Raw genomic sequence first — 56,770 nt, 5'->3', positions numbered from 1 at the left:
GTCAAGTTTGTATCTCACCGAACAGCGTCAGGAAATGAGTCTTGCGCAATTACTTGAAAAGCAGGGGCATAAACTTCCCGGCGACAGTACGCAAGCGCATGCGTTGGCTGATGCACTGTCCTTTGACCTTGTCCATCGGTCGCCTGGAACTGACGCCGGGGGAGTGAGGCATATTGTCGGGCAACTGAACAAAACCTTAGTACGCAAGATGAAGGCGGTGGTGGGTGATTGGAAGCTCAAGCATGCAAACCAAGCACTAGAACCTCAAGCAGGGGCCGGGGCAGGTAGTTTGTTGCATAGTCTGATCACCGGGCTGTCTCCGGCTGCAAAGAAGGATATTGCGCACAATCCATCATCGGCACTGGACCAGCTCATTCGGTCGCCCGAGGCGCAGGCATTGGGTAAAGCCATACAAGAGAAACTCAGATTAGCCGAATCGCCGACCGCTGCAATCGAGGCGTTAACTGCGGCGCTCGTGCAAGAGCTTGATCCTAATTCTGGAAGGTCCCGTTTCAACTTGGCAGGCTATAACCTCTATCAACTCGACAATGCAGGGGTTAGCGCTGCTGAAATCGTTAAACGTTTTACCGCTTACCTTGAAACCAAGGTGGGAGTTGCAGCAGCACCGCTTGCTGCGCGGCTATTACTCTCAGCCGTTGCTCCTGAATTTCTGGTGAAAGACATTCCTCCTGATCTTGCTAATAGCTCTCATACATGGACGACCTTCTCTACAGCGGTTGCATTGGTAGAGCAGGAAGCGCCTGGCGCATCGGCGAACATGACGTTCAGTCAGGTCATAAGGTACGCGGAGGCGCAGCTTGGAATTCTCGACGGTGACTTCGAGTTAGCAGCAGCATCAAAGGATGCAGTTACTGCGTGGGGCATTGTTAATCAGGTGATTAAAAGCAACCCCAACGGGCAGTACACGATCGAGGAGGTTGAAAAATCACAAGAGGTACTGGAAAAGCAGAAAAAGGAATTGAAGTGGGCAGGTGCTGAACTAATGAAGCCGGCTCCGACTCGACGGGATGTGGCGCTGGCGGAGTTCAAGCGGGTGTTCCCGGATGTCGATCCGACTAAGGCAAGCTTGCGCAGTATCAATGACAAGAACTATGTCGTCTCTCCCCTAGATGTCTACATGACGAAGTCCAGTCTTCCAGATTGGTTGGATTTCTGGGTGTCGAAAGATGAAAAGGAACTCCCTTGGAAATCAATAAAGTCGCGCTTTTCTGAGCTGGCAACCGATATTGATAAAAAGTTTTCTGACAGGTTTGGCGAGTACACAAAAAGTCAAACCGCAGCGAGGGCTGTTTTATTCAAATATCATCTTTCTTTGCTTCCTTTTGCTGTGCAAGAGCGTATAAAAAAATCAGATGTAACGTTCATGGGACTGTCTCGTCCATTCTTGGAGACAGAGTTAAAGAGTAATACTGGCCTGAGCCTGCACCCCGCTGAAGTGCTGCGAGAACCAACCCCGCGTGAACTCATGGCGTTAGAAGGGGGGCATGGTGTCCTTATGAAAGTTGAGGGGGCGGATGGCAAGGTCGAATATTACAGTTATTATCCCACTTCAGGAGAGTTCATTAAGGAACAGGGTGTACCGCAAGAACGAGTAGATTTTGATGATAGTAAATATTTTCCTTCGGGTACCAAGGCGCGTGTATCAGGCACGTATGACGTTTTCAAGAAATTTGGTGAGACCAATCATAAGCAGGATTTAACCGGTGTTAGCGAGGAAGAAAAAGTTCCTTATTTTTCTCGACGAAATGGCGCGCTGGCGTCAGTGGCGGGGAACTTTTTCACGAAAAATTTCGGTGAGTTAAAAGGGGCGGCTTACGGAGAAACAATAATTGAAAAAAATATTAAGGGTAACAAAGCTGTCAATGATTTTCTTCTTTCGCTTATTCCTTTTTATGACGGAATTGATGAGGCGATCAAAGGTCAGGTTGTAGGGGCGGTTACTAATATCGTTTTCGATATTTTAGGATTTCTTATTCCCGGGCTTGGCGCCGCGAAAAAAGCGGCGAAGGCCGGTAAGTCGTTAGGCAAGATACTCAAGCGTTCTATATTGGCTGGGGTTGGCGCTTCCGTAGGCGTTACCGATGCGATAGATCTCCCGAAAAACGTTTACCGAGGGCTTGGGGCACTTGGTAAGGATGCGAAGAAACTGTACAAGCATGCAGACGAGATACTGCCTCGATTAAAAGGGAATTATAGAACTTATGATGTGACAAGAGTTTATAAAGAAGGTGATGTCGTCAAGGGTTTCCATCAGGTGGAGTCTGATGGAGTGCGTATGCCGGTGATCGCTATATTTCGCAAGGGGGCGTGGTATGCATACAGTACCGTCAAGAATACACCGTTTGGTCCCCAGTTAGTGCAGTTTGGTGTTCTGAGCCAAACGATGCCTAGCCAGCAATGATTGCAATGGGATAAGTGGGGGAGGTTATCGGGTGAATATTAAATATTTCGGCTGGTGGGTGGCGGGATGGTTGTGTAGTTTTACTTGAAGTAGTGCGGAACTGTTTTAGCTCTTTGGGTTACTTAGTGATTGGGAGTAAGGGACGACTTCCTAATGTAAATCAATCATTAGGTAGAATATTATGATTTTTTTAAATTCGGTTGCGCGGCCTGTCGTTTTTGGAATTATTGGGGATATTGGTTCAATAATTCTCCCCCCCAAACCACCTAAACCACCTAAACCACCTAAACCACCTAAACCACCTAAAGTGGATGTGCCTGGGGGAGGGAAAGTGGATGGGCCTAAGCCAGGAGACGTTTCAACACCAAAGTCGGGAGACGGTGGCAAGACCGATTACGATCAAACTTACATTGATAAACAAGTGGGTAAATTTGAAGGGGAAGGACAGGTCCTTGGTCAGAAAGAACCTGGGTCTGCTCCCACTACAGAGACCACTCTTACTCCAGAACAGGTTGAATATAGAGACGCACAGCAGAAGAAGTGGCAAGCTGAACAAGACGCAAAAAAGCGGGATCAGTTATTTGCACAGCCGACCTCAGGTCACATAGACGGAAAGACGCCTGAACCATTTTCGCAGAGCGGCCTTGAAGAAAGCGTCGAGACGGTATTGAAGGCGGGGAAAGAAGGCCGAGCGCTACCACTTCAGATACGCAATATGGTCAAGACCGCATTGATTAATGCGCCGATCACCGCGCTCTTCGCGGCTCCCGCGACACTTGCCTCCAACGTCGCTTACGAGTATCTAAAACCCAAAATTAATCCACCGGCGACTCCGGCCACAGAGCAGCATGTTATGGAGTCGCAATTGGTCGAAAATGCTCAGAGGAACGTGTTTATGTTAATGAATACGTATGCTGCTCTTGGTTCACAAAAGGGCATTGAACCCAGTGTAGAGTGGTTGTCCAAGACAAATGATGAACGTATGGACTACCTTGATGAGATGCTTAATTTCCTTGAGGTGGAGTTTGCTAAATTAGCAGGAAAGGATGGCCCTGAATCTCAGCCTCCGAAACTAGGCGCACAAGCAGATGATATCAAGGGTCGGGCCATTGGTATGCAGACGAGAATCGCATACCTTAAAGGGCTGTTGGACGTTATAAAGTCCAAGCAACAGTGAATGCTGGCGATACGCATCGTGTAGTGGGCTGTTCCGAAGGAACTGTTCATAAGCAGTTGCTCGGTTAAACGGGGCAACTGCTTTCACTGTTGTTCAGCAATAGCACACCCTAAGTAGGGGCACTATAACTGTCCTCACCTAGGGTGTGTTTTTTCAGCAGTTACCTGTATTCGCCGAGGCGCACACGCTAGGTGCAGGCCCCCGCTACTGCGCTGGGCGTCTGCTGTATAAAAGGTGCGATTTCCCGCCCCCTGCGCTAACCTGCCTCGATGTTTTACGAGGTCAACTATGCACATTCATATTCTCGGTATTTGCGGCACGTTCATGGGCTCGATGGCGGTTCTGGCCAAAGAGCTGGGCCATCATGTCACCGGCTCCGATGCCAATGTTTACCCACCCATGAGCACGCAACTGGAAGCTCAGGGCATTGAGTTGACCCAAGGCTACGACCCGGCGCAATTCGATCCGGTCCCGGACCTGGTCGTGATCGGCAACGCCATGTCCCGTGGCAACCCGGCGGTCGAGTACGTGCTCAATAAAGGCTTACCTTATGTGTCCGGCCCGCAGTGGCTGGCGGATCATGTGTTGCAAGGTCGCTGGGTATTGGCTGTTGCGGGCACCCACGGCAAGACCACCACCAGCAGCATGCTGGCCTGGGTGTTGGAGCATGCGGGCATGAGCCCGGGCTTCCTGATCGGCGGCGTGCCGCAGAACTTCTCGGTATCGGCGCGTCTGGGCGAGACCCCGTTTTTCGTGATCGAGGCGGATGAATACGACAGCGCTTTCTTCGACAAGCGTTCCAAGTTCGTGCACTACCGCCCGCGCACAGCGATATTGAACAATTTGGAATTCGATCACGCGGATATCTTCCCTGATCTGGCGGCGATCGAACGGCAGTTCCACCATTTGGTGCGCACCATTCCGAGCGAGGGCCTGGTGATCCACCCGACCACCGAACCGGCCCTGCAGCGAGTGATCGACATGGGCTGCTGGACCCCGGTGCAAACCACCGGTGTTGGCGGCCAGTGGCAGGTCAAGTTGCTCAGTGACGACGGCTCGCGATTTGAGGTGCTGTTCGAAGGCGAGGCCCAAGGTGTTGTCGATTGGGACATGACCGGTCAGCACAACGTGGCCAACGCATTGGTGACCGTGGCGGCGGCGCGGCATGTGGGCGTGGTTCCGGCCATGGGCATTGTGGCGTTGAGCGCATTTAAAAGCGTGAAGCGCCGGATGGAAAAAGTCGCCGACGTGAATGGCATTACCATCTACGACGACTTTGCCCACCACCCGACGGCCATTGCCACCACCCTCGACGGCCTGCGCAAACAGGTCGGTGATGCGCCGATCATCGCGATTGTCGAACCGCGCTCCAATTCCATGAAGCTCGGCGCCCACCGCGACGGCTTGCCGGAAAGCGTCAATGATGCCGACCAGGCCGTGTGGTACGCCCCGGCCAACCTCGGCTGGGACCTGCCGGCCATTGCCGCGCAGTGCACAGTGCCTTCGCAAGTGTGCGACTCCATCGAAGGCATCATTGCGTTCGTCAAACAAAAAGCCACGCCGGGCACCCATGTAGTGGTCATGAGCAACGGTGGTTTCGGCGGCCTGCATGGCAAACTGGCCGAGGCCCTGAAATGAGCGGGCCGGAACGCGTCACCCTGGCGATGACCGGCGCATCCGGCGCCCCCTATGGCTTGCGCTTGCTCGATTGCCTGGTGCGCGAGGACCGGGAGGTGCACTTCTTGATTTCCAAAGCCGCGCAATTGGTGCTGGCCACCGAGACCGATGTGGCGCTGCCCGCCAAGGTGCAATCGATGCAAGCCTTTCTCACCGAGTACACCGGTGCGGCGGCGGGGCAGATCAAGGTCTACGGCAAGGAAGATTGGATGTCGCCGGTGGCCTCGGGCTCCGGAGCCCCGGCGGCGATGGTGGTGGTGCCGTGTTCTACCGGGACCTTGTCGGCGATTGCCACAGGCGCCTGCAACAATTTGATCGAGCGCGCGGCGGACGTGACCTTGAAGGAGCGGCGCCAACTGATCCTGGTGCCGCGCGAGGCGCCGTATTCGAGCATTCACCTGGAACACATGCTCAAGCTATCGAATATGGGCGTGACGATTTTGCCGGCGTCGCCAGGCTTCTATCACCAGCCGCAAACCATCGATGATCTGGTGGATTTTGTAGTGGCGCGCATTCTCAATCTGTTGAATATCCCCCAAGACATGCTGCCGCGGTGGGGCGAGCACCATTTGAGCAGCGATGAATAAGGCGCTGCTGGTGCTGCTGGCGTTGCACCTGACCGGCTGCGCCACGGCGCGCACGTTGGACGCAGCCAAGCCGAACGCGCCGGTGGTGTATGCCGGCACGCGTTTGGATTTATATGCGATGAATGGCGGCTGCTGCGCCAAGGACCGGTTTGGGGCCGAGGCGCCGAGCTATCCCGGCGTCGACCTGCCGGCCAGTGCGTTGCTCGACACCTTGCTGTTGCCACTGTCGGTGTTGACGGTGCTGGGGGTGGGGTTCAACGCCACGGGCGGGCTTTAACCTGGGTTTATAGCTCAGTTGTTCTTCCGCCATCGGGGGCAAGCCCCCTCCCACATTTGGGTTTATTTACCGAGCTTGCGCAGTTCGTCCGACTCCACCACCCGCACCCCGTCTTGCTCTTCCAGTGCCAAGCGCCACATGGCGCGGGCCAGTTCGCACACTTCGATGCCGTGGTATTTACCCGGAATCAGACGCGACAGCGGGCCGGCCAGTTGTTCTGCCAGGCGCGGTTTGAGGCGTTCGCCCAGCAGCAACGACGGGCGCACGATGGTCAGTTGTGGCCAGTCCTGAGCTTTGAGCGCTTCTTCCATTTCCCCTTTCACGCGGTTGTAGAAGATCGAAGACTTCGGATCGGCGCCAATCGCGCTGATCACGATCAGGTGCCGCGCGCCCATTTCCCGGGCTCGCTTGGCGAAAGTCACCACCATGTCCAGGTCCACCGCGCGGAACGCTTCTTCGGAGCCTGCTTGCTTGATGGTGGTGCCCAGGCAGCAGAAAGCAATGTCTACCTGGCCGCTGAGCCGGGGCAGGAACACCGCTGGGTCGCCCACCGGGTTTTCCAGGCGCGGATGTTCGGCTAGCGGTTTGCGGCTGGGCGCGAGTACACGGGTGACGGTGGGTTCGTTGAGCAGGCGGTCGAGCAGGTGTTCGCCCGTTAGGCCGGAGGCTCCGGCAAGCAAAATATGCTGAGGCGTCAGGTACATGGTGTTTCCCCCTTGTTACACGGTTCAGCTTAGTTGCCTTTGGCTTCCTTGCTATTCATTGAGACGCTTTCGAGCGCCTTTCGTGCCTGCTGTTTACGTAATAGTTGCCAATGGGTGATCACGCCTTTGGGGGCCCATATCTGTGGCTCGGACGCTTCGAAGTTGTCCGCCTGCTCACGTTCGCTCACATGCCCTTGGGCCAGCTTGAAGGCCTGTTGCAAATCGTCGGTCTGGTTGAGCGCCTGGGCGAAGAGGGCGTCGCCGAAGTAGGTAAAGTCGGCTTCTTCGGAACAACCGAAGGACACGCGGTCGGCGCGCGACGCCGTCATGATCAGGGTGCGGTCGTCTTTCAGCGCGGGGATGAACCCGCCGGAGTAACAGGCGGAAATCACAATAATTTTGTCGCGGTTTTTCAGCGGCGCCATTACGGCCGCCAGTTCGTCGGCGGGCAGGTCGGCCAGCTCCATGCGCGGTTGGTCCAGTACCAGTTCATGTTCATGGGTGCCGTGGCTGGTCAGGTAGATGAACACCAGGTCTTCCGGCCCAGTGCGATCAGCCAAGGTTTGCACGGAGCGGCGCAGGCTCTCGCGGGTGGCCAGCGGGCGGTCTGCGATGTGGTCGCGGTGATTGACCAGGCGAATCTGCCCGCGTGCGCCAAAGCGGACCGCCAGCAGATTGCTGACGTAATCGGCTTCGCGCAGGAACACGCTCTGTTTGCCGTCACCGGCCAACACCAGGGTGTACAGCTCGACGGCGGGGGTGGAGGCCGGTACGGCCGCGAGAGCGGCATCGAGCAGATGGCCTTGGGCCAGAACGCCGATTTCTAACGGGTCGGGTAATAACTTGCCCTCCGCGTCGCGTACGCGCATGCCATTGACCCAGGTGCCGGCCTGTACGGTGCCGTCGGTGAGTACGAGGGTGCCACGGCCCTGGTAGTTATCGCTGTCGAAGCCACCGATATAGAAACTGCCGTCGGTGAGGTTCAAGCGGCCTTGTCCACTAAAGCGCCAGTCGGCGAACTCGCCGACATAGTGGCTGCCATCCGCGCCGATCAACTCGCCCTTACCGGTCAGCGCGCCTTCCTTGAACTGGCCGATCCATACGTCACCATCGGCGTTTTCGTAACGGCCCTTGCCGTTGAGCTGGTTCTGTTTGAATTGGCCGATGTAGATGTCGCCATCGGCGCTGTTGAAGGTGCCGTTGCCTTCCAGTTGGCCATCGACGAAGTGGCCGCTGAACTGGTTGCCGCTGTCGTCGTTGCGCTGGCCTTCGCCATTGGGTTTACCGTGGGCGAACTGGCCTTGATACTGGCTGCCGTCGGCCAGTTCCAGGCGACCGAGGCCGGAATATTGGTCGTCCTTGAACTCGCCACGGTAGGTCATCTGCCCTTCTTTGAGGGTGCCTTCGCCATGGCGACGACCGTTCTTGAACCCGCCCACATACTGGCTGCCAGCGGTGGTCAGGCTGCCTTGGCCGTCGAACAGGCCCTGCTTGAACTGCCCTTTATAGACCTCGCCGTTACTACCATGCCATTCACCCTGACCGTGCCACTGGCCCTTGTCGAACGTGCCGGCGTACCAACTGCCGTTGGGGTAATCCACGCGGCCCTGGCCTTGCAGCAAACCATTGACCACATCGCCCCGGTAACGGCCGCCATCGGGCAGGCGCGCATCCGGCGGCAACAGCGATTCGCCATCTCCGCAAGCGGTGAGCAACAGGACAAGTGCAAGAGGGGCGAGTGGGCGCATAGCGGGATCCGGATAATTGAGCGCCGAGTATGCCGCAGCTGCGAGTTTCATACATAAATTTACATACCCTGTGGTGAGTGTGCGTGCCTCACCACAGGCAAACCCTTATACGAAGCAGAGCGATAGGGACTCGGCAATGTAAGCGGGTTTTTCCTGGCCTTCGATCTCCAGGGTGGCGGTGGCCTTGAACAGCCATTGGCCGGGCTTTTTCTCGGTGACGTCAGTGAGCGTGACGTTCAGGCGTACCTTGGAATTGACTTTCACCGGCTGGATGAAGCGCACGCTGTCGAGGCCATAATTGATCGCCATTTTCAGGCCCTCAGGCACGATCAGGATGTCTTCCATCAACTTCGGCATCAGTGACAGCGATAGAAACCCATGGGCGATGGTGCTGCCGAACGGCGTCTGCGCGGCCTTGATCGGGTCAACGTGGATGAACTGATGATCGCCGGTGGCCTCCGCGAACAGGTTGATACGGGCCTGGTCGATGGTGAGCCATTCGGAACGTCCCAGTTCCTTGCCGACATAATCGTTGAGCTGCGCTACGGGTACATAGGGCATTGCGTCTCTCCTTGGTTCATCGGTTTTATCCCGGCACAGCCATGTATTTATCCAGTGGCGGCGGGGCTTTTATGGGTGACAGAGATCCACTGTAGATCATCATGGCCCATCAGCTCGGTCAACCCACCATGCTTATGGCGAATGCCTGGGCATAGCGCCAGCGTGCTTATAATGCGGACGGTTTTTAAAGGGGAGAGGACGGATGCTGTTACGTGGCCTGACGTGGCTGGTGCTGTTTCAACTGATCGGCACGGCGCTCAATCATTTGCTGTTGCCGGTTCTGCCGGGGCCCATCATTGGCCTGCTGCTGATGCTTGGCTTTCTGGTGTGGCGCGGCGAGGTGGGTGAGCCCTTGAGCCTGGCCGCCAGCAGCCTGTTGCGCTACCTGCCGTTGCTGCTGGTGCCGCCGGCAGTCGGGGTGATGGTGTATGCCAAGGCTATTGCTGCGGATTTCTGGGCTATTGTCGGCGCCCTCGTGTTGTCGCTGGTAATTGCCATGGCCGTGATCGGCGTGATGATGGAGCGTTTGGCCAAGCGGCATGCCAGTGAGGAGGAGGGCCAATGATCTTCGACTGGCACGGAGCCTGGACGGCAGTGATTCATCATCCCTTGTTCGGGATCGGTATCACCCTGGGCGCCTATCAACTGGTGCTGGCGGGCTTCGAGAAAACCCGCTGGATCTTCCTGCAACCGGTGTTGGTGTCGATGCTGCTGGTGATCGGTGTGTTGCTCAGCTGTGGCCTGAGCTACGCCGAGTACCGCAAGAGCACCGAGATCATGGGCATCCTCTTGGGCCCGGCGACGGTGGCCCTGGCAGTGCCGCTGTACCTGAATTTGCGGCGGATTCGCCAATTGTTCTGGCCGATTTTTACTACGCTGGTGATAGGTGGGGTCTTCGCCACCGGTCTGTGCGTGCTGCTGGGATGGTGGTTTGGCGCCGAACACATGGTGCTGATGACCATGGCGCCCAAGTCGGTGACGTCGCCGATCGCCATGCTGGTGGCCGAGCAGATCGGCGGCGTGGCGGCGCTGGCGGCGGTATTTGTGTTGATCACCGGCGTGGTCGGCGCGATGGTCGGCCCGGCGTTGTTGTCGCGTCTGGGCGTTCAAAGCGCCGAGGCGCGTGGCATGGCCCTGGGCATGACCGCCCATGCCGTCGGTACTTCGGTGGCCTTGCAGGAAAGCGAAGAGTGTGGCGCCTTCGCGGCGCTTGCCATGAGTTTGATGGGCGTGGCTACGGCGGTGTTCCTGCCGCTGGCCGTGTCGGTCATTGTTTAAACCGGGTTTAAGGAACGCTTTATGAATCTGGCGCTGTTTCCACTCAATACCGTGCTGTTTCCTGGCTGCACGCTCGACCTGCAGATCTTCGAGGCGCGCTACCTCGATATGATCGGGCGCTGTATGAAGAAGGGCGAAGGTTTCGGGGTGGTGTGCATCCTTGGAGAAGCCAGGGCCGACGATATGACGGACGCTTACGCGGTGGTCGGTTGTGAAGCGCTGATCCGCGACTTCAAACAGCAGGACAACGGCCTGCTGGGCATTCGGGTTGAGGGCGGGCGACGTTTTCATGTGTCTGACGTCACGGTGCAGAAAGACCAGTTGCTGGTGGGCGAGGTGCGCTGGCTGGATGAGCAACCGGACAGCGCCCTTGAAGAAGAGGACGAAGACCTGCTGGCCTTGCTTCAGGTCCTGGCCGAACACCCGATGGTCGCCTCATTGGACATGGACACCAACGCTCAGGGCCAACAAGCGTTGGCCAACCAGCTGGCGTATTTGCTGCCGTTCACCGATGACGACAAGATCAAGCTGCTGGAAATGGACAGTCCGCAACAGCGCTTGGATATGATCCAAGTCCTGCTCGACGAACTTCAGGGCGAGCTGTTCACTTAATAGGCGTAGCGCAACAGGGCATGGGATGTGCCCGCCAGCGCGATAAAACTCAGCACCGCCACCAGCGCCGGTAGTAGCAGCCACCAAGTTTTCCGTGGCATGGCGGGCAAGGGGCTTCGATATTCGCTAAGCCCCAGGCTGAACGCGCACACCGTCATTGCCAGCAACGTGCCGGCGAGGATGTCCGTGGGCCAATGGGCGCCGAGGTAGACCCGCGACAGTGCGATGAATGCCGCCGGAATACAGCCCAGCAGCATCCAGGTCAGGCGCAGCCGCGTGGGCTGGCCGCGACCGGCCAGGACCGCCAGCGCCAGGAAAAACGCGAACGCGCCGGACGCATGGCCGCTGGGCATACTGAAACTGGTCAACGGCTCCGTGAGGATTTCCGGACGGCCGCGAGCGAAAAACAGTTTGGTCCCGGTATTGATAAGCGCAGACCCCGCCAGCGTGGCACCGACAAACAGCGCATGACGCCATTGCCGCGCCAATACCAGCAAGCCGGTGAACACCGCACTGGCGAAAAACATCTTTTTGAATTCGCCCAGTTGAGTGATCCGCACCATTACTTCATCCAGCCAAGGGCTGCGATGCTCCTGCACCAGCGCACTCAGGCCATGGTCAAAATTGTCCAGCGAGTGATAGCCGATAAACAGCGCGATCAATAACGTCAGGCTGGCGCCGCCTATCCATAACGTGGCGCGACGATGCCCCCGCAGGCTGCTATTCAGGCTTAGCCCGATCACGACCGCAAGGCACCCTGCGACCACAGCCGCTTCCGGCCAGAACCCTTCCGGCAACGGCAAGCGGAACGCGGCGCCGGTCGCCCAACCCGGCAGCAAATAGGCCACCGACCAACCCGCCGCCGCCAGAATGCTCACCCCGGCGAAACGCGGGAACGGCATGTCGCACATGCCGGCCACCATCGGCAGCATGGGGCGTAGCGGGCCGATAAAACGGCCGACCAGCAGGCTGGCGATCCCGTATTTGTGAAAGTAGGTCTCGGCGCCGTTCATCCATTCGGGGTGATGACGTAAGCCGGGCAAACGCCGTATGTTCTGATGGAAATGTCGTCCCAGAAAGTAGGAAACCCCATCGCCGAGCAAGCCGCCGAGGAACCCCAGCAGCAGCGTCTCGCTCAAGGACAGCGCGCCGCTACCGGCCAAGGCGGCGATAGCGAACAGCAGCACCGTACCCGGTACGATCAAGCCGGCAATCGCCAGGCACTCCACGCACGCGACGATGAACACCGCCACGGCCAGCCATTGAGGGTTGATGCTCAGCCAGCCGGTAATGCTATCGAGCCATTGGCCCATACAATCCACTCCATCGGTGTTCTTGGGAATTCACAGCAAAAAATAGTCGCGGCCTTCGACCTGGCCTCGGCGCAACGGGTTCCGCGTGCAATAAGGCGCGTAGCCAGCATCGACGAAGCGGTACATCAGGTGTTCGTCACGCCCGCTGGGGATGCCCAGGCGGGTGGTCTGGATGATCTGCGTCGGGGTCTGGCCGACGTCTTCGACGTAAAGCAGTTCTTGGTCAAACCGTTTGGCGTCCCACATCGGCACCTTCAGCCCCAGCGCCTTGCACAACAGCGTCTGGCCCGCGCACAGCTTGTGCGAAGGGCGGGGCAGACCTTTGGCGTCCGGGTTGTTCAGCAGCATCTGCGCCAGGCTGGCTGGGCCGGTGATTTCGTCGACCCATGGATAGGCGGATTTGATCAGCACCGCATTGCCTGGGCCATGGGCGCTGAAATTCAGAGAATCGCCGCCACGGGCGTAATACATGTAGATGTGCCCCCCATCCAGAAACAAAGCCTTACGCTTTTCTGTGTAACCGAGAGACGCGTGGCTGCCCTTTTCGGCCGCGTAATAAGCTTCGGTTTCGATAATTCGCGCCGAAAGCCAGGTTTCGCCGACTCGGTGGCGAATGACTTTTCCGAGCAATTCACGCGCGAGCACTTGCGCATCGCGGTCGAAGAAGCTGTCGGGCAGGGCGCTGGCGGGGGTTGGAAGAGCGGAACTGGGCATGGCGTCGGCAGTTATTACGGCTAAATGTGACCGGATGATAACAACTCCCACCTTAATTACGGCTGAAGCTCATGTTTTTACAGTTCATTTCGACCATCCGCCCCTCACCGCTGTCAGTCGGGCGGCGTCACGGCTATAATCTGCCGCTTTCCTCTTTGCCAAGACTCCCCGACCATGACTGAGTCCGTTCTTGACTACATGACCCGCCTGGGTCGCGCTGCCCGCCAGGCGTCGCGGTTGATCGCCCGTGCGAGCACTGCGCAGAAAAATCGCGCCCTGCTGGCGGCCGCCGACGCTCTGGATGCCTCGCGCTCCGAGCTGACCGCCGCCAACGAACAGGATCTGGCCAACGGCCGTGCCAATGGCCTGGAGCCGGCCCTGCTGGACCGCCTGGCACTGACCCCGGCGCGTATCGACGACATGATCGAAGGCCTGCGTCAGGTAGCCAAGCTGCCTGACCCCATCGGTGAAATCCGCGATATGCGTTACCTGCCGTCCGGCATCCAGGTGGGCAAGATGCGCGTGCCCCTGGGCGTGATCGGCATCATCTACGAGTCGCGTCCTAACGTGACCATCGACGCCGCAAGCCTGTGCCTCAAATCCGGCAACGCCTCCATCCTGCGCGGCGGCTCCGAGGCTATCCATTCCAACCGTGCCATCGCCGCGTGCATCCAGCAGGGCCTGGCCGTGGCCGAGTTGCCGGCCGAAGTGGTGCAAGTGGTGGAAACCACCGACCGCGCCGCCGTTGGTGCGTTGATCACCATGCCGGAATTCGTCGACGTCATCGTGCCGCGCGGCGGCAAGAGCCTGATCGAACGCGTGAGCCGCGATGCCAAGGTGCCAGTGATCAAGCACCTGGACGGCGTGTGCCATGTGTACATCGACATTGCGGCCGATATCGACAAGGCGATCCGCATCGCCGACAACGCCAAGACCCATCGCTATGCGCCGTGCAACACCATGGAAACCCTGTTGGTGCACGCCGGCATAGCCGAGCGCGTATTGCCGCCGTTGGCCGCGATCTACCGCGACAAGGGCGTGGAACTGCGCGGTTGCGAGCGTACCCGCGCGTTGCTGGGCGCCGACGTGATCGAAGCCACCGAGCAGGACTGGTACACCGAATACACGGCGCCGATCCTATCGATCCGCATCGTTGACGACCTGGATCAGGCCATCGAGCACATCAACACCTACGGTTCCAAGCACACCGATGCGATCGTGTCCGAGCATTTCAGCGATGCCCGGCGCTTCCTCACCGAAGTGGACTCCGCTTCGGTGATGGTCAATGCCTCGACGCGCTTTGCCGACGGTTTCGAGTACGGCTTGGGCGCGGAGATCGGGATTTCCACCGATAAGCTCCACGCACGTGGCCCGGTGGGCCTGGAAGGCCTGACCAGCGAGAAGTACGTGGTGTTCGGCGACGGACACGTGCGCACTTGATGGCTAAGCGCATTGGGCTGCTCGGCGGTACCTTCGATCCTGTGCACATCGGCCATCTGCGCAGCGCTCTGGAAGTGGCGGACGCACTGGCGCTGGATGAACTGCGCCTGATCCCCAATTTCCGGCCGCCCCATCGCGACACGCCGCAAGTGTCGCCCCAGCAGCGTCTGGAAATGGTGCGCCTGGCGGTGGAAGGCATTGCACCGTTGGTGGTGGACGACCGCGAGCTCAAGCGCGATAAACCGTCCTACACTGTCGACACCCTGGAACTGATGCGCGCCGAACTGGCCGCGGACGACCAGTTGTTTCTGCTTTTGGGCTGGGACGCATTTTGCGGCCTGCCCTCTTGGCATCGCTGGGAGGATCTCCTCCAGCATTGCCACATCCTGGTTTTGCAACGCCCGGATGCCGACAGCGAACCGCCGGATGCCTTGCGCAACCTGCTGGCCGCGCGGTCGGTAAGTGACCCCTTGGCCCTGACCGGGCCGAACGGGAATATTGCATTCGTCTGGCAGACCCCGCTTGCGGTGTCCGCCACCCAGATCCGTCAACTGCTGGCCAGCGGTAAGTCGGTACGGTTCCTGGTGCCTGACGCGGTCCTGGCCTACATCGATGCGCACGGGCTTTACCGTGCGTCGAACTGAAAAGGCGTGCTTGAAGGTACGAACAGTCGTACAGCGAGCGCCCGAACATACGAGCAAAACGAGTTTTATATGACCAACAAAGACGTAAGCAAAGTTAAGCGCAAAGGCACGTTCAAAAGCGCCCCTCTGCCGGTAGAAGCCCACACCGGTCCGGAACTGGTCGGCGAAGAGCTGGTGAAAGTCGCCGTGGCGGCCCTGGAAGACGTGAAGGCCCAGGACATCCAGGTGCTGGACGTGCGCGACAAGCAGAGCATCACCGACTACATGATCATCGCCACCGGTACCTCCAACCGCCAGATCGGCGCGATGCTGGACAAAGTGCGCGAAGCCGTCAAAGCCCAGGGCGTCAAGCCGTTGGGTGAAGAAGGCAAGGGCGACAGTGATTGGGTGCTGCTGGACATGGACGACGTAATCGTCCACATGATGACTTCCAACGCTCGCCAGTTCTACGACCTGGAGCGTCTGTGGAAAGGCGCCGAGCAGAGCCGTGCCGCCGATGGCAAGCACCACAGCCCGGAAGTGGGCCACGCTCACTTCGACAAGCTCAACAAAGACCAGGAATAAGGAACGGCTGTGCGCCTGCGTCTGATTGCTGTCGGTTCACGCATGCCCAAGTGGGTGGAAGAAGGCTGGCACGAGTATGCCAAGCGTCTGCCCGCCGAGTTGTCGCTGGAACTGGTGGAAATACCGCTCAACACCCGGGGCAAGAATGCCGACGTGGCGCGCTTTATCCGTCAGGAAGGCGAAGCCATGCTGGCCAAGGTCGGCCCCAATGAGCGTATCGTCACCCTCGAAGTGCACGGCAAGCCCTGGAGCACCGAGCAGTTGGCGGTGGAGCTGGATCGCTGGCGCCTGGACTCGCGCACGGTCAACTTCATGGTCGGTGGCCCCGAAGGGCTGGCGCCGGAAGTCTGCGCGCGGGCGGACCAGCGCTGGTCGCTGTCGGCACTGACGTTGCCGCACCCGTTGGTAAGGATTCTGATCGGTGAACAGCTGTATCGCGCCTGGACAGTTCTGTCCGGGCACCCTTACCACAAATAGTCTGCGCCCCTCCCGATGACTCAGCCGATCCGCATCAAGGACCATGAGAAAGACGCACGTCTGGTACGTGCGCGCGTGGTGTTTGGCGCGATCATGGTGGTGGCGCTGATCGGGGTGTTGATTGCGCGCCTGTATTTCCTGCAGGTGATCCAGTACGACTATCACTCCACGCTGTCGGAAAACAACCGGGTGCATGTGCAGCCGATTCCGCCGACCCGTGGGCTGATTTTCGACCGCAATGGCGTTGTCGTGGCGGATAACCGGCCCAGCTTCAGCCTGAGCATGACCCGCGAACGTTCCGGCGATTGGCAGCAAGTGCTCGACGTGATCGTCGAAGTCCTGCAGCTGACGCCGGAAGACCGGGTGGTCTTCGAAAAACGCATGAGGCAGGGGCGCCGGCCATTCGAGCCGGTGCCGATTCTGTTCGAGCTGACCGAAGAGCAGATCGCGCGGATCGCGGTGAACCAGTTCCGTCTGCCGGGTGTGGAAGTGGTGGCGCAGTTGGTGCGGCACTACCCGCAAGGGCCGCACTTTGCTCACTCCGTCGGCTATATGGGGCGCATCAACGAGAAAGAACTGAAAACCCTCGATCCGGTGAATTACAGCGGCACCCATCATATCGGCAAGACCGGCATCGAGCGTTTCTACGAGCCCGAGCTGCATGGCCAGGTGGGTTACGAAGAAGTTGAAACCAACGCCCGCGGCCGTGTGCTGCGCGTGCTCAAGCGTACCGACCCGGTGCCGGGCAAGGACATCGTACTGAGCCTGGACATCAAGCTGCAGGAAGCGGCCGAGATGGCGTTGGGCGGCCGACGCGGCGCGGTGGTGGCGCTGGACCCGAAGACGGGCGAAGTGCTGGCCATGGTCAGTCAACCCAGCTTCGACCCGAACCTGTTCGTGACCGGTATCAGCTTCAAGGCGTACGCCGAGCTGCGTGATTCCATCGACCGGCCGTTGTTCAACCGTGTGCTGCGTGGCTTGTACCCACCGGGTTCGACCATCAAACCGGCGGTGGCGATTGCCGGCCTGGACGCTGGCGTGGTGACCGCTTCCAGCCGGGTGTACGACCCCGGTTACTACATGCTGCCCAATTACGATCACAAGTACCGTAACTGGAACCGTACCGGTGACGGTTATGTCGACCTGGACACCGCAATCATGCGCTCCAACGACACTTACTTTTATGACCTTGCCCACAAGCTGGGCATTGATCGTCTGTCTGCCTACATGGGCAAGTTCGGGCTCGGTCAGAAAGTTTCCCTGGACATGTTCGAAGAATCGCCAGGCTTGATGCCATCGCGGGAATGGAAGCGCGCGACCCGCCGCCAGGCGTGGTTCCCGGGGGAAACCCTGATCCTGGGGATCGGCCAGGGCTATATGCAGGCCACGCCGCTGCAACTGGCTCAGGCCACGGCGCTGGTGGCCAACAAGGGCGTGTGGAACCGTCCGCACCTGGCCAAGACCATCGAAGGCGAGAAGCCGGTGGATGACAACCCGATCCCGGACATTGTGCTGCGCGACCCGTCGGACTGGACCAAGGTCAACCACGGCATGCAGCAGGTGATGCACGGTGCGCGCGGCACAGCGCGCAAGGCGGCGATCGGTGCGCAATATCGCATCGCCGGCAAGAGTGGTACCGCCCAGGTGGTGGCGATCAAGCAAGGCGAGAAATACGACCGTTCCAAGGTTCAGGAACGTCACCGCGACCACGCCTTGTTTGTCGGTTTTGCGCCGGCGGACGACCCGAAAATCGTGGTGGCGGTGATGGTTGAGAACGGCGAGTCCGGCTCCGGCGTCGCCGCGCCCGTGGTGCGCCAGGTGATGGACGCCTGGCTTCTGGCCGAGGACGGCAGGCTCAAGCCTGAATATGGCGGCCCCCCTTCAAGCCCCGAGGTTACGGCCAGTGAAGAGTAATTTTGACCGCATCCTCTCCAGCGAGGATGTGATGCGTCGCCGTGCGACGTTGCTGCAACGCATGCACATCGACGGCCCGTTGCTGATCCTGTTGCTGACCCTCGCGGCCGGCAGTCTGTTTGTACTGTATTCGGCCAGTGGCAAGAACTGGGACCTGCTGATCAAGCAAGCGTCGTCGTTCGGCCTGGGCCTGTTGTCGATGGTGGTGATCGCTCAGCTGGAGCCGCGCTTCATGGCGCGCTGGGTGCCGCTGGGCTATGTGGCGGGGGTGTTGCTGTTGGTGGTGGTGGACGTGATGGGCCACAACGCCATGGGCGCGACGCGGTGGATCAACATCCCAGGGGTGATTCGCTTCCAGCCGTCGGAATTCATGAAGATCCTGATGCCGGCGACCATCGCCTGGTACCTGTCCAAGCGCACCCTGCCGCCGCAGCTCAAACACGTAGGCATCAGCCTGATCCTGATCGGCGTACCGTTTATCCTGATTGTGCGCCAGCCCGACCTCGGCACCTCGCTGCTGATCCTGGCCGGCGGCGCGTTCGTGCTGTTTATGGGCGGGTTGCGCTGGCGCTGGATCCTCAGCGTGCTGGCCGCTGCGGTGCCGGTGGCGGTGGCGATGTGGTTCTTCTTTATGCACGACTATCAAAAGCAACGGATCCTGACGTTCCTCGATCCGGAAAGCGATCCCTTGGGCACCGGCTGGAACATCATCCAGTCCAAGGCGGCAATCGGTTCGGGTGGGGTCTTCGGCAAAGGCTGGTTGCTGGGTACCCAGTCGCACTTGGACTTTCTGCCCGAGAGCCACACCGACTTCATCATCGCCGTATTGGGCGAAGAGTTCGGCCTGGTGGGGATCTGCGCGTTGCTGCTGATCTACCTGTTGTTGATCGGGCGTGGCCTGGTGATTACCGCGCAAGCGCAGACGCTGTTCGGCAAATTGCTTGCCGGCGCGCTGACCATGACGTTTTTTGTTTACGTTTTCGTCAACATCGGTATGGTCAGTGGCCTGTTACCGGTGGTTGGGGTGCCGTTGCCATTCATTAGCTACGGCGGAACTTCGCTGGTGACATTGCTGTCAGCGTTTGGGGTTTTGATGTCGATTCATACGCATCGCAAGTGGATCGCACAGGTTTGAATAAGGTGAAGATGTCAATGCAAGTAATGCGCGGCTGGGCGACTCGGCATGCGTCCTGGGTGGGCCTTATCGGGCTGCTGGGGGCAACGCAGGAGACCCTGGCCGGTGACTACGATGGTTCACCTCAGGTCGCCGAGTTTGTCGGTGAAATGACCCGCGACTACGGTTTCGCCGGTGAGCAGTTGATGGGCGTGTTCCGCGAGGCCCAGCGCAAGCAGGCGATCCTCGACGCCATTTCCCGCCCTGCTGAACGTGTGAAACAGTGGAAAGAATATCGCCCGATGTTCCTCACCGACGCCCGCGTGGCCCGCGGTGTGGACTTCTGGCGCGAGCACGAGGCCGCCCTGGCCCGCGCCGAACAGGAATACGGTGTGCCGGCCCAGGTGATTGTGTCGATCATCGGCATCGAAACCTTCTACGGGCGCAACACCGGCAGCTACCGGGTGATCGACGCGTTGTCGACCCTGGGCTTCGATTACCCGCCCCGTGCCGACTTCTTCCGCAAGGAACTGCGCGAATTCCTGCTGCTGGCCCGCGAAGAGCAGGTCGATCCACTGACCCTCAAGGGCTCCTACGCCGGAGCGATGGGCTTGCCGCAATTTATGCCGAGCAGCTTTCGCGCCTACGCGGTGGATTTCGACAATGACGGCCACATCAATATCTGGAGCAACCCCGACGATGCCATCGGCAGCGTGGCCAGCTACTTCAAGCGCCACGGCTGGGTTGCTGGCGAGCCGGTGGTGGTCCGCGCGGATGTCACCGGGGAGCGCGCCGACGAAGGCCTGACCCAGGGGATCGAGCCGGCCAAGACCGTCGGGGAGTTGCGGGCGCTGGGTTGGTCGAGTCAGAATGCGCCACACGACGACACGCCGGTAACGGCATTCCGCCTGGAAGGCGAAAATGGCCCTGAATACTGGATGGGCCTGAAGAATTTCTACGCAATCACGCGTTATAACCGCAGTGTGATGTACGCCATGGCCGTGCATCAGCTGTCAGACATGCTGGTCCAAGCACGGGGCAACAAGTAATGCGGGCATCGCCGTTCAATAAACCGCTCAAGCTGGTGGCGTTCACCGCGTTGTCCTTGCTGGTTGTCAGTTGTTCCACCAGCCGCGCGCCGACGCAGAAGTCCGGCGGCGCGGTGGTTCGGTCCCAACCGGGCCTGGACATCAACCGCGCACACAAAGACGGCGCGCCGTGGTGGGACGTGGATGTCTCGAAAATCCCGGACGCCACGCCGACCCTGCACACCGGCGCCTACAAGGCCAACCCGTACACCGTACTGGGCAAGACCTACTTTCCGCTGCAAGAGTCCAAGACCTACGTGCAGTCCGGCACAGCCTCCTGGTATGGCACCAAGTTCCATGGCCAGAACACCGCCAATGGCGAAGTGTATGACCTGTACGGCATGAGCGCGGCCCACAAGACCTTGCCGTTGCCCAGCTATGTACGCGTGACCAACCTGGACAACCACCGCACGGTGATCCTGCGGGTCAATGACCGTGGGCCGTTCTACTCGGACCGTATCATCGACTTGTCCTACGCCGCCGCCAAAAAGCTTGGCTACGCCGAAACCGGCACTGCGCGGGTCAAGGTCGAAGGCATCGATCCGGCGCAGTATTGGGCTCAGCGTGGCAAGCCGGCGCCGTTGATGCTCAACGAGCCGCAGACCCCGCAACCGCAGATCACCGCATCGGCCGGCAAGGTCGAACAGTGGACGCCGCCACCGCAACAGCACGCCCCAGACACCGTGGCCGTGCCCCAGGCCGCGCCGGGTGCTTCCGTGGCGGGCGGGCAGTACCTGCAGGTCGGCGCTTTCGCCAACCCGGATGCGGCGGAACTGTTAAGGTCCAAACTCAGCAGCATGGTCAATGCGCCGGTCTTCATCAGTTCCATCGTGCGCAACCAGCAAACCTTGCACCGCGTGCGGATGGGCCCGATTGGCTCGCCGAGCGAGGTGGCGCAAGTGCAGAACAGTGTGCGTCTGGCCAACCTGGGGCAACCCAGTGTGGTCACCGCCGAGTAAGCAGTAACGGATTGATAGTTCAGGCACGTACGCGGGCTTGAACTCTGGTTGTTGGCTCGTTTGAACAATAAAAACCCGGGAGCAAGGGGTGAGCGGGCAACCGAACACGCGACAGTCTGGTAGCGGGCTGTCTGAATAAGTTTTGCCCGCGAGGGCAAGTTTCCATAAGCAATTTCGAGAGACGGATGAACATCACCACCTTAGCCAAACGCACGTGCCTGCTTATCTCGCTGATCATCACCCCGGCCGCCTGGGCGGTTGAAATGGTGCCGGCTTCACCGCAACTGGCCGCCAAGGCCTGGGTGCTCATGGATGCCGCCAGCGGCAACGTGCTGGTCGAGAACAACGGTGACCAGCGCCTGCCGCCGGCCAGCCTGACCAAGCTGATGACCGCCTATATCGCGACCCTGGAAATCCGTCGCGGCCAGATCGGCGAAAACGACCCAGTGACCGTCAGCGAAAACGCCTGGCGTACCGGCGGTTCGCGGATGTTCATCAAGGTGGGCTCCCAAGTCACCGTCAGCGACCTGCTGCACGGCATCATCATCCAGTCCGGTAACGACGCCAGCGTCGCCCTGGCCGAGCACATCGCCGGCAGCGAAGACGCGTTCGCCGACATGATGAACAAAACCGTGGCCGATCTGGGCATGACCAACAGCCACTTCATGAACCCGACCGGTCTGCCGAACCCAGAGCACTACTCGTCGGCCCATGACATGGCGATCCTGGCGCGCGCGATCATCCGCGTCGACCCGGTGCACTACGCGATCTACTCCCAGAAGGAGTTCTTCTGGAACAACATCAAACAGCCTAACCGCAACCTGCTGCTGTGGCGCGACAAGACCGTCGACGGTCTGAAAACCGGCCACACCGAAGAGGCCGGCTACTGCATGGTGTCCTCGGCGGTACGTGACGGCCAACGCCTGATCGCCGTGGTGTTCGGTACCAACAGCGAGCAGGCCCGTGCGGCCGAGACGCAAAAGCTGTTGACCTACGGTTTCCGTTTCTTCGAAACCCAGACCTTCTACCAGAAGGGTGCTGAGCTTGCGACCGCCCCGGTGTGGAAAGGCGCGGCTTCCCAAGTCAAGGCCGGCCTGGCCGAAGACCTGACCCTGACCATGCCTAAAGGCCAGCTGAAAAAGCTCGCTGCCAGCATGACCATGAATCCGCAATTGGTCGCGCCAATCGCCAAGGGCGATGTGATCGGTAAAGTCGAAGTGAAACTGGACGACAAGGTGGTGCACAGCGCCGACCTGATCGCCCTGGACGCCGTCGACGAAGGTGGTATCTTCCGCCGCGTGTGGGATAGCATCCGTCTATTCTTCTACGGCTTGTTCAACTGATTGTGTGCACCTGCAAAGCCCCGCGTTGATCCGACGCGGGGCTTTGCCGTCGCCACGGCTTACCGCTTACGAGGCCGTTCTGCCATGACCGATAAAGAAGTGAAGGCGCCTAAGATCGAGTTCCCGGTGACGGATTATCCCGTCAAGGTGATCAGCGATACCGGTGTTGGCAACAAAGACAAGATCCTCGACATTGTGCGTAAACACGCCACGATCAACGACAACCGTGTGGACGAGCGCTCCAGTACCAACGGTAAATACACCACGATCCAGTTGCACATCGTGGCGACGGATCAGGACCAGCTCTACAACATCAACAGTGAATTGCGGGCCACCGGCTTCGTACACATGGTGTTGTGATGTCGCAGGTCCTGGGCTTTCGTGAACTTGGCCAGATGGCCTACGAGCCCGTCTGGCATGCGATGCAGCGCTTCACCAACGAGCGCGGCACCTCGGCGCCGGATGAGATCTGGCTGGTGGAACATCCACCGGTGTTCACCCAGGGCCAGGCCGGCAAGGCCGAACATCTGTTGCTGCCGGGGGAGATTCCGGTGGTGCAGGTCGACCGGGGTGGCCAAGTGACTTACCATGGCCCCGGTCAGCTTGTGGCTTACCTATTGTTGGATGTGCGCAAGCTGGGGTTTGGTGTGCGTGATCTGGTCAGCCGCATCGAGGCGTGCCTGATCGAGCTATTGGCCAGTTACGGCGTCACCGCCGCGGCCAAGCCCGATGCTCCGGGGGTGTATGTGGATGGCGCGAAAATCGCTTCCCTAGGGCTGCGGATTCGCCACGGTTGTTCCTTTCATGGCCTGGCCCTGAACGTGGACATGGACCTGGCGCCCTTCCGGCGCATCAACCCGTGCGGTTATGCCGGGTTAGCGATGACACAGCTGAGCGAGCATGTGACACCGATTAAATTTGCCGAGGTAAGTGCCCGGCTGCGCGCGCAGCTCGTCAAACACCTCGACTATGCTGAGCAGACGACCCTTACGGGCGGAATCGACTGACTATGACTACTGATGCAGTGCAAACCATGATCCCGACGCTGGACGTAACCGAGCGTCCGGCCCCGGCCCCGCGTGCCAAGGTGGAAGCCGGCGTCAAGCTGCGCGGCGCCGAGAAGGTTGCACGCATCCCGGTAAAGATCATTCCGACCACCGAACTGCCGAAAAAGCCTGACTGGATCCGCGTGCGCATCCCTGTCTCGCCGGAAGTCGACCGTATCAAAGCCCTGCTGCGCAAACACAAGCTGCACAGTGTGTGCGAAGAAGCCTCCTGCCCGAACCTGGGTGAGTGTTTCTCCGGCGGCACCGCCACGTTCATGATCATGGGTGACATCTGCACCCGCCGTTGCCCGTTCTGCGACGTCGGCCACGGCCGGCCGAAGCCACTGGACGTCAACGAGCCGGAAAGCCTGGCCATCGCCATCGCCGACCTCAAACTCAAGTACGTGGTGATCACTTCGGTGGACCGCGACGATTTGCGTGACGGCGGTGCCCAGCACTTTGCCGACTGCATTCGCGAAATTCGCAAACTGTCGCCGAACGTTGTGCTCGAAACCCTGGTGCCGGACTACCGTGGCCGTATGGACGTGGCGTTGGAAATCACCGCCGCCGAGCCGCCGGATGTGTTCAACCACAACCTGGAAACCGTGCCACGCCTGTACAAGGCCGCGCGTCCCGGTTCGGACTACCAGTGGTCGTTGACCCTGCTGCAGAAGTTCAAGCAGATGATGCCGCACATCCCGACCAAATCCGGCCTGATGCTGGGCCTGGGCGAGACCGATGAGGAAGTGATCGAAGTCATGAAGCGCATGCGCGAACACGACATCGACATGCTGACCTTGGGTCAGTACCTGCAACCGTCGCGTAACCACTTGCCGGTGCAGCGTTTCGTGCACCCGGACACCTTCGCCTGGTTCGCCGAGGAAGGCTACAAGATGGGCTTCAAAAACGTGGCATCGGGCCCGCTGGTGCGTTCTTCGTACCACGCCGACGAGCAGGCCAAGCTGGTCAAGGCAAGCCTGATCTCCTGATCGGAGTTTAAATCCGGAATGCGAGGGGCTTATGTGGGAGGGGGCTTGCCCCCGATAGCGAAAGGCCAGTCACTCATGTGCTGCCTGATCCACCGCTATCGGGCCAAGCCCCCTCCCACATTTCGTTGTGCGTTAACCAGGGAGAGTTGTGTATGACAACCGCCGTTCCAGCCCTTCGTTCTGAAGGCACCATCGCCCTGATCGCTCCCGCCGGTCCCGCCGCGCTGAATGTTGAAAAGGCCGGCCGATGGATGCGCACCCGCGGCTACGACCTGCGGATTTTCCCTGGGGTGTATGAGCGCGACGGCTACCTTGCCGGCAGCGATGAGGTGCGCTTGCGTGACCTGCACGCCGCCTTCGCCGACCCTGAAATCGATGCGATCTTCTGCCTGCGGGGCGGCTACGGCACGCCACGGCTGTTGGACTGTCTGGACTTCGACCTGCTGCGCGCCAACCCCAAACCCTTCGTCGGCTACAGCGACATCACCGCCTTGCACCTGGCCATCAACCGCTACGCGGGCTTCGTGACGTTTCATGGGCCAATGCTCAATGCCGACCTGTTGGGCGACAAGCAGCAACCCACCGAGTCCTCACTGTTCAGCCTGCTGCGTGGTCAACTGGGCGCGGGCAACCTCATCACGCACCCTGCGGCCTACCCGCTGACCACCATTGAGCCTGGCATCGCCTGTGGGCGCTTGCTGGGGGGCAACCTGTCGATGATTGCGGCGGTGATGGGCACGCCTTACGAAATCGACGCGCAGGGCATCATCCTGTTTATCGAAGACGTCAACGAGCCGATCTACCGCATCGATCGTCTGCTCACGCATTTGCGCCTGGCGGGTAAGTTGGCTCAGGTAGCTGGGGTGCTGGTCGGGGACGTGGCGGGTGTGGATAACGTCGCGCTGGAGCGCCTGCTCAAACAGACATTTGAACCGTTATGCATTCCGGTGCTGGCCGGCTGGCGCAGTGGACATTGCGATCCGAACCTGACCCTGCCGATGGGCGCGTTGGTGCGGCTGGATGCGGGGGAGCAGCGGGTGGTGTTGGAGCAGGATGTGGTCGTTACACTTTGAATCTGGGATCACTCGCTAAACCGCCATCGGGGGCAAGCCCCCTCCCACATTGATCAGTGATCGACATGACAGATCGGTCAACTGTGAGAGGGGGCAAGCCCCCTCTCAAATTGATCAGTGATCGACATGACAGCTCGGTCAACTGTGGGAGGGGGCAAGCCCCCTCTCACATTGATCAGTGCTCGACATGACAACTCGGTCAACTGTGGGAGGGGGCTTGCCCCCGATAGCATTAGCCGCCATCAGCCGATCTAGCGGTTTTGCAGCGACTCCAGCAACTTCACCGTCGGATACCCATCCGCCGGCCAGCCCAGTGCCTGTTGCGCCGCGCGAATGGCCTTGCGGGTATTGGCGCCGATGATGCCGTCCGGGTTGCCCGCGTCGTAGCCTTTAGCGCTGAGTACCGTTTGCAGCTCAATGCGCTGTGAACGGCTCAGGGGCAGTTCATCCTTGGGCCAATCGCCACGAATCACACCGCCACCGCCGAACCGTTCGGACAGCAGGCCAACCGCCAGTGCATAAGACGACGAGTTGTTGTACTTGAGGATGGCGCGGAAGTTGTCCAGCACCAGGAACGCCGGCCCACGGTAGCCCGCAGGTAGCAGCAGGGCGGCGGACAATTGATCGACGTTGGGCGGCATGCTGGCGCCCGGCGGCAACTGGAGGCCCAGTTTCAGCCATTCGCCAACGGTCTTGCGCGTGCCGCCATCGGCCAGGGCGTAATCGAAGTTGCTTGGCAGTTGTTTGACCTCAAAGCCCCACGGCTGGCCTTTCTGCCATCCGGAGCTTTGCAGGTAGTGCGCGGTGGAGGCGAGGGCGTCGGCCGGGCTGTTCCAGATATCCCGGCGACCGTCGCCGTCGAAGTCCACGGCGTGGGTGTTGTAGGTGGTGGGAATGAACTGGGTCTGGCCCATGGCCCCGGCCCAGGAGCCTTTCATCTGGTCGGCTGCGATATCGCCATGCTGGATGATCTGCAGGGCCGCCAGCAATTGTGCCTGGGCAAACGCCGGTCGGCGGCCTTCGTAGGCCAGGGTCGCCAGGGAGCGGATCACCGAGTTGTTACCCTGGAACTGGCCGAAGTTGCTCTCCATGCCCCACACCGAGACCAGTGCCTGACGGTCGACACCGTAGCGTTGCTCGATGCGTTGCAGAATATCGGCGTACTTGATCAGCAACGCCTGGCCATTGCGCACGCGCACCGGTGACAGGGCGCCGTCGAGGTATTCCCACACCGGGCGAGAAAATTCCGGCTGGCTGCGGTCGGCGCGAATCACCGCCATATCAGGCGTGACGTTGGCAAAGGCAGTATCGAAAACAGCGGGGGTGATACCGGCCTTTAGCGCCTCTGCACGGAAGCCAGCCTGCCATTCGGCGAAGGTCTGGGTCGGTTGGATATCCAGGTTGTCCACGGCCAGCGGAGCCACAACGGCGGGCGCTACCACAGGGGCGGGCTGAAGCGTCTGCAAGGGCTGGGCGTCGGCGGCGGTAGGTTTTTCCGCGCAGGCGACGAGCAGAATGAGGCTGGAGGCAGCGATCAATTGGCGCAGGTGCCAACGACGGGAAAGGCTAGAGGGCATGCACAGGTCCAGGGATTACAAATCAGGTGCAGACCTTATCATGCCAGAGGGGCGCTTGCCTTCAGGCAGCCAGAAAGTAAGAAGCCTCCCAGCTATTAGACTGGAAGGCTTCGCGGCGGTAGCTGCCTTTGCCCTTGCCGGCGCGTTCCTGACGGCTGCGGAACAGTGGCTGGGCGATGATGGATTTGGCCTTGTTGGGGCCATGCTTGGATGGCTTTTTGCTCATGGTCGGTACTCTCGGTAGGTGGTTACAACGGCGCAAATCATCTGCCGAAGTTTGGCCGCTGTAAAGCCCGACAAGGTTTTTGAAATGTTAACGCGGTCAACAGATGGGAGGGCTATTCGGCGGGGAGTGTCAGGCGTTGCCCGGACATCAGCAGCGCCAAGCGACTCAGGCTCATCCACGGCGAACCGGCCGCTTGTCCCTTGATTTGCGCATCGATGCGCTGTGCTTCGAGCAGAAGCTGCGCCCAGCGTTGCGCCGAATGCCGTTGCAGGGCTTTGCTCATCAGGGGTTTGCGTTTGTCCCATACCGGTGGTCGTGCCTGGCTGAAACATTTGTCCAGCGGCGTACCTTGGCTGTATTGCAGGGAAATATTGGCCAGTACCCGCAACTCACGGGCCAGGGCCCAGAGAATCACCGGCGGCTCCACCCCCTCGCCGCGCAGCCCTTCGAGCATGCGCAGGGCATGGGCAGGTTCGCCGTTGAGAATCGCATCCACCAGCCCGAACACATCAAAGCGCGCGCTATCGGCCACGGCGCCCTGGACGGTTTCGACGGTGATCTGCCCGTCTTCGGCCATCAGCTTGAGCTTCTCGATTTCCTGGGCGGCGGCAAGCAAGTTGCCTTCAACCCGGGCAGCGATCAGCTCGACCGCGTCTTGAGTCGCCGCCAGGCCCGATTGGGACAGGCGCTGACGAATCCACTGCGGCAATTGGTTACTGTCCACCGGCCAGATCTGGATGAACTGGGTCTGCGCGCCTTCCACCAGCGCCTTGCCCCATTTGGTTTTCTGCGCACTGCCGTCGAGTTTGGGCAGGCTGATCAGCAACACCGTATCCTCGGCGGGGCGTGCACAGTATTCCATCAGGGCCGCAGCGCCTTTGTCGCCGGGCTTGCCTGAAGGCAGACGCAGTTCCAGCAGGCGTTTTTCGGCGAACAGCGACATGCTCGCACCGGCTTGCAGCAAGGTGCCCCAGTCGAAGCTGGCATCCGCGCTGAAGACCTGGCGCTCATCGAAACCTTGCTGGCGGGCAGCCGTGCGAATGGCGTCGGCGGCTTCCTGGCACAGCAGCGGGTCGTCACCGCTGACAATGTAGACGGGCGCGAGGCCACCTTGCAGGTGTTTGGCGAGTTGGGCGGGAGCGAGTTTCATAGGCAGGGCGAACGGGGCGCCTGGGGCGCCCCATTTGGCTTACTCAACCGGTACCGGTACTTCGACAGGCGATTGTTTCGGCGTGTTGTCTTCGTACTCTTGTGCCGCTTTAAGCGCGTCGGCTTCTGCCTTGGCCTTGTCGTCAGCGGTGCGTTGCAGCACTTCCAGCTGCTCAGGTGTGAGCAGTTGCAGGCGCAACATCATGCGTTGAACCAGGTCGCGACGCATTTCCTTGCGCACTTGAATGACTTCCGAATCCGAACCCACCAGGTTGTTACCGTCGTGGCTCACTACCTTCTGGATCTGAATCTTGTCACCCATCAACGGCAGGTGATCACGGCCCTGCACCTCAAAGCTGAGCACGCTGCTCAGTTCGATGTCCGATGCACGGCCTGCGCTGGCGTAGCTCAGGTTACGTTGGGTTTCTTTCTCGTCCACCAGTACCAGCTTGTAGGGCGCGCCGGTGTAGACATGTACGCCGCTGTTTTCCAGGACCTGACGCAGTTGCGTCACGGTTTCGCCATAAGAGTTACGGGCGCTGACGTCCAATTCTTTGATGGACAGGTCATTGGTGCCCGTGCCGCGCAGCTGGAAGCCGCAAGCGCTCAGCAGCACGGCAAGGCCCATAACCAGCAAGTTGCGTTTGATCATTTTGTTGCTCCCCTTGAAACCAGGCGGGCCTTATCGCGGCCCTGAAGGTTTAGTTCGGCGCAGGGCTCAAGCCCTGCGCCCGATCCGATTAGCTGGCGACGATATTGACCAGTTTGCCTGGCACAACGATCACTTTGCGGATCGTCAGGCCTTCGGTAAAGCGCAGCACATTCTCGTTGCTGCGCGCGGCCGCTTCGACTTCTTCGCGGCTGGCGCTGGCTGGCATGTCGATCTGACCGCGCAGTTTGCCGTTGACTTGGATGACCAGTTGCAGCGTGTCCTGCACCAGGGCGCTGTCATCCTGTACCGGCCAGCGCGCATCGATGACCGCGTCGCTGTGGCCCAGGCGGTTCCACAGTTCGTGACTGATATGCGGCGTGATCGGCGCCAGCAGCAGGGTGACCGTTTCCAGGCCTTCCTGTACCAGCGCGCGATCCTGCTCGGTAGCCTGCGGGGCTTTTTCCAGCACGTTCATCAGCGTCATCACCTGGGCGATGGCGGTGTTGAACTTGTGGTTCTGGCCCACGTCCTGGCTGGCTTGCTTGATGGCCAGGTGGATGCTGCGGCGAATGGCTTTCTGCTCGTCGTTCAGCGCGGCCACGTCCAGCTTGGCCGGCAGACCCTGGCTGACATGGGCATGGGCCAGACGCCAGACGCGTTTGAGGAAGCGATGCGAACCTTCCACGCCGGAGTCGGACCACTCGGCGCTCATGTCGGGCGGCGAGGCGAACATCATGAACAGACGGCAGGTATCGGCGCCGAATTGGTCGATCATCGACTGCGGGTCGACGCCGTTGTTCTTCGATTTGGCCATCTTCTCGGTGCCGCCGATTTCCACCGGCAGGCCGTCGGCGATCAGTTTGGCGCTGATGACTTTGGCTTTGCTGTCGCGTTCCAGCTCTACATCCGCCGGGTTGAACCAGGTGTAAGCGCCATTGGCTTCGCGGCGATAGTAGGTCTCGGCGATTACCATGCCTTGTGTCAGCAGGTTCTTGAACGGCTCGTTGGAGGTGACCAGGCCTTCGTCGCGCATCAGCTTGTGGAAGAAGCGCGCGTACAGCAGGTGAAGAATGGCGTGTTCGATACCGCCGATGTACTGGTCGACCGGTAACCAATGGTCGGCTGCGGTTTTTTCTACCAGGCCGCCTTCGTAGTGAGGCGAGGCGTAGCGCGCGTAGTACCACGAGGACTCGACGAAGGTGTCCATGGTGTCGGTTTCACGCTTGGCCGGCTGGCCGCATTTCGGGCAGCTGCACTCGTAGAACTCGGGCATGCGCGCCAGGGGCGAACCGGCGCCGTCCGGCACCACGTCTTCCGGCAGCACCACAGGCAGTTGATCTTCGGGCACCGGCACGTCGCCGCAGCTGGCGCAGTGGATGATCGGGATCGGGCAGCCCCAGTAGCGCTGACGGCTGATGCCCCAGTCGCGCAGGCGGAACTGGGTGCGTGAGGCGCCGAGGTTTTTCTTGATCAGCGCCACTTCGATGGCGTCGAAGGCGCCGGCGAAGTCCAGGCCGTCGAATTCGCCGGAGTTGATCAGGGTGCCGTGCTCGCCATACGCGTCTTGCCATGGTGCCGGGTTGCTGTCGCCCGAGCTGGTGCGCACTACGGTTTTGATCGGCAGGTTGTACTGGGTCGCAAATTCGAAATCGCGCTCATCGTGCGCCGGCACGGCCATTACCGCGCCATCGCCGTAGTGCATCAGCACGTAATTGGCGACCCACACCGGCAACTTCTCGCCGGTCAGCGGGTGCTCGACGAACAATCCGGTCGGCAGACCTTTTTTCTCCTGGGTGGCGACGTCGGCTTCGGCCACGCTGCCGCCTTTGCATTCGGCGATGAATGCCTGCAACTCAGGGTTGTTCTGCGCGGCCTGGGTGGCCAGCGGGTGTTCGGCGGCCACGGCGACGTAGGTCGCGCCCATCAGGGTGTCGGGACGGGTGGTGAACACTTTGAGGGTGCCCGCTTCGCCGATGGAGTCGACGTTGTACGGGAACTGCACTTCCATGCCCTTGGATTTGCCGATCCAGTTGCGCTGCATGGTCTTGACCTGTTCCGGCCAGCCCGGCAGATCATCCAGGCTCGACAACAGCTCATCGGCGTAGGCGGTGATCTTGAAGTAGTACATCGGGATTTCGCGCTTTTCGATCAGCGCGCCGGAACGCCAGCCGCGACCGTCGATCACCTGCTCGTTGGCCAGTACGGTCTGGTCGACCGGGTCCCAGTTCACGGTGCCGCTTTTTTTGTAGATCACACCTTTTTCGAACAGGCGCGTGAACAGCCATTGTTCCCAGCGGTAGTAGTCCGGCTTGCAGGTGGTCACTTCACGGGACCAGTCCACGGCCAGGCCCAGGCTGCGCAGCTGGGTCTTCATATAGGCGATGTTTTCGTAGGTCCACTTGGCGGGCGCTACATTGTTTTTCATCGCGGCGTTTTCCGCCGGCATGCCAAAGGCGTCCCAACCCATGGGTTGCAGGACGTTTTTACCTTGCATGCGCTGGTAACGGGAAATCACGTCGCCGATGGTGTAGTTACGCACATGCCCCATGTGTAGCTTGCCGCTGGGGTAAGGGAACATCGACAGGCAGTAGAAGGTCTCCTTGCCTGGCTGTTCACTGACTTCAAAGGACTTCTGCTCGTCCCAGAAGGCTTGGGCGGCATTTTCTATTTCACGGGGCTGATATTGTTCGTGCATGGCTACTTTTTGAACTGAATAGGGGTGGCCTAATCCTCTTCGGTGCATTGTCCGGGTAGATCGACACCCAAAAGCGCCGCATCCGTGCCCAAACCCTGCGGGAAGTGGAGTTACAGGAAGCGCCGTAGCATACATGACCCCACTCTATCGAGGGAAACCCTGATTGCGCGGCCAAGGCCGTCTGTCGCGGCGCCGGGCAGGCGCAGCTACGGGGGCTACGCTGTTTATTGGGGAGCAAGTCTTTCTTCAATGAGGTGAGGGGATGGTTGAATCGCAGCGAATCGCAACGAAACCGGAAATCTACGAAGGACTTATCGACCGATTGGGTCGTGCATTGGATGCAGCGAGAACTGCGGGCCGATTGCGTGATGAGCGGCCTGTGGAGTTGGAGCTGCGCGGTTTGAGCCGCGCGGAATTGGAACTGATCAAGGCTTATCTGGAACGCAACAAGTGCAGTGCGCCTCCCATGGCGGCAACCCCGCCAGTCAAGGAGCCCACGCAGTCTGCCAAGGTGGTGTGGCTCAAGGATTTGCCGGCCGGTCGTGGCCCGGAGAGATTCCGGTCCGCCCGCTGCAAGTAGTTCGCTCCCCCCTGAACAGCACCATTTAAACGTGCAACTTTCTAGATTGTCGCTAGACCCCGTTACACCTTAGGCTTCGGGCATCTGTGGAGATGCCCGATGCCTATTCGTTATTTCATCAAACAACTGCTCCTGCCGCCCGGCATTCTCTTGCTGCTGCTGGCGCTTGCCTGGTGGTTTCGCCGTAGCCGCCCGAAGTTGGCCGGCTGCTGCTTTGCCCTGGGCCTGGGCGGTATGTGGTTGATCAGCCTGCCCGTGATGGTGGAGTGGGGCGCCCGTGCGCTTGAGACCGAGCCGCCATTGGCTCGTGAGGACTGGTCAACCCTGGCCCAACGCGCCGACGCCATCGTGGTGTTGGGTTCCGGGCGTGAGCGAGGCGACCCCGCCTGGGGCGCCGATCAGCCTACGGGCATTGGGCTGGAACGCCAGCGTTACGCCGCGCGCTTGGCCAAGGCGTCGGGGTTGCCGGTACTGACTACCGGTGGCCTGCATTACGGCACGCCCCCCAGCGAAGCGCAGTTGATGGCGGTGTCGATGCAGGATGACTTTGGCGTCACGGTGCGCTGGAAGGAAGAACGCAGCCGTACCACTTGGGAGAACGCGCAGATGAGCGCCGAGATTCTATTGCCCGAGGGTATCAAGCGCGTGGTCGTGGTCACCCAGGCCTGGCATATGCCGCGATCGGTCTGGAGTTTTGAAAAGGCCGGTTTCACCGTCGTACCGGCCCCGGTCGGTTTTTTGGGGGTGGACAATGCCCGTCCTCTGGGCGGTTGGATGCCGGAATTCAAATCGGTGTGGCAGAGCGGGCAGTTGATTAACGAAGCGGTCGGGCAGGTGGGGTATCGATTGTTTTATCGCTGAATTGCGTCATAAGAAATCAGCCGTTGGGCGGATTTAGAGAAGGTCAGTTTTCGGTATGAACGCAATGTTCTAACTGGCCTTATGGCGCAAGCGGTCAGGCGCATCTTTCTTGTAGGATATGTAGTACATCCTAGTGCGCGCAGTACCTAAGATGCTGAGTGATGAATATAAATGAATAACTTTTTGTTGTTGTGTTGATTGATTGTTTATGGAGGTTCGTAATTTTTTGGCTGCGTAAATTTTCAATTAATTCGCGGTCAATTAAAAGTTGTTGTGTGAATAAGTTATTTTTGCTTGTGCGGGTTCGCTGCGTGCCGTAATTTTTTGTGCGTTGATAAGGTGGAATTTTTAAGAAGTTGGCTGCCACTAGTCTGTGCGAACACTGACGCTGCGCAGTGCGACAAATTAAACTTGTGGGATAAATTAATCGCTCCCCTCGTGCGTTAAGTTGTCGCAAGTGTTTCCGTGGTGAACTATGTGCTAATTGACCTAGAGAGGCGCAGTTGTGTGAATATATTATCAACAGCAAATAATCACCGAGTAAGCCGGTTGGGTAATGCCTTTGCCGGTGAAGAGGCTCCTGCTACATCTGGAGCGGGAAACTTGTCAGCGAAACGAGGTGAGCATTTCACGGCTTACAGCCCTAACGTTCTTGGCCCTTTAAAACAGGACGACGCGCAATTAGGTCAAACGCTGACGACGTTGCTTTTGTTATTGAAAAACGTCACCGACAGCTTGAAACAGTTTTTGGATGCCGACGCGATATTGCCGGCGCCCGCGACCGACGTAGCGCCCAAGCCACCCTCGATTATCCCGCCCAAACCGCGTGAACTCGAAGCGCTGCCAGCAGTTGATATCAAGGTCAGGCACCTCGTAGACCGCTTGCCTGTGGCTGACGAGGAGCTTGATCCGTTTGATGCACTGGACTTCGCTGATGGCAAGCATGGCGGCGCAGGCGTTGCACTTGAGGATTATGAATGGCGGCGGATATGGAGCGAAGTGATCAATGAAGACGATTGGGCGGTGGAGTTGTCTGGAAAACCCAAGGGGCAAAAACCGGATGATCTGAAAGCGGGGGTGTCCTGGCAATACAAGCCGTACCCGTGGTTGGGCCATGACAGCCGTGTTCCTTATTTGGAAGTCATTAAGTTGGCCATGTCGAAGTATGGCCAGAGTGTGGACAGTGTCCTGGAAAAAGTAACGGCCGTGCCTGGCGGGTACGACATTATTATGAAAGATGGTGTCGCGTTAAATATCACTCATAAAGAGTTGCAATTGGCGTCCAAGGCCTGTGGGTTTGTGGGCTTCGATGAAGGCATGGTGAACGATGCTTCGTTTTTATTTGGGGTTCTGTGCAAGCGTATCTATTTGACTGAGCAAGCGAAGCACTTCGCGGACAATGAACCTTGGACGCGCTCATCTGCTGAAAAAATTCCGAAAATGCGCACCTATGCCGGTGTATTAGCGCTCACGCCATTTAATACGAACAAACATGAAATTCTGGCGGCGCTTGGATTGCGCGACGCGATCAGCACCACTGAATTGGCCAAAGGTCCTCGTGAAAGAAAGGTACGGCAACATAATTACTGAGCCTCTGATGGAAGATATTTCAAGGGTTATTAGGGCTATCTGTTGATGAGTGCCGGTTAGTCTTGGCTGGCCGTGGCTGTTAATGAAAACCAGGGAGAAAGAGGTATGAGTCATTCGGTTGCCAGCCCCGTAAATGGTTACTACGGGCGTTATCAGGCTGAGGTGCATAAAAGTTATGTGGGGGCTGCGCCTGAAAGGCCGCACGGGGCAGGGGCGTTCGACAGGGCTGCACGCCCCGATGGTGCAACAGCCAATAGTGCGGCCCCCCATGCCCAGGCTTCGTTCTCCGCGATCACTGACATGTTGCGCGAGTTAAATAACATGATCACTACGCTGTCCGCACGTATGGGTGGGCAGCAGCACAGGACATTACCCGCTACTAAGTTGACTCCTGATCAAACACGATCAGTGCTTCAGCCCCATAGCCCGCCATTGGAACGCTCGGCGCTCGGCGTAGATTCGGGTTCAGATGTTCCCGAGACGCCACATCGAAAATTTATCCGGGGCAACGCGGAGAATGCCGGCATAAAACCGACCCATATTTGGGGGGCGTTCTCTCAGGAAGGGGTGGGTAACTGCGTCACCGTCAGTGCAATCAAGGCCGCCATGGCTAAGTTCGGCCATAACCCTCATGGCATCTACAAGCAAATCACCGAAGTTAAGGACGGTTTTGAAGTCACCGTGCGGGACTCTTTCAAGTTGCATATTTCCTTTGAGGAATTGGACGAGGCTCAAGAAGGTGCCGGACTTAGGCCGGGTCACTCGGAGGATGTTCTTATCAATGCGCAGTTTCTATACGCCGTCAGTGCCAAACGAGCGCAGCTTGAAAACAATGACGGAAACGCCGAAGAGAGCTTCGAGGATGCCATGGTGACGCTCGCCGATGGAGAGCTTGCGGGCGAGGGGCTTATTCGCCTGGGATTGCGGGCGCATATGGCGCCTACCACCGTGAGGGAACTGGCCGAGGGTGCCATCGGAGTTCTCTGCAATGGGCCGCACCAAATGGCTGTAGTCGATGGCGCGCTTGATATGTGGGGCACCAAGACCAGCGTCTATAAGGACTTTCATTGGCGTTATGGCGCCAAACTGATCTAAACCAATCAAGTAAGTAAGGAATACTGCTGATGAGCGTGTCCAGAGTCGCTAACAGTTTTTACGAGGGGCGTTACGGTCAGCCTGTCACCGCCCAGCGCAACAGTAACGAAAACACCTATTCATCGTACCGGTCGCCTCTTAATAGACCGTCCGCAAACCAGGCGTATGCCAGTCTCGACAACGGAGCAGAGCCCGGCAATTCATTGATCAAGGGCGATGCGGATTCACCCAGCGTTATCCCGACGAATATTTTCCGCGATTTCTACCAGGGCGGCAGTGGAAATTCAGTGGCTATTTCGGCGATTAAACTGGCCATGATGAAGTTTGGCCACAACCCTCATCATATCTATAAAAAAATAGAGGCAACGGCTGATGGGTTCAATGTGAGGATGAGGGACGGCTATAAGCTCTTCATTACTCATGACGAAATTCGGCAGGCTGCCGCCGCTTCGGGATTTATAGGCGACGGTTCCAATGATGTGCTGGTTAACGCCCAGTTTTTATATGCGGTCAGCGCCAAACGCATGCAGCTCGACAAGTTTTACGAGCGCAGCAGTGAAACCTTTGCCTCGGCGCTGCAAATGCTCAGTTCAGGTGATTATCCAGGTGAGGCATTACGACGGTTGGGGCTGAAGCACCAGATGGTCGCCGCGTCGATGCGCGAGCTACGAAAGGGCGGAACGGGCTCGATGTATACCCCCGGCCATATGCTGGCCGTTGTCGACGGTCACATGGATTATTACGGGCGACGCGTGAAACTGGCTGGGTCGGGCATGGCAATCACTGGCAGAATCGCCATGACGCTAAGGTAGGTGCAAGGGCTTTCTCCTCGGAGAAAGCCCTGCCTGCGGGTGGGGCTCTTGTCAGCCGATTTTCGACAGGCGGCCCGCCAGCAGCGCCCAGCCAAACAGCCCCAGACACACGATGATCAACGGCCACGAACGCCATTGCAGGTACGGCGTCAGGTTATGCATGGGCACTACTTCGCCATACAGGATGCCGCGTTCGAACTGCGGGATCTGCACGGTGATCTGTCCGAACGGGTTGATCAGCCCGGTCACGCCGTTGTTGGTGGCGCGGATCATCCAGCGCCCCGCTTCCAGCGCACGCATCTGCGCCATTTGCAGGTGTTGCAGAGGGCCGATGGAGCGCCCGAACCAGGTGTCGTTGCTGATGGTCAGCAACAGGTCGCTCTGGGCTGAAAGGCCTGCGGCAAACTCGGGGTAAACCACTTCGTAGCAGATGAACGGGGCGATCTGATAACCCTTGGCTTGCAGCATGGCCTGGTCGGAGGGGCCACGGGCAAAGTCCGACATCGGCAGGTCGAAGAACGCAATCAGCCCGCGCAATATGTCCTGCAACGGTACGTACTCACCGAAAGGCACCAGTTTTTGCTTCAGGTAGGTGCCGTCGCCTTCGCCCACTACGGTGATGCCGTTGAAGTAACGCTTCTGGTGGTGCACTTCCTGACGAATCGGCACGCCAGTAATCAGCGCGGTATGCCGGTCGGCCGCGAACCGCCCCATCATCCCCAGGTAACCCTCCACCGACTCCTTGAGCACCGGCACCGCTGTTTCGGGCCAGACCAGCAGGTCCACAGGCTTGGAGCTGAAACTCATGTCGCGGTACAGCGCCAATTGCGCATTGAGCTGCTGCGGGTCCCACTTCATGCTCTGTTCGATGTTGCCCTGGATCGCGGCCACCTTCAACGGAGCGCCGGATGGCTCGGTCCAGGCATGATGTTTGAGCGCCAGCCCGATGCCCCATGGCGCGACCAGCAGCACCAGGCCCGCGGCGACAAAGCCATTGCGTTTGGCGGCCAGCAGGCGCGGCAGGTTGCACAGCACGGCAGCCGTGAGCGCCAGGGCAAAGGAAATCAGCCACATCCCGCCGAGCGGGGCCAGCCCTGCCAGTGGGCCATCGAGTTGACTGTAGCCGGAATAGAGCCACGGGAAACCGGTGAGGAACCAGCCGCGAAAGGCCTCTTGACCCACCCATAGCGCTGCGAATGTCAGGGCGTCCGCCAGCGGCGCTTCGTTGCGGCGTAGCCAGCGTGCCCACAGCCAGGCGGGCAGGGCGAAGAACCAGGCAATGGCGGCCGTGAACAATAGCATCAGGAACCCCGCCAGCAGCACCGAAGCGCCGCCGAAGTGGTGGATGCTGTAGTAGATCCAGCTGGTGCCGGCACCGAACAGGCCGAAACCGAAGCACCAGCCACGCCCCAAGGCCTGGCGCGGTGTCAGCTCTCGCAGGCCGATATAGAACAGCCCGACGGCCACCAGCGCAAATGGCCACAAATCGAACGGCGCCAGCGCCAGGGTAGTGATGGCGCCGGCCACCACGGCCAGCAGGTTACCGGGCCAGCCGGGTGCGATAAGACGGCGCATGTCAGTCCTTAGCGGGCGATAGGTGTCAGGCGAATCAAGTGGATACGACGGCTGTCGGCATTCAGGATGCGGAAGCGATAGGCGCCGATTTCGGTGGTTTCGTTGCGCTTGGGCAGGTGGCCAAACGCGCTCATCACCAAACCGCCCACTGTGTCGAACTCGTCGTCGGAGAATTCGCTGTCAAAGAACTCGTTGAAGTTCTCGATCGGCGTCAACGCCTTGATCAGGAAGTCGCCGCTGGGCAGGGGCTTGATGTAGCTGTCTTCTTCGACGTCGTGTTCGTCTTCGATGTCGCCGACGATCTGTTCCAGTACGTCTTCGATGGTCACCAGGCCCGCCACGCCGCCGTATTCGTCAATCACGATGGCCATGTGGTTGTGGTTGGCGCGGAATTCGCGCAGCAGCACGTTCAGGCGCTTGGACTCGGGCACGAAGGTGGCCGGGCGCAGCAGATCCTTGATGTTGAAGCTGTCGCCGTTCTCTTTGAGGATCAGCGGTAGCAGATCCTTGGCCAGCAGCACGCCCATGACGTCGTCATGGCTTTCGCCGATCACCGGGTAGCGCGAGTGCGCCGAGTCGATCACGGCCGGGAGGAACTCCCGTGGGGTCTGGGTCGCCTTGATGCTGATCATCTGCGAACGCGGGACCATGATGTCCCGGACCTGCAGGTCAGCCACCTGGATGGCGCCTTCGACGATGGCCAGCGCTTCGCTGTCCAGCAACTTGTTCTGATGGGCCTCGCGCAGCAGCTCCAGCAGCTCCTGGCGGTTTTTCGGCTCGTGGGCAAAAGCCTGGGTCAGTTTACCCAGCCATGACTTCTGCCCGTTGCTCGATCGGTCTTCGCTCATAGCGATTACTCTGAATCCTTCGTTGTTACAGTTGAGTGTTTTTTAAGCTTCGTCATCGGCATAAGGGTCGGGATGACCCAATTGCGCAAGCAACGTTCGTTCCAGCGCTTCCATTTCCTCGGCTTCGTCATCGTCTATATGGTCGTAACCCAAGAGATGCAAGCAGCCGTGGATGACTAGATGGGCCCAGTGCGCCTCAAGTTCCTTGCCTTGTTCCCTGGCTTCACGCTCGACGACTTCGACGCAGATCACCAGGTCGCCCAGCAATGGAATGTCCAGCAACTCGTCGGGAACATCGGCGGGGAAGGACAACACGTTGGTCGCGTAGTCCTTGTGGCGCCAGGTGTGGTTCAGCTCGCGGCCCTCGGCCTCGCCCACCAGACGGATGGTCAGCTCCGAGTCGGCGCTGCGCTGGCGCAGTGCCAGTGCACACCATTGGCGAAACTGCTCCTCGCTGGGGGCTGGCGCGTCGGTGGCCAGCTGTAGATCCAGTTCAAGCATCGCCGCGAACGTCCTTGGCCGGGGCACCATCGCGATGGTCGAAGCGCTCGTAGGCTTCGACAATGCGCTGCACCAGCGGGTGGCGCACCACGTCCTTGGGCATAAAGTGCGTGAAGCTGATACCCGGAACGTCCTTGAGTACCTCGATCACCTGGGCGAGGCCGGACTTGGTGCCCTTGGGCAGGTCGACCTGGGTGACGTCGCCGGTAATCACGGCCGTGGAGCCGAAACCGATACGGGTGAGGAACATCTTCATCTGCTCGACGGTGGTGTTCTGGCTTTCGTCGAGGATGATGAAACTGTTGTTCAAGGTACGGCCGCGCATGTAGGCCAGCGGAGCGATCTCGATCACCTGGCGCTCGATCAGCTTGGCCACATACTCGAAGCCGAGCATCTCATAGAGCGCGTCGTAGAGGGGGCGCAGGTACGGGTCGATCTTCTGGGCCAGGTCACCGGGCAGGAAACCGAGCTTTTCACCGGCCTCGACCGCTGGGCGTACCAGCAGAATGCGGCGTACTTGCTCGCGTTCCAGCGCATCGACCGCGCAGGCCACGGCCAGGTAGGTCTTGCCGGTACCGGCCGGGCCGATGCCGAAGTTGATGTCGTTGCCGAGGATTTCCTTGACGTAGCGCTGCTGATTCAAGCCGCGTGGGCGAATCATGCCTTTCTTGGTGCGCAGGGCCACGCTGGCTTCGGCTACAGGGTTGTTGGCCAGGTCTTCCACGGCCGATTCCTGCAGGTACAGGTGCACGGTTTCCGGTGACAACTCGCTGCCCTTCGTCTCGCGGTAGAGACGGCGCAACAGGTTTTCTGCGGACGTGGTGTGCTGGGGGTCGCCAATGAGTTCGAACTGATTGCCGCGGTTGCGGATCTCGATGCTCAGGCGTTGTTCGATCAGACGCAGGTGCTCGTCGAACTGTCCGCACAGATTGGCGAAACGGCGAGCCTCAAATGGCTCGAGGAGAAAACGATGGGGTTCTGCTATGGGTGCGTTCAAGGTTGCTTTTAGCCGCCCTTTGGCTGTTTAAGTGAAAGAGAGGATAACGCCAGTGACGCGGGTACGAAAGCACTTACGTCATTGGAATGTTGCACGGTTCCAATGTGGGTGGGGGGCTTGCCCCCGATAGCGGTGTGTCGCCAATAAATGAGTGGTCTGATTCGCCGCCATCGGGGGCAAGCCCCCTCCCACGTTTATTGCACCAGCGAGCCGCGCAACGAATGCGGCTGCGCCGCATCGATGTGCACATCGGCAAACTGACCGATCAATGTTGGATTATCACAACGGAAATTGACGATCCGGTTGTTCTCGGTGCGGCCTTGCAGTTCGCCGGGGTCTTTCTTGGAATAGTCGGTGACCAGGATGCGCTGGATCGAACCGACCATTTGTCGGCTGATCTCGAAGCCCTGCTGATTCAGGCGGTGTTGCAGGGCATTCAGGCGTTCTTTTTTCACGGTCTCCGGGGTTTCGTCCACCAGGTCCGCCGCCGGGGTGCCGGGGCGTTGGCTGTAGACGAACGAGTAGGAGAAGTCGAAGCCGACGTCTTCGATCAGTTTCATGGTTTGCTGGAAATCTTTCTCGTTTTCGCCGGGGAAACCGACGATAAAGTCCGAGCTTATGCAAATCCCCGGTACGGCTGCGCGCAATTTGCGCAGCTTGGATTTGTATTCCAGGGCCGTATGGTTGCGCTTCATGGCCGCCAAAATGCGGTCCGAGCCCGATTGCACCGGCAAATGCAGGTGTTTGACCAGTTCCGGCACTTCGGCGTGGGCCTGGATCAGGCTGTCGGAGAACTCCAACGGGTGCGAAGTGGTGTAGCGGATGCGCTCGATGCCGTCCACCGCCGCGACCACGCGGATCAGTTCGGCAAGGTCCGCCAGCCGCCCGTCGTGGGTCTGGCCGCGATAACCGTTGACGTTCTGACCCAGCAGGGTCACTTCGCGCACGCCGTTCTCGGCCAGATGGATGATTTCCGACAGCACATCGTCAAATGGACGGCTGACTTCTTCGCCACGGGTGTAGGGCACCACGCAGAACGTGCAGTACTTGCTGCAACCTTCCATCACCGACACGTAGGCGCTGGGCCCGTCGATGCGCGGCTCGGGCAAGTGGTCGAATTTTTCGATTTCAGGAAATGACACGTCAACCTGCGGCAGCTTGCTGGTGCGCGCAGCGTCGATCATCTCGGGTAGGCGATGCAGGGTCTGCGGGCCGAAAACCACGTCGACATAGGGCGCGCGATCGCGGATTGCAGCGCCTTCCTGACTGGCCACGCAACCGCCGACGGCGATCACCATGTCCGGGTTGGCCAGTTTCAATTCGCGCCAGCGACCCAGCTGCGAGTACACACGGTCCTGGGCCCGTTCGCGGATCGAGCAGGTATTGAGCAGGATCACGTCGGCATCTTCGGCGCGGGCGGTGACTTCCAGGGCCTGGTGTTCACCCAGCAGGTCTACCATGCGCGAGCTGTCGTACTCGTTCATCTGGCAACCGTGGGTTTCGATGTAAAGCTTCTTGGCCATGGGAATCGTCAACTGGTGGTAAAGAACCGCGCATTATAGGGGGCATGCCCATTGGTTCCTAGCGCTGTGCATCGGGTGCCATGCTATAGTTCGCGCCCTCTTTTATATCCCCGATGTGTTGTTCGCCCACCATGACCAAACGTGAAGCTCCAATCTACAAGGTGATTTTCCTCAACCAGGGCCAGGTGTTCGAGATGTACGCCAAGCAGATCTATCAAAGTGATCTGTGGGGCTTCCTGGAAGTGGAAGAGTTCGTCTTTGGCGAGCGCACCCAGTTGGTCGTCGATCCGGGCGAGGAAAAGCTCAAGGCGCAGTTCGAAGGTGTAGTGCGCAGCTTTGTGCCGATGCACTCGATCGTGCGCATCGATGAAGTCGAGCGCCTGGGTACACCGAAGATCAGCGAAGCACGGGGCATGAGCAATGTCATGCCGTTTCCGATGCCGATGCCTGAAAAGTAAGGCTCAACTATTTTGTAGGGCGTTTCTGATTTTGCCCTCTAGTACATAGACATTCTGTTTAAAAAATAGCAGATTTTGTTTGTGTCTGGAGGGCGATATAACGATGCCAATAACAAATCACCTCAAGTCTCGCCGTAATAATGGGCCTGGATCTTGATGTTCTTGTTATTGAGCTGTCACGTTGATTCGACTTTAACAGGGTGAGTGCCTGAGTAGGTTGTCACCTCATTTATAAAGCCGTTAGTTGTCGCCGAGTTTCTTATAGCAGTCTTCAAAGAACGTATCCGTTCGGGAGTATCCCTGTGCGCGATTCACGCTATGACATTCTGTTTGAACCGGTCCTCATCGGCCCCGTTCGCGCTCCAAACCGCTTTTATCAAGTGCCGCACTGCAATGGCATGGGGCATGTACATCCATCGGCCATGGCCCGCATGCGCGGTATAAAAGCTGAGGGCGGGTGGGGCGTGGTCTGTACCGAAGAGTGCGAAATCAGCCCGTTGAGCGAGTTTTCTCCCTGCATTGAGGCGCGTTTGTGGGATGAACGCGACATTCCTGCCCTGGCGCGCATGTGCGAAGAGGTACATCAATACGGCTCGCTGGCCGGTGTGGAGTTGGCCTTCAACGGCTATGCGGCGCCCAATCGCTATAGCCGGGAAATCCCCTGGGCTCCCTCGAATACACCTGTGCGCGGGTACGACCCGGTACAGGCGCGGGCCATGAGCCTCGCCGATATCCGTCAGCTGCGCGCCCTGCACAGGGCTGCCGCATTACGGGCGCAAGCGGCAGGGTTCGACATCATCTACGTCTACGCCGGACATGACCTGAGCGTGGCCTTTCATTTTCTGACCCAGCGTAACAACCGGCGCACCGATGAGTACGGTGGTGTGCTGGAGAATCGCGTGCGCCTGTTGCGAGAGCTGATTGAAGACACCCGCGATGCGGTGGGAGGGCGTTGCGCCGTGGCGGTGCGTCTGGCCGTGGATGAGCAGATGGCTGGCGGCCTATGTCGCGAGGGCGAGGGGGCGGAGATTTTTTCGAGGCTGGCCGACCTGCCGGACCTATGGGACGTAAATGTCGCCGACTGGGCAAACGACAGTATGACGGCACGTTTCGCCGCGGAAGGTTATCAGGAAGCCTTCCTGCTGGGGCTCAAGGCGCTTACGAGTAAGCCGGTGGTGGGCGTCGGGCGCTTTACCTCCCCGGACACCATGGTCTCTCTGGTACGCCGCGGGGTGCTCGACCTGATCGGCGCGGCTCGTCCGTCGATTGCCGATCCGTTTCTGCCGCGAAAGATCCAAGAGGGGCGTGCGGACGAGATCCGTGAGTGTATTGGCTGCAATATTTGCGTGAGTGGTGACCACACCAGTACGCCTGTGCGCTGTACGCAGAACCCCACCATGGGCGAGGAATGGCGGCGCGGCTGGCACCCGGAGAACCTCCATCAAGTCCGTCAGCCCGGCCTTGCCCTGGTGGTGGGCGCCGGCCCCGCGGGGCTGGAGTGCGCGCGGGTGCTTGGCGCGCGTGGGATGCAGGTGGCGCTGGTCGACAGCCGGCGTACCCTGGGTGGGCGTGTAGCGCTGGAATCCCGGCTCCCGGGCCTGGCGAGTTGGGCGCGGGTCGTTGACTATCGGCTGTATGCGTTGAGCCGCCTGCCATCGGTCGACATTTACCGTGAGAGCCCCCTGCAGGCCCAAGACGTACTCGATTTCGCGGCCGAGCATGTGGTTATCGCCACCGGCTCGCACTGGCGGCGGGACGGTCTGGGCCGTGCTCTGCGCGTTGCATTACCGGGCCTCGAATGCCTCCCGGTGCTGACCCCAGACGATCTGATGGCTGGCGCAGTGCCGCCTTCGCCGGTGCTGCTGTTTGACGACGATCATTACTACATGGGCAGCGTGCTGGCCGAATGGTTGGTGGCGCAGGGTGTAGAGGTGGTCTTCGTCACTCCGGCGGCGGATGTGGCGGCGTGGACGCACAACACCCTGGAGCAACACCGCATCCAGCGCCGTTTGCTGGAACTTAACATCACAATCGTCCCGTCCCATACGCTGGTCAATGCGGTACCGGAAGGTATGGAGGTTGCGTGTGTCTACACCGGGCGTACGCGCCGGCTGCCTGCCGCATCGGTGTTGTTGGTCACCTCGCGCGAGCCTGAGCAGTCGCTTTATCAGGCGTTGGTCAGCACCCCGGAACTTATGCACGAGCGTGGCATTGGCACGCTCACCTTGGTTGGCGACAGCCTGGCACCTGGCACCATCGCCGCGGCTGTTTATTCGGGGCATCGGCATGCGCGGGAGTTTGATGCGCCAGCCCATTCTTTAGTTGTTCGTAGAGAAATTCCTTTTATCGAGGTGTAGTCAATCCGTCGTTAATCAATCACGAGAGAAATACAACAATGAAAAAAATATGCCTGTTTCTTCTCATGCTTCTTTTTTTAAATACTTCGCTGTTTGCCAAGGAATACACCGTTATTCGTTTTGGTGTGGATCCTAACTATGCCCCGTTTGCTTATAAGAACAATGCGGGGAAGTTGACCGGCTTCGAAGTTGATATCGGCAATGCCCTTTGCAAACAGTTGAACGTTAGTTGCCGATGGGTTGAAAGCGATTTCGACGGGCTTATCCCCAGCCTGAACGCTGGCAAGATCGACGCGATTCTGGCGTCGATGACCGTGACCGATGCCCGGGAGCAGGTGATCGATTTCTCATCCGAAGTGTTTTCCAGCCCTACGGCCATGGTCTTACGCCCCGGCACCGAGCTGGGCAAGGGCATGGCCGTTGGCTATCTGCAAGGCAGTATCCAGGAAACCTACGCTCGCCAAGTGCTCGCCACCCAAGGCATGAGAGTCGTGGCGTATGCCGACCAGGAGCAGGTGTATGCCGACTTGGTCGCAGGGCGTTTGCACGCCTCCCTGCAAGATGCCCAGCAGGCGCAAAGTGGCTTCCTGCGGTTACCTCAGGGAGCCGGGTTCGTCATGGGACCGTTGATTGAAAGCGATTTAATGCCCTCCAAAAGCTCCATCGGCATCGCCAAGGGCAACCACGCCTTGAAAACCTTGCTGGATAAAGGGCTGGCCGCGCTGCACGCCGATGGCACCTACGCGCGCCTGCAAGACCAGTATTTTCCTGGTGTGAACATGTACAGCGGTCAATAACCGCCTTTCAATCGTCGACGAGGGCGCGAGCGATGCCAGTCACGTTCACTCATTTCATCTCGACGCTGGACGCGTATGCACCGCTTTTGCTGCTTGGCGTCTGCGTCACCCTGCAACTGGCACTGCTATCAGTGCTGTTGGGACTTCTGTTGGGCTTGCTCGGTGCGGCGGCCAAATTATCCGGCTTGCGTCTCTTGCGCCTATGGGCGCAGCTCTACACCACGCTGGTACGGGGTGTGCCAGACCTGCTGTTGATGTTGCTGATTTTTTATGGGGCACAAACCGGCTTGAGCCGCCTGACCCGCGCTTTGGGATGGGATTACATCGAAATCGACCCTTTGAGTGCTGGCGTGCTCACGTTGGGATTCATCTACGGCGCGTATTTCACCGAAACCTTTCGGGGGGCTTTGCTGGCTGTACCACGCGGCCAATTCCAGGCCGCCAAGGCGCTTGGTATGACGTTCACTCAGGGGTTTGTGCATGTGGTGTTCCCGCAAATGATGCGGCTCGCCCTGCCGGGGCTGGGCAATAACTGGATGGTATTACTCAAGGCCACGGCCCTGGTGTCGGTCATTGGTTTAGCGGATCTGATCAAAGTGGCTCAGATGGCAGGCAAGGGCAGCCAACTGTTGTTGCCTTTCCTGCTGTTGGCGGCGCTGATCTACCTGCTGCTCAGCAGCGTTTCCAACCTCGCCTTGCGTTGGCTGGAGCGTCGATACGGCGTGGGTGCGCAGGAGCCGTCACGATGATTGAGTTGATACAGACGTATTGGCGGCCGTTCATTTACTCCGACGGCCATCAACTCACCGGTTTGGCCATGACGTTATGGCTGACCAGCGCTTCGCTGTGTTTCGGGCTGATACTGGCGTTGCCATTGTCCATCGCCAGGGACTCTCCCCGGTGCTGGCTGCGTTGGCCGGTGCGTACCTTCACTTACCTGTTTCGCGGTACGCCGCTGTATATCCAATTGCTGATCTTCTACACCGGCATCTACAGCATCGCCGCCGTGCGAGAACAGCCGGTCCTGGATGCGTTCTTCCGCGAGGCGCTCAATTGCACGCTGCTCGCGTTCGCCCTGAATACAGGTGCTTACACGACAGAAATATTGGCCGGCGCCATTCGCGCGATGCCACGGGGTGAAATCGAGGCCGCGCGCTCCTTGGGGTTCGATGGGTGGAAGCTATACGTGCACTTGATTTTGCCCTCGGCACTGCGCCGATCATTGCCCTACTACAGCAATGAGGTGATCTTCATGCTGCATTCCACCACGTTGGCGTTCACGGCTACGGTACCGGACATCCTCAAAGTCGCGCGGGATGCCAATGCCGCGACCTTTCTGACCTTCCAATCCTTCGGCCTCGCTGCACTCCTTTACCTGTGTATTACTTTTGCGCTGGTCGGTTTGTTTCGTCTCGCTGAACGGCGTTGGCTGCGTTTTCTCGATGTGGGCCGATAGGAGGCTGTTATGCAAATTCAGACGCACGAATTGCTGGCGGCCGTGCCGGGTACGGTACGGCGGATCCATAGTTTTCATTACGGCCCGACCGCAGCGGCGGGCAAGGTTTACATCCAAGCCTCACTGCACGCCGATGAGTTGCCGGGAATGTTGGTGGTGTGGCATCTGAAGCAGCAACTTGCGCAGTTGGAGGCCGCCGGGTTGTTGCGCTGCGCTGTGGTGCTCGTGCCGGTGGCCAATCCGCTGGGGCTGGAGCAGGTGCTGATGGACGTGCCGCAGGGGCGTTTCGATAACGAGAGTCGGGAAAACTTCAATCGCTTGTTCTTGGATGTCAGCCAGCAGGTCGGCGACAGTGTGCAAGACATCTTGACCGAAGACCCTGTCAGCAACCTGCGCTTGATCCGTTCGACTCTGCTACGAACGCTTGCCAGCCAAGTGCCCGCCACACAACTGCATTCCATGCGCTTGATCCTGCAGACACTGGCCTGTGATGCCGACTTGGTGATGGACTTACATTGTGATTTTGAAGCAGTGCAGCACTTGTACCTGTCGCCGGATTTCTGGCCACAAGTGGAACCGTTGGCTCGTTACTTGGGCGCCGAAGCGTGTTTTTTGACCAAGCAGGCTGGCGGGCACTCTTTCGATGAGTGCTTTACGTTGTTTTGGGAGCAGATGCAGGAGAGGTTCAACGGGCGCTTTTGTGCGCCCGGTTTTGCAGTGACCGTGGAGTTGCGGGGTGTTGCCGATGTCGACCATCGGCTGGCACGCAGGGATTGCCAAGGGATGATCAACTTCTTGATGCAGCGCGGTGTCATTGAAGGCCAAGCGTTACCTATGCCGCCCTTGCTCAATCCACCAACACCCTTGGCGGGGGTGGAGCCCGTAAAGACTCCGGTGGGTGGGCTTATTGTGTTTTGCGCACAGGTCGGGGAGTACGTGGAGGCGGGGCAAATCCTGGCCGAAATCATTGATCCGATCACAGACCGTGTGACACACGTGGCGTGCACGTACGCCGGGCTCTTATACGTTCGGTCTATACGGCGAATGGCGACCGCGGGGATGACGATCGCGCATGTCGCCGGCGCACATGCCTATCGCCAGGGAGACCTCTTGTCGCCTTAGTTATCAAGGCAGGGGCGAGAAGGGCGAACGCCCGTCGGCGCTTTGCAATTCCAGCAGGTACTTGCGGAAGATCTGTCCCAGTACCTGGGTAGCCACCTCCAGTTCATCGCGCTGCATGTGTTCGGCGACTTCGTCGGCTGTGTCCAGCGCGTCTTCGGCGCCGTTGACCGCCGCCATTTTCAACACGATGTAAGCCTGGACGTTATTGGCCGGTACACCTTCACCGTGGAAGAACATGTTACCCAGCTCGAATTGCGCCTGCGCGTGGCCCTGTAACGATGCTTTTTCGAAATAGCTCAGGGCTTTGTTGAGGTCGCGAGCGGGGTTTTTGCTGTCATGGTAGTACTCGCCCAACTCGTATTGCGCCTGGGCATCCCCGTCGTCGGCCTGTTTCTGGCACGCGCTCAGCGCTTCGGCCTGGCTGTCTGGCTGGGTATTGAGGGTGCAACGACCCATCGCTGGGATTAACAACGAGTTGCCGCCTGCTTGTGCATGTGCCAGCAGCGGCTGAAGGAGCAACAGGCAGCCCAGAACCAGGGTGCGGCCGGTGCGTTTCATGGGAATCGACTTACCTCTGACGGGGCGCGCGGATCCTCGTGGGATCCAATAAGCGCGCATTATGAAATAAGCAGGCCCCTGCTTACAAAGTCTTTACTCGTTTTTCTGCTGGTTGGGCAAGTTATCTGCCGGATTTCAGGTTATTTCTCGAAAAAACTCGGAAATATCCGTAGGCAAAGTAGTCCATCAGGCGCCACTGGGGTGGCGCCTACCGGTTTCAAATGTTTATTTCAGAGCGGCGAAGGCGCGTTCAGCGGCATCGAGGGTCAGTTTCAACTCGGCGTCGCCATGGGCGATGGAGGTGAAACCGGCTTCGAACGCGCTTGGCGCCAGGTAAACGCCGCCCTCGAGCATCAGGTGGAAGAAGCGCTTGAACAGGTCCGCATCGCTGCCCATCACGTCGTCGAAGGTGACGATATCGTCGGCGCCGCTGAAATACAGGCCGAACATACCGCCGGCCTGGGTGGTGACGAATGGGATACCGGCCGCATCGGCGCGCTGTTGCAGGCCGTCGAGCAGGCGCGTGGTGTAGTCGGTCAGTTCGGCGTGGAAGCCCGGACGGCTGATCAACCGCAGGGTGGTCAGGCCGGCGGCCATGGCCAGCGGGTTACCCGACAGCGTGCCGGCCTGGTACACCGGGCCCAGCGGGGCGATGTGCTGCATGATTTCGCGCTTGCCGCCGAAGCAGCCCACCGGCATACCGCCGCCGATGATCTTGCCGAAGGTGCTCAGGTCCGGCGTGACGCCGTAGTACGCCTGCGCGCCGCCCAAGGCTACGCGGAAACCGGTCATCACTTCGTCGAAGATCAGCACCACGCCATGTTTGTCGCATTGCTCGCGCAGGCCTTCGAGGAAGCCCGGCGCCGGCGGTACGCAGTTCATGTTGCCCGCCACCGGCTCGACGATGATGCACGCCACCTCCTGGCCGACTTCACTGAGCATGTGCTCCACGGCGGCGATGTCGTTGAAGGGCAGGGTCAGGGTGTGTTTGGCGAACGCCGCCGGCACACCGGCCGAGCTCGGTACGCCTTGGGTCAGCGCGCCGGACCCGGCCTTGACCAGCAGGCTGTCGGAGTGGCCGTGGTAGCAGCCTTCGAACTTGATGATGCTGTCGCGCCCGGTAAAGCCGCGAGCCAGGCGGATCGCACTCATGGTGGCTTCGGTGCCGGAACTGACCATGCGCACCATCTCCATCGACGGCACGATGGAGCACACCAGGTCAGCCATCTCGGTTTCCATGGCGGTCGGCGCGCCATAGGACAGGCCGTGTTCCAACTGCTTGCGCACGGCGTCCAGCACGTCCGGATGGCTGTGGCCGAGGATCATCGGGCCCCACGAGCCCACGTAGTCCACGTAGCGCTTGTCGTCTTCGTCAGTGACGTAGGCGCCTTCGGCATGTTTGAAGAACAACGGCGTGCCGCCCACGCTTTTGAACGCACGCACGGGGGAGTTCACACCACCGGGGATGTGTTTCTGGGCATTGGCAAACAGGGTTTCGGAACGGGACATGAGCGGGCTCTCTAAACTGAAGATTTAAGAAGGTCGTTGAAGGCGCGGGCGCGGCGCGTCACTTCCTGGGTGCTGTCGGCACCGAACAGGCCGTGGACCACGGCGAGCAGGTCGGCGCCCTGGGCCACCAGCGGTTCGGCGTTCTCCAGAGTGATGCCGCCGATCACGCAGATGGGCACATGCAGGCGCTGATGCGCTTCGGCCAGCATCTCCAGCGTGGCGGCCGGGGCGCCGGGCTTGGTGTTGGAATTGAAGAAGCGGCCAAACGCCACGTAACTGGCGCCTTCCTTGGCGGCCTGTTCGGCCAGTTCGATCTGGCTGTGGCAGGTGGCGCCGATAATGGCTTTGGGGCCGAGCAGCGCACGGGCCGGGGTGAGCGGGCCGTCGGTCTGGCCCAGGTGCACGCCGACGCCCAGGCGCGCGGCCAGTTCGGCGTCGTCGTTGATGATCAGTTGGGTCTTGTAGCGCGAGCACAGTTCTCGCAGCTTTTCGGCTTCGCGCAGGCGGCGCGCGTCATCGCTGCTTTTGTCGCGGTACTGCAGCAGGGTCACGCCACCGTCCAACGCCGCTTCGACGTAGGCTAGGAATTTGCCGGCCAACAGTTGGCCGTCGGTTATGGCGTAAAGGCCACGTAATTTCATCGGGCATGTCCCTTGAAGTGGCGAGCAGGCGCCTACGAGCAGAAATCCAGCGGCAGCCGGCGCGGTACGAACTGGCCCTGGCCGAGTTGTTCGGCGTCACGCAACGTGCGCCAAGTGTAGTTGAGGGCCGATTGCACGGCGCTGACCAGGCCCTCGCCCTGGGCGAGACGCCCGGCCAAAGCACTGGCCAGCGTGCAGCCCGAACCGTGATAGCTGCCCGGCAGGCGCTGACAGGTGAAGGTCTGGCGCGTGCCGTCGCGGCTATATAGGCGGTTGTGCACTTCATGCTCGTCGCCATGACCACCGGTGATCAACAGGTGTTTGATAAACGGCAGCAGCTTGTCGGCGCACTCGTCCGCCGTGCCTTCGGGCAGCTCGGCGAGGATACGTGCCTCGGGCAGGTTCGGCGTGGCGATCAGCGACAGCGGCAACAACCGCTCACGCATCGCGTAGCCCACTTCGTCCTTGCCCAGGCTACCGCCACCACCGGCGCGCAGCACCGGGTCGCAGACTACCGGCAGGTGCGGGTGCGCCTGCAGCAGCTCGACTACGGTGTCGACCATCGCGGTGGAGCCGAGCATGCCCAGCTTGACCGCCGCCACCTCGGAGTCGCTGAGCACGGCGTTGGCCTGGGCCAGCACCCACTCGCGGTCGAGCACGCGGAAGTCGCTGACGTTCACCGTGTTCTGCACGGTCAGCGCGGTGACGGCCGGAGCCGCATGGCAACCCTGGGCGAGCAGGGCTTCGATATCTGCCTGCAAGCCGGCGCCACCACTGGGATCATGGCCGGAGAGACAGAGGACAACAGGGCGAGAGCTGTAGATATTCATGGTGGGCGAGCTTACCACCAAACGCTTTTTGCGTGGCCTTCGGGCGGTGGCTGAATGTTGTCGCACCCGGCGAGTTTCTTTTGCTGCCTGAAACCCTGAAAAACAGCGCTGAAAGCCTTGATCTAGAGCCTTTCAAAAAATTATTTCAATGGTGTCCAATGGCCTGCAACGGCTATGCTAGAGTGGATTCAAACAACTTATCTGTACCGCCGGTGTACGTCTTCTCAAAAGGAATGGGGGGCTTTTGATATAACCGGACAGGCCACGCTGGGGCTCTATGCGCTATTTGCTGATTCTATTGTTGTGCGGGCTGCCGATGCTCGCCAGCGCCATTGAGTTCAACCAGGACACCCGAAGCCTGCCCCTGGGCCGAGCCCTGCAAGTGCTCGAAGACCCGAGCGCCGCCCTCACCATTGCCGATGTCAGCGCGCCTTCCGCGCTCGCGCAATTCAAGCTCCACGATAAGGACACCCTCAACGCCGGCTATTCGCGTTCGGTGTTCTGGCTCAAGCTCAATCTGCACTATGTGCCCCACAACGCCGAGGCCCGACGCACCTGGCTGCTGGAGCTGGCGTACCCGCCGCTGGACCATCTGGACCTGTACCTGCCCGACAGCACGGGCACCTATCGTTTGGTCAGGCGCACTGGAGATGCGTTGCCGTTCGCCAGTCGCGAGATCCGTCAGAACAACTACCTGTTCAAGTTGGATTTCACCCCGGGCGAGGATAAAACCGTTTATCTGCGAGTGCAGAGCGAGGGCTCGATTCAGGCGCCGCTGACCCTCTGGTCGAGCACCGCGTATCTGGAACAGCAGCCGCTGCGCCTGTATGTGCTGGGTCTGATCTATGGCGTGTTGCTGGGGATGCTGGTTTATAACCTGTTCATCTACCTCAGCGTGCGCGACACCAGCTACTTGTATTACATCTTCTATATCGCCTCGTTCGGTCTGTACCAGTTGTCGGTAAACGGCGCGGCGGTGGAATATTTCTGGCCCAACAACCCTTGGTGGACGAACGCCGCGACACCGTTTCTGATCGGCGCGTCGGCGCTGTTCGGCAGTCTGTTCGCGCGCAGCTTTTTGCACACCGCTCAACACAGTCGCTGGATCAACCGTGTGTTGCTGGCGCTGGTGGCGTGCGGGGCAGTGGTCATGCTGCTGTCGTTGATGACCAGCTACGCGCTGGCGTTGCGTCTGGCCACGGGCCTGGCGCTGGTGTTCACCGTGACCATCTTCGTCGCCGCCATCAAGGCCTGGTACTGCGGGCAGAGGGTGGCGCGTTACTTCATCATCGCCTGGTCGGCGTTCCTGCTGGGCGGGGTGGTCAACACCCTGATGGTGCTGGGCTATCTGCCCAATATGTTCCTGACCATGTACGCCAGTCAGATCGGTTCGGCGATTGAAGTGGCACTGCTGTCCCTGGCCCTGGCCGACCGCATCAACGCCATGCGCGAGCAGCAGGCGCAGATTCTGTTCGATGCCAGCCAAAAGCTCGAAGTGCTTAACTCCCAATTGGCCCGCAGCAACCGGCTCAAGGATGAGTTTCTCGCCACCCTGACCCACGAACTACGCACGCCGATGAACGGCGTGATCGGTTCCCTGGAACTCATGCAGACGGTGCCCCTGAGTCACGATCTGGCCCAATACCATCAGACCGCCGCCGGCTCCGCGCGGGACATGATGCGCATGGTCAATGGCATCCTCACCCTCACCGAATTGCAGGCCGGTCGCCTGAGTGCGCAACACCGCGTGTTCAGCCTGCGTGGCGTGCTCAACAGCCTGCGCCAGCAATTTAATACCAGCGCCCAGGGCAAGGGCCTGGCGTTTTCCATCGACGTGGCGGATGAGCTGCCGGACCGTCTGGAGGGGGATGTCGACAAGCTTATTCAGTGCCTGGATTGCCTGCTGGACAATGCCTTCAAATTCACCCACGAAGGTTCGGTACGCCTGCGCGTGGTGGGAGTGCCTCACCGCGACGGCGGCGTGCACCTGAGTTTTATCGTGACTGACACCGGCATTGGTTTTGCCTCCCTGGATGAGGCCACGCTGTATCAGCGCTTCTTCCAACTGGATGGATCGACCACCCGCGAATACGGCGGGTTGGGCATCGGTCTGGCGATCTGCCGGCAATTGATCGAACTGATCGGCGGGCGCCTCACCCATCATTCCGAACCCCGCAAGGGCAGTCGCTTCCAGCTCGAAATGCAGGTGCGCTCGGTTCCGTCCGAAGCCAAGCCGGCGCCGGCCCGGCAACGAGCGCCGCAGGATTGCGCGGTGTTGTTGGTGGATGACAACAGCGTCGGTCAACTGGCCGTGCGCGGCATGCTGCTCAAGCTCGGCTATCGGGTCAAAACCGTCGACAGTGGCCCTGCGGCGTTGGAGGCGCTGCAAGCGCAGGCGTTTGACGCGGTTCTGTTGGACCTTCCCGAAGGAAGCTTCTCTGTGTGCTGTCAGATCCGCGCACTGCCTGGTGGGGGAGAATTGCCGGTGATCGCCCTGGGTACATCGTCGAATGTGCCTGAGCGAGAGCGGTGCCTGGGCGTAGGTGTCACTGAGCGTTTGACCAAACCGGTGCGTTTCGAGGCGCTGCAAGCGGTGATGGAGCGCTGCGTGCTAGGGGTTTTAGAGGGTGAAAGCGCCGCGCATTCGGCGCGTATGTCACTTTTTTAAGCGCGGTAGCGGTGCTTAACTGAAAAAACCGGCCTCAACTGAGCGTGGCCTTTTTTCCAGGACGCCCGTGATGAACCTGCATCAATTTGCCGAAACCCACGACGTGACCAACCAACCGCCCTCCCTGGACGGCGTCAACCTGTACCGCATCGACCTGCCCCTGCAAGAGTGGTCGCGACGTTTCGGCGCCGGTTGGGCGCACTCGCGCATCGATACCTATGGCGCATTGGCCGGCGGGCCGTTGATGGCGGCTGGGTTTCTGGCCAATCAACACAAACCGGTGTTCAACAGCCACGACCGTTACGGTCACCGCATTGATCTGGTTGAGTTTCACCCCGCCTATCACGAGCTGATGCGCACCGCCGTCGAACATGGCCTACCTTCGCTGCCCTGGGCTCATCCGCAGGCCGGCGCCCATGTGGCCCGCGCCGCCATGACCTACCTGCACAGCCAGGCCGAAGCCGGCAGCGGTTGCCCATTGACCATGACCTTTGCCTGCGTACCGGCGTTGCGGTTGCAGCCGGATTTGGCCAAGACCTGGCTGCCGAAAATCCTCAGCACCCAATACGACCCGCGCAACGTCGGCATCGCCCACAAGGCCGGTGCCACCCTCGGCATGGCCATGACCGAGAAGCAAGGCGGCACCGACGTGCGCGCCAACACCACCCGGGCTTATCCGGTGGGCGCTGGCGGCCCTGGGCAGGCGTATGAGCTGGTGGGCCACAAGTGGTTCTGTTCCGCGCCGATGTGCGATGGGTTCCTCACGCTGGCCCAGACTGACAAGGGCCTGAGCTGTTTCCTACTGCCAAGGCACCGCCCGGATGACACCCGCAACGAGTTCTACATCCAGCGCCTGAAAAACAAACTCGGCAATTGTTCTAACGCCTCCAGCGAAGTGGAGTTTCGCGGCGCCCTGGCCTGGATGGTCGGCGAAGAAGGCCGTGGTGTGCCGACCATCATCGAGATGGTGGCCATGACCCGCTTCGATTGCATGGTCGGCTCCAGCGCCCTGATGCGCCAGGCCCTGACCCAGGCCAGCCATCATTGCGCCCATCGCTCGGTGAGCGGCCGCGTGCTCAGCGAGCAACCGCTGATGCAAAACGTGCTGGCCGACCTGGCCCTGGAAAGTGAAGCATCCCTGGCCTTGAGCATGCGCATGGGGAGGGCGTTGGACCATTTGGATGACGAGCAGGAGAGTAAATTCGCACGGCTGGTGACGGCGGTGGGCAAGTATTGGATCTGCAAACGCGCGCCGGCCATGATCAACGAGGCCGCCGAGTGCATGGGCGGCGCCGGTTATGTGGAGGACAGCATCCTGCCGCGCCTGTACCGTGAGGCACCGGTGAATTCAACGTGGGAAGGCTCCGGCAACGTGCAATGCCTGGATGTGCTGCGTGCGCTGTCCAAGGAACCGGGCGTATTGGAGACGCTGTTTATCGAACTGGGCAATGGCCACGGCGACCGGCATTTGGCGCGGCATATCGAACAGCTAAAGTCAGCTTTTATGGATACCCAGGACATCCAATACCGCGCGCGGCAGTTAACCGAGGACATTGCCGTGGCCTTGCAGGCCAAGCTGTTGTTGGAGGCGGGGAATGCCGCGGTCAGCGACGGTTTTATTGCCAGCCGCTTGAGCGATTCCTCCGGCCGCGCTTATGGCGCCTTGCCGCGAGGTGTGGATGTGGCGGCGATTGTCGCCCGCTCAACGCCTTCTGTTTCTGAATAAGCCCGGTCCAAAGGGGGGAGGGGGCAAGCCTCTCCCACATTATTGAGTGCATTCCAACGCCACTGTTTCGGTGCGGCTGGGATGCAGGCAAGATACAGGCCTGCATGTCAGAACACAGGATGCTTACCGTGACCGAAGCTTTTGTTGTCGTTAAAACCGCCGAAGAAGCCGTGGACCGGCTGGCGGCTCTGCATGAGCGAGCTACCGGCGCGCTCAATCAGGCCCTCAAGCAATACCTCAAGGACC

Annotated in this window: 54 protein-coding genes (2 of these 54 running past the window's edge); 35 read left to right on the top strand and 19 right to left on the bottom strand. The window is 59.7% G+C overall.

Annotation, left to right across the window (positions count from 1 at the left end; genetic code table 11):
• From ACFZPT_RS18260 to ACFZPT_RS18240, 5 genes are all read left to right on the top strand, one after another.
• On the top strand, nt 1–2,422 hold the 3' portion of the coding sequence (locus ACFZPT_RS18260) for a hypothetical protein (protein ID WP_143506528.1). 803 nt of this gene lie to the left of the window's left edge; only the last 2,422 of its 3,225 coding nucleotides appear in the window; its start codon lies beyond the left edge, outside the window; it ends in the stop codon at nt 2,420–2,422.
• Between the two features lie 181 nt (nt 2,423–2,603).
• Nucleotides 2,604–3,599 carry a hypothetical protein gene (locus ACFZPT_RS18255; protein WP_379555490.1) on the top strand — a complete coding sequence of 332 codons (996 nt, stop codon included), beginning with the start codon at nt 2,604–2,606 and terminating at the stop codon, nt 3,597–3,599.
• A gap of 288 nt (nt 3,600–3,887) precedes the next feature.
• Nucleotides 3,888–5,237 carry a UDP-N-acetylmuramate:L-alanyl-gamma-D-glutamyl-meso-diaminopimelate ligase gene (gene mpl / locus ACFZPT_RS18250; protein ID WP_034115217.1) on the top strand — a complete coding sequence of 450 codons (1,350 nt, stop codon included), beginning with the start codon at nt 3,888–3,890 and terminating at the stop codon, nt 5,235–5,237.
• On the top strand, nt 5,234–5,863 hold the full coding sequence (gene ubiX, locus ACFZPT_RS18245; RefSeq protein ID WP_034100928.1) for a flavin prenyltransferase UbiX: 630 nt from the start codon (nt 5,234–5,236) through the stop codon (nt 5,861–5,863). The genes mpl and ubiX overlap by 4 nt, the downstream gene beginning before the upstream one ends.
• Nucleotides 5,856–6,140 carry a YceK/YidQ family lipoprotein gene (locus ACFZPT_RS18240; RefSeq protein WP_034100927.1) on the top strand — a complete coding sequence of 95 codons (285 nt, stop codon included), beginning with the start codon at nt 5,856–5,858 and terminating at the stop codon, nt 6,138–6,140. Before ubiX ends, ACFZPT_RS18240 begins: the two co-directional genes overlap by 8 nt.
• 62 nt (nt 6,141–6,202) lie before the next feature.
• Here the strand turns inward: ACFZPT_RS18240 and ACFZPT_RS18235 are convergent, their stop codons facing one another.
• The 3 genes from ACFZPT_RS18235 to ACFZPT_RS18225 all read right to left on the bottom strand — a co-directional run bounded on the left by ACFZPT_RS18235 (nt 6,203) and on the right by ACFZPT_RS18225 (nt 9,153).
• Nucleotides 6,203–6,844 (bottom strand): oxidoreductase, encoded by a 642-nt coding sequence (locus ACFZPT_RS18235; protein ID WP_034115216.1) that lies wholly within the window; start codon nt 6,842–6,844, stop codon nt 6,203–6,205.
• 29 nt (nt 6,845–6,873) lie between these two features.
• Nucleotides 6,874–8,592, bottom strand: a complete 1,719-nt coding sequence (locus tag ACFZPT_RS18230) for a C13 family peptidase (RefSeq protein WP_034115215.1) — start codon at nt 8,590–8,592, stop codon at nt 6,874–6,876.
• A gap of 105 nt (nt 8,593–8,697) precedes the next feature.
• Nucleotides 8,698–9,153 (bottom strand): MaoC family dehydratase, encoded by a 456-nt coding sequence (locus ACFZPT_RS18225; protein ID WP_099313206.1) that lies wholly within the window; start codon nt 9,151–9,153, stop codon nt 8,698–8,700.
• A gap of 202 nt (nt 9,154–9,355) precedes the next feature.
• Here ACFZPT_RS18225 and ACFZPT_RS18220 point away from each other — a divergent pair, with 202 nt between their 5' ends.
• The 3 genes from ACFZPT_RS18220 to ACFZPT_RS18210 are packed head-to-tail and all read left to right on the top strand — an operon-like array spanning nt 9,356 to nt 11,043.
• Nucleotides 9,356–9,718, top strand: coding sequence for a CidA/LrgA family protein (locus ACFZPT_RS18220; RefSeq protein WP_034100923.1), 363 nt, complete (start codon nt 9,356–9,358; stop codon nt 9,716–9,718).
• Entirely contained in the window at nt 9,715–10,431 is a 717-nt protein-coding gene (locus ACFZPT_RS18215; protein WP_034115213.1) for an LrgB family protein, read from the top strand. Before ACFZPT_RS18220 ends, ACFZPT_RS18215 begins: the two co-directional genes overlap by 4 nt.
• 21 nt (nt 10,432–10,452) lie before the next feature.
• Complete coding sequence (locus ACFZPT_RS18210) at nt 10,453–11,043, top strand: LON peptidase substrate-binding domain-containing protein (protein WP_034100921.1); 591 nt, start codon at nt 10,453–10,455, stop codon at nt 11,041–11,043.
• Here ACFZPT_RS18210 and ACFZPT_RS18205 read toward each other — a convergent pair.
• Both ACFZPT_RS18205 and ACFZPT_RS18200 read right to left on the bottom strand, forming a co-directional pair.
• Nucleotides 11,040–12,356, bottom strand: coding sequence for a bifunctional DedA family/phosphatase PAP2 family protein (locus tag ACFZPT_RS18205; RefSeq protein WP_034100920.1), 1,317 nt, complete (start codon nt 12,354–12,356; stop codon nt 11,040–11,042). The genes ACFZPT_RS18210 and ACFZPT_RS18205 overlap by 4 nt on opposite strands.
• 30 nt (nt 12,357–12,386) lie before the next feature.
• Nucleotides 12,387–13,070, bottom strand: coding sequence for a DNA-3-methyladenine glycosylase (locus ACFZPT_RS18200; RefSeq protein ID WP_034115212.1), 684 nt, complete (start codon nt 13,068–13,070; stop codon nt 12,387–12,389).
• A gap of 174 nt (nt 13,071–13,244) precedes the next feature.
• Here ACFZPT_RS18200 and ACFZPT_RS18195 point away from each other — a divergent pair, with 174 nt between their 5' ends.
• The 13 genes from ACFZPT_RS18195 to ACFZPT_RS18135 all read left to right on the top strand — a co-directional run bounded on the left by ACFZPT_RS18195 (nt 13,245) and on the right by ACFZPT_RS18135 (nt 25,721).
• A complete protein-coding gene (locus ACFZPT_RS18195; protein ID WP_034115211.1) occupies nt 13,245–14,510 on the top strand; it encodes a glutamate-5-semialdehyde dehydrogenase in 1,266 nt (421 codons plus the stop codon).
• The gene (nadD, locus tag ACFZPT_RS18190; RefSeq protein ID WP_034115210.1) at nt 14,510–15,154 is read left to right on the top strand and encodes a nicotinate-nucleotide adenylyltransferase; all 645 of its coding nucleotides are present in this window, start codon (nt 14,510–14,512) and stop codon (nt 15,152–15,154) included. The genes ACFZPT_RS18195 and nadD overlap by 1 nt, the downstream gene beginning before the upstream one ends.
• Nucleotides 15,155–15,223: 69 nt before the next feature.
• Nucleotides 15,224–15,718, top strand: coding sequence for a ribosome silencing factor (rsfS, locus tag ACFZPT_RS18185; RefSeq protein WP_034100916.1), 495 nt, complete (start codon nt 15,224–15,226; stop codon nt 15,716–15,718).
• 9 nt (nt 15,719–15,727) lie between these two features.
• Nucleotides 15,728–16,195: a 23S rRNA (pseudouridine(1915)-N(3))-methyltransferase RlmH gene (gene rlmH, locus ACFZPT_RS18180; protein ID WP_003176297.1), complete on the top strand. Its 468-nt coding sequence runs from the start codon at nt 15,728–15,730 to the stop codon at nt 16,193–16,195.
• A 15-nt stretch (nt 16,196–16,210) separates the two neighbouring features.
• Nucleotides 16,211–18,109, top strand: coding sequence for a penicillin-binding protein 2 (gene mrdA / locus ACFZPT_RS18175; protein ID WP_034115209.1), 1,899 nt, complete (start codon nt 16,211–16,213; stop codon nt 18,107–18,109).
• A 31-nt stretch (nt 18,110–18,140) separates the two neighbouring features.
• Nucleotides 18,141–19,244, top strand: a complete 1,104-nt coding sequence (rodA, locus tag ACFZPT_RS18170; RefSeq protein WP_015886065.1) for a rod shape-determining protein RodA — start codon at nt 18,141–18,143, stop codon at nt 19,242–19,244.
• Between the two features lie 17 nt (nt 19,245–19,261).
• Nucleotides 19,262–20,272 carry a lytic murein transglycosylase B gene (gene mltB, locus ACFZPT_RS18165; RefSeq protein ID WP_034100913.1) on the top strand — a complete coding sequence of 337 codons (1,011 nt, stop codon included), beginning with the start codon at nt 19,262–19,264 and terminating at the stop codon, nt 20,270–20,272.
• Nucleotides 20,272–21,270: a septal ring lytic transglycosylase RlpA family protein gene (locus ACFZPT_RS18160; RefSeq protein WP_034115208.1), complete on the top strand. Its 999-nt coding sequence runs from the start codon at nt 20,272–20,274 to the stop codon at nt 21,268–21,270. The genes mltB and ACFZPT_RS18160 overlap by 1 nt, the downstream gene beginning before the upstream one ends.
• Nucleotides 21,271–21,455: 185 nt before the next feature.
• Entirely contained in the window at nt 21,456–22,613 is a 1,158-nt protein-coding gene (locus ACFZPT_RS18155; protein WP_034100911.1) for a D-alanyl-D-alanine carboxypeptidase family protein, read from the top strand.
• 84 nt (nt 22,614–22,697) lie between these two features.
• Complete coding sequence (locus tag ACFZPT_RS18150; protein ID WP_034100910.1) at nt 22,698–22,973, top strand: DUF493 domain-containing protein; 276 nt, start codon at nt 22,698–22,700, stop codon at nt 22,971–22,973.
• Complete coding sequence (gene lipB, locus ACFZPT_RS18145; RefSeq protein WP_034115206.1) at nt 22,973–23,620, top strand: lipoyl(octanoyl) transferase LipB; 648 nt, start codon at nt 22,973–22,975, stop codon at nt 23,618–23,620. Before ACFZPT_RS18150 ends, lipB begins: the two co-directional genes overlap by 1 nt.
• Before the next feature lie 26 nt (nt 23,621–23,646).
• The gene (gene lipA, locus ACFZPT_RS18140; RefSeq protein WP_162276709.1) at nt 23,647–24,648 is read left to right on the top strand and encodes a lipoyl synthase; all 1,002 of its coding nucleotides are present in this window, start codon (nt 23,647–23,649) and stop codon (nt 24,646–24,648) included.
• Nucleotides 24,649–24,800: 152 nt separating this feature from the next.
• Nucleotides 24,801–25,721 (top strand): LD-carboxypeptidase, encoded by a 921-nt coding sequence (locus ACFZPT_RS18135; RefSeq protein WP_034115204.1) that lies wholly within the window; start codon nt 24,801–24,803, stop codon nt 25,719–25,721.
• A gap of 251 nt (nt 25,722–25,972) precedes the next feature.
• On the opposite strand, the gene ACFZPT_RS18130 is transcribed toward ACFZPT_RS18135, so the two are convergent.
• The 5 genes from ACFZPT_RS18130 to leuS form a co-directional block, all read right to left on the bottom strand.
• Complete coding sequence (locus ACFZPT_RS18130; RefSeq protein WP_034100906.1) at nt 25,973–27,298, bottom strand: lytic murein transglycosylase; 1,326 nt, start codon at nt 27,296–27,298, stop codon at nt 25,973–25,975.
• Between the two features lie 61 nt (nt 27,299–27,359).
• Nucleotides 27,360–27,524 (bottom strand): alternative ribosome rescue factor ArfA, encoded by a 165-nt coding sequence (gene arfA / locus ACFZPT_RS18125; protein WP_003176285.1) that lies wholly within the window; start codon nt 27,522–27,524, stop codon nt 27,360–27,362.
• Between the two features lie 112 nt (nt 27,525–27,636).
• On the bottom strand, nt 27,637–28,674 hold the full coding sequence (holA, locus tag ACFZPT_RS18120; protein WP_034100905.1) for a DNA polymerase III subunit delta: 1,038 nt from the start codon (nt 28,672–28,674) through the stop codon (nt 27,637–27,639).
• Between the two features lie 39 nt (nt 28,675–28,713).
• Nucleotides 28,714–29,325, bottom strand: a complete 612-nt coding sequence (gene lptE / locus ACFZPT_RS18115) for an LPS assembly lipoprotein LptE (protein WP_034115198.1) — start codon at nt 29,323–29,325, stop codon at nt 28,714–28,716.
• 88 nt (nt 29,326–29,413) lie between these two features.
• Nucleotides 29,414–32,020 (bottom strand): leucine--tRNA ligase, encoded by a 2,607-nt coding sequence (gene leuS, locus ACFZPT_RS18110; protein WP_034115197.1) that lies wholly within the window; start codon nt 32,018–32,020, stop codon nt 29,414–29,416.
• 262 nt (nt 32,021–32,282) lie between these two features.
• On the opposite strand from leuS, the gene ACFZPT_RS18105 reads away from it, so the two are divergent.
• From ACFZPT_RS18105 to ACFZPT_RS18085, 5 genes are all read left to right on the top strand, one after another.
• Entirely contained in the window at nt 32,283–32,600 is a 318-nt protein-coding gene (locus ACFZPT_RS18105; protein WP_034100902.1) for a hypothetical protein, read from the top strand.
• A 99-nt stretch (nt 32,601–32,699) separates the two neighbouring features.
• The gene (locus ACFZPT_RS18100; protein WP_034115196.1) at nt 32,700–33,461 is read left to right on the top strand and encodes a YdcF family protein; all 762 of its coding nucleotides are present in this window, start codon (nt 32,700–32,702) and stop codon (nt 33,459–33,461) included.
• 507 nt (nt 33,462–33,968) lie between these two features.
• On the top strand, nt 33,969–35,051 hold the full coding sequence (locus ACFZPT_RS18095) for a hypothetical protein (protein ID WP_143506533.1): 1,083 nt from the start codon (nt 33,969–33,971) through the stop codon (nt 35,049–35,051).
• 105 nt (nt 35,052–35,156) lie between these two features.
• A complete protein-coding gene (locus ACFZPT_RS18090; RefSeq protein WP_256593278.1) occupies nt 35,157–36,146 on the top strand; it encodes a hypothetical protein in 990 nt (329 codons plus the stop codon).
• Between the two features lie 29 nt (nt 36,147–36,175).
• On the top strand, nt 36,176–36,958 hold the full coding sequence (locus tag ACFZPT_RS18085; protein ID WP_379555493.1) for a hypothetical protein: 783 nt from the start codon (nt 36,176–36,178) through the stop codon (nt 36,956–36,958).
• A 51-nt stretch (nt 36,959–37,009) separates the two neighbouring features.
• On the opposite strand, the gene lnt is transcribed toward ACFZPT_RS18085, so the two are convergent.
• From lnt to miaB, 5 genes are all read right to left on the bottom strand, one after another.
• Entirely contained in the window at nt 37,010–38,533 is a 1,524-nt protein-coding gene (gene lnt, locus ACFZPT_RS18080; protein WP_034115195.1) for an apolipoprotein N-acyltransferase, read from the bottom strand.
• Between the two features lie 8 nt (nt 38,534–38,541).
• On the bottom strand, nt 38,542–39,381 hold the full coding sequence (locus tag ACFZPT_RS18075; RefSeq protein ID WP_010206772.1) for an HlyC/CorC family transporter: 840 nt from the start codon (nt 39,379–39,381) through the stop codon (nt 38,542–38,544).
• A 42-nt stretch (nt 39,382–39,423) separates the two neighbouring features.
• Nucleotides 39,424–39,882 carry an rRNA maturation RNase YbeY gene (gene ybeY, locus ACFZPT_RS18070; protein WP_034100899.1) on the bottom strand — a complete coding sequence of 153 codons (459 nt, stop codon included), beginning with the start codon at nt 39,880–39,882 and terminating at the stop codon, nt 39,424–39,426.
• The gene (locus ACFZPT_RS18065) at nt 39,875–40,879 is read right to left on the bottom strand and encodes a PhoH family protein (protein WP_034100898.1); all 1,005 of its coding nucleotides are present in this window, start codon (nt 40,877–40,879) and stop codon (nt 39,875–39,877) included. Before ACFZPT_RS18065 ends, ybeY begins: the two co-directional genes overlap by 8 nt.
• A gap of 194 nt (nt 40,880–41,073) precedes the next feature.
• A complete protein-coding gene (gene miaB, locus ACFZPT_RS18060; RefSeq protein WP_034115194.1) occupies nt 41,074–42,402 on the bottom strand; it encodes a tRNA (N6-isopentenyl adenosine(37)-C2)-methylthiotransferase MiaB in 1,329 nt (442 codons plus the stop codon).
• A 131-nt stretch (nt 42,403–42,533) separates the two neighbouring features.
• On the opposite strand from miaB, the gene ACFZPT_RS18055 reads away from it, so the two are divergent.
• From ACFZPT_RS18055 to ACFZPT_RS18030, 6 genes are all read left to right on the top strand, one after another.
• A complete protein-coding gene (locus ACFZPT_RS18055; protein ID WP_003215457.1) occupies nt 42,534–42,860 on the top strand; it encodes a DUF1820 family protein in 327 nt (108 codons plus the stop codon).
• Between the two features lie 302 nt (nt 42,861–43,162).
• The gene (locus ACFZPT_RS18050) at nt 43,163–45,217 is read left to right on the top strand and encodes an FAD-dependent oxidoreductase (RefSeq protein WP_034115193.1); all 2,055 of its coding nucleotides are present in this window, start codon (nt 43,163–43,165) and stop codon (nt 45,215–45,217) included.
• 38 nt (nt 45,218–45,255) lie between these two features.
• On the top strand, nt 45,256–46,014 hold the full coding sequence (locus ACFZPT_RS18045) for a transporter substrate-binding domain-containing protein (RefSeq protein ID WP_034115192.1): 759 nt from the start codon (nt 45,256–45,258) through the stop codon (nt 46,012–46,014).
• Nucleotides 46,015–46,046: 32 nt separating this feature from the next.
• The gene (locus tag ACFZPT_RS18040) at nt 46,047–46,763 is read left to right on the top strand and encodes an ABC transporter permease (RefSeq protein ID WP_034100894.1); all 717 of its coding nucleotides are present in this window, start codon (nt 46,047–46,049) and stop codon (nt 46,761–46,763) included.
• On the top strand, nt 46,760–47,470 hold the full coding sequence (locus ACFZPT_RS18035) for an ABC transporter permease (RefSeq protein ID WP_034100893.1): 711 nt from the start codon (nt 46,760–46,762) through the stop codon (nt 47,468–47,470). The genes ACFZPT_RS18040 and ACFZPT_RS18035 overlap by 4 nt, the downstream gene beginning before the upstream one ends.
• A gap of 9 nt (nt 47,471–47,479) precedes the next feature.
• Nucleotides 47,480–48,592, top strand: coding sequence for a succinylglutamate desuccinylase/aspartoacylase family protein (locus ACFZPT_RS18030; RefSeq protein ID WP_034100892.1), 1,113 nt, complete (start codon nt 47,480–47,482; stop codon nt 48,590–48,592).
• A gap of 3 nt (nt 48,593–48,595) precedes the next feature.
• Here ACFZPT_RS18030 and ACFZPT_RS18025 read toward each other — a convergent pair whose 3' ends face one another.
• From ACFZPT_RS18025 to ACFZPT_RS18010, 4 genes are all read right to left on the bottom strand, one after another.
• On the bottom strand, nt 48,596–49,150 hold the full coding sequence (locus tag ACFZPT_RS18025; protein ID WP_034100891.1) for a tetratricopeptide repeat protein: 555 nt from the start codon (nt 49,148–49,150) through the stop codon (nt 48,596–48,598).
• A gap of 225 nt (nt 49,151–49,375) precedes the next feature.
• Nucleotides 49,376–50,659 (bottom strand): glutamate-1-semialdehyde 2,1-aminomutase, encoded by a 1,284-nt coding sequence (gene hemL / locus ACFZPT_RS18020; RefSeq protein WP_099313208.1) that lies wholly within the window; start codon nt 50,657–50,659, stop codon nt 49,376–49,378.
• Nucleotides 50,660–50,670: 11 nt separating this feature from the next.
• The gene (gene thiE, locus ACFZPT_RS18015) at nt 50,671–51,300 is read right to left on the bottom strand and encodes a thiamine phosphate synthase (protein WP_034100889.1); all 630 of its coding nucleotides are present in this window, start codon (nt 51,298–51,300) and stop codon (nt 50,671–50,673) included.
• A 32-nt stretch (nt 51,301–51,332) separates the two neighbouring features.
• A complete protein-coding gene (locus ACFZPT_RS18010) occupies nt 51,333–52,130 on the bottom strand; it encodes a hydroxymethylpyrimidine/phosphomethylpyrimidine kinase (RefSeq protein ID WP_034100888.1) in 798 nt (265 codons plus the stop codon).
• Nucleotides 52,131–52,407: 277 nt separating this feature from the next.
• Between ACFZPT_RS18010 and ACFZPT_RS18005 the strand changes: the two genes are divergently transcribed.
• The 3 genes from ACFZPT_RS18005 to amn all read left to right on the top strand — a co-directional run.
• Nucleotides 52,408–54,798 carry a hybrid sensor histidine kinase/response regulator gene (locus ACFZPT_RS18005; RefSeq protein ID WP_034115190.1) on the top strand — a complete coding sequence of 797 codons (2,391 nt, stop codon included), beginning with the start codon at nt 52,408–52,410 and terminating at the stop codon, nt 54,796–54,798.
• Between the two features lie 70 nt (nt 54,799–54,868).
• On the top strand, nt 54,869–56,524 hold the full coding sequence (locus ACFZPT_RS18000) for an acyl-CoA dehydrogenase family protein (protein WP_034100886.1): 1,656 nt from the start codon (nt 54,869–54,871) through the stop codon (nt 56,522–56,524).
• A gap of 119 nt (nt 56,525–56,643) precedes the next feature.
• On the top strand, nt 56,644–56,770 hold the 5' portion of the coding sequence (amn, locus tag ACFZPT_RS17995) for an AMP nucleosidase (RefSeq protein ID WP_162276694.1). 1,346 nt of this gene lie beyond the right edge of the window; 127 of the gene's 1,473 nt are visible here — the first part of the coding sequence; the start codon lies at nt 56,644–56,646; its stop codon lies off the right edge, out of view.

Origin of the sequence: Pseudomonas sp. MD330_10, from assembly GCF_042610415.1 — a bacterium.
In the GTDB taxonomy this organism is placed as follows: Bacteria; Pseudomonadota; Gammaproteobacteria; order Pseudomonadales; family Pseudomonadaceae; genus Aquipseudomonas; species Aquipseudomonas rhodesiae.
Note: the sequence above shows the minus strand (reverse complement) of the source record. Positions and strands in the feature narration are given on the sequence as shown.

Coding starts and splice junctions, on each gene's coding strand:
- ACFZPT_RS18105 (WP_034100902.1), top strand. CDS start 32,283: ATGGTTGAATCGCAGCGAATCGCAACGAAACCGGAAATCTACGAAGGA.
- ACFZPT_RS18215 (WP_034115213.1), top strand. CDS start 9,715: ATGATCTTCGACTGGCACGGAGCCTGGACGGCAGTGATTCATCATCCC.
- leuS (WP_034115197.1), bottom strand. CDS start 32,020: ATGCACGAACAATATCAGCCCCGTGAAATAGAAAATGCCGCCCAAGCC.
- ACFZPT_RS18230 (WP_034115215.1), bottom strand. CDS start 8,592: ATGCGCCCACTCGCCCCTCTTGCACTTGTCCTGTTGCTCACCGCTTGC.
- ACFZPT_RS18240 (WP_034100927.1), top strand. CDS start 5,856: ATGAATAAGGCGCTGCTGGTGCTGCTGGCGTTGCACCTGACCGGCTGC.
- nadD (WP_034115210.1), top strand. CDS start 14,510: ATGGCTAAGCGCATTGGGCTGCTCGGCGGTACCTTCGATCCTGTGCAC.
- ACFZPT_RS18000 (WP_034100886.1), top strand. CDS start 54,869: ATGAACCTGCATCAATTTGCCGAAACCCACGACGTGACCAACCAACCG.
- ACFZPT_RS18045 (WP_034115192.1), top strand. CDS start 45,256: ATGAAAAAAATATGCCTGTTTCTTCTCATGCTTCTTTTTTTAAATACT.
- ACFZPT_RS18010 (WP_034100888.1), bottom strand. CDS start 52,130: ATGAATATCTACAGCTCTCGCCCTGTTGTCCTCTGTCTCTCCGGCCAT.
- ACFZPT_RS18220 (WP_034100923.1), top strand. CDS start 9,356: ATGCTGTTACGTGGCCTGACGTGGCTGGTGCTGTTTCAACTGATCGGC.
- arfA (WP_003176285.1), bottom strand. CDS start 27,524: ATGAGCAAAAAGCCATCCAAGCATGGCCCCAACAAGGCCAAATCCATC.
- hemL (WP_099313208.1), bottom strand. CDS start 50,659: ATGTCCCGTTCCGAAACCCTGTTTGCCAATGCCCAGAAACACATCCCC.
- mltB (WP_034100913.1), top strand. CDS start 19,262: ATGCAAGTAATGCGCGGCTGGGCGACTCGGCATGCGTCCTGGGTGGGC.
- ACFZPT_RS18025 (WP_034100891.1), bottom strand. CDS start 49,150: ATGAAACGCACCGGCCGCACCCTGGTTCTGGGCTGCCTGTTGCTCCTT.
- rodA (WP_015886065.1), top strand. CDS start 18,141: ATGCGTCGCCGTGCGACGTTGCTGCAACGCATGCACATCGACGGCCCG.
- ACFZPT_RS18035 (WP_034100893.1), top strand. CDS start 46,760: ATGATTGAGTTGATACAGACGTATTGGCGGCCGTTCATTTACTCCGAC.
- ACFZPT_RS18195 (WP_034115211.1), top strand. CDS start 13,245: ATGACTGAGTCCGTTCTTGACTACATGACCCGCCTGGGTCGCGCTGCC.
- ACFZPT_RS18100 (WP_034115196.1), top strand. CDS start 32,700: ATGCCTATTCGTTATTTCATCAAACAACTGCTCCTGCCGCCCGGCATT.
- ACFZPT_RS18085 (WP_379555493.1), top strand. CDS start 36,176: ATGAGCGTGTCCAGAGTCGCTAACAGTTTTTACGAGGGGCGTTACGGT.
- ACFZPT_RS18030 (WP_034100892.1), top strand. CDS start 47,480: ATGCAAATTCAGACGCACGAATTGCTGGCGGCCGTGCCGGGTACGGTA.
- lptE (WP_034115198.1), bottom strand. CDS start 29,325: ATGATCAAACGCAACTTGCTGGTTATGGGCCTTGCCGTGCTGCTGAGC.
- ACFZPT_RS18200 (WP_034115212.1), bottom strand. CDS start 13,070: ATGCCCAGTTCCGCTCTTCCAACCCCCGCCAGCGCCCTGCCCGACAGC.
- ACFZPT_RS18135 (WP_034115204.1), top strand. CDS start 24,801: ATGACAACCGCCGTTCCAGCCCTTCGTTCTGAAGGCACCATCGCCCTG.
- ACFZPT_RS18090 (WP_256593278.1), top strand. CDS start 35,157: ATGAGTCATTCGGTTGCCAGCCCCGTAAATGGTTACTACGGGCGTTAT.
- ACFZPT_RS18255 (WP_379555490.1), top strand. CDS start 2,604: ATGATTTTTTTAAATTCGGTTGCGCGGCCTGTCGTTTTTGGAATTATT.
- ACFZPT_RS18155 (WP_034100911.1), top strand. CDS start 21,456: ATGAACATCACCACCTTAGCCAAACGCACGTGCCTGCTTATCTCGCTG.
- ybeY (WP_034100899.1), bottom strand. CDS start 39,882: ATGCTTGAACTGGATCTACAGCTGGCCACCGACGCGCCAGCCCCCAGC.
- mrdA (WP_034115209.1), top strand. CDS start 16,211: ATGACTCAGCCGATCCGCATCAAGGACCATGAGAAAGACGCACGTCTG.
- ACFZPT_RS18005 (WP_034115190.1), top strand. CDS start 52,408: ATGCGCTATTTGCTGATTCTATTGTTGTGCGGGCTGCCGATGCTCGCC.
- ACFZPT_RS18040 (WP_034100894.1), top strand. CDS start 46,047: ATGCCAGTCACGTTCACTCATTTCATCTCGACGCTGGACGCGTATGCA.
- rsfS (WP_034100916.1), top strand. CDS start 15,224: ATGACCAACAAAGACGTAAGCAAAGTTAAGCGCAAAGGCACGTTCAAA.
- ACFZPT_RS18150 (WP_034100910.1), top strand. CDS start 22,698: ATGACCGATAAAGAAGTGAAGGCGCCTAAGATCGAGTTCCCGGTGACG.
- thiE (WP_034100889.1), bottom strand. CDS start 51,300: ATGAAATTACGTGGCCTTTACGCCATAACCGACGGCCAACTGTTGGCC.
- lipB (WP_034115206.1), top strand. CDS start 22,973: ATGTCGCAGGTCCTGGGCTTTCGTGAACTTGGCCAGATGGCCTACGAG.
- ACFZPT_RS18160 (WP_034115208.1), top strand. CDS start 20,272: ATGCGGGCATCGCCGTTCAATAAACCGCTCAAGCTGGTGGCGTTCACC.
- ACFZPT_RS18055 (WP_003215457.1), top strand. CDS start 42,534: ATGACCAAACGTGAAGCTCCAATCTACAAGGTGATTTTCCTCAACCAG.
- ACFZPT_RS18225 (WP_099313206.1), bottom strand. CDS start 9,153: ATGCCCTATGTACCCGTAGCGCAGCTCAACGATTATGTCGGCAAGGAA.
- ACFZPT_RS18130 (WP_034100906.1), bottom strand. CDS start 27,298: ATGCCCTCTAGCCTTTCCCGTCGTTGGCACCTGCGCCAATTGATCGCT.
- ACFZPT_RS18235 (WP_034115216.1), bottom strand. CDS start 6,844: ATGTACCTGACGCCTCAGCATATTTTGCTTGCCGGAGCCTCCGGCCTA.
- ACFZPT_RS18075 (WP_010206772.1), bottom strand. CDS start 39,381: ATGAGCGAAGACCGATCGAGCAACGGGCAGAAGTCATGGCTGGGTAAA.
- mpl (WP_034115217.1), top strand. CDS start 3,888: ATGCACATTCATATTCTCGGTATTTGCGGCACGTTCATGGGCTCGATG.
- miaB (WP_034115194.1), bottom strand. CDS start 42,402: ATGGCCAAGAAGCTTTACATCGAAACCCACGGTTGCCAGATGAACGAG.
- ubiX (WP_034100928.1), top strand. CDS start 5,234: ATGAGCGGGCCGGAACGCGTCACCCTGGCGATGACCGGCGCATCCGGC.
- lipA (WP_162276709.1), top strand. CDS start 23,647: ATGATCCCGACGCTGGACGTAACCGAGCGTCCGGCCCCGGCCCCGCGT.
- lnt (WP_034115195.1), bottom strand. CDS start 38,533: ATGCGCCGTCTTATCGCACCCGGCTGGCCCGGTAACCTGCTGGCCGTG.
- ACFZPT_RS18205 (WP_034100920.1), bottom strand. CDS start 12,356: ATGGGCCAATGGCTCGATAGCATTACCGGCTGGCTGAGCATCAACCCT.
- holA (WP_034100905.1), bottom strand. CDS start 28,674: ATGAAACTCGCTCCCGCCCAACTCGCCAAACACCTGCAAGGTGGCCTC.
- ACFZPT_RS18210 (WP_034100921.1), top strand. CDS start 10,453: ATGAATCTGGCGCTGTTTCCACTCAATACCGTGCTGTTTCCTGGCTGC.